Genomic DNA, 54,921 nt, shown 5'->3' with positions numbered 1-54,921 from the left:
CCTCCGGGCCCTTCGTCGTTCCCGGGAGTCGTCCCCGGGAGCGGCCCCTCCCTCGTGCGGGGGAGGGACCGGAACCGCTCTGGTGAGGGAGGCGGAGGAGAGGGCGGCCGGGGCAGGCTTCGCGTGTCGGGACGACGGGGCTTTCGAAGGGGGCCGGGCATGAAGCGGGTACTGGGCGCGATGGCGATCACGGGGACGGTGCTGGTCGGTATGTCCGCCTGTCTGCCCTTCGGGGACGACCAGGAGCACCGGACCGTGGACTACGGGGTGTCGGAGCCGGTCAGGGAACTGGTGGTCGAGGCGCACACCGGCGGGATCGTGGTGACCGGCGGCGGCGACGCGGTGCACGTGACCGAGGCGCAGAACTACCGGGGCGAGGCGCCGCGGACCACGCACGAGGTGAAGGACGGCGTGCTGCGGCTGACGTACGACTGCCGGGGCTGCGGCGTCGGGTACACCGTGCAGGTGCCGGCCGGGACGAAGGTGCGGGTGACCCAGGAGACCGGCGGGGTGCGGCTGGTCGGGCTGGCCGCCGAGGTGGAGGCCTCGGTGGACACCGGCGGGGTCGAGGCCACCGGGCTGACCTCGCAGACCGTCCGGTTGAGCACCCGGACCGGCGGGGTGCGGGCCGACTTCGCGGCGGCACCCGTGAAGGTGGAGGCGGAGGCGGAGACCGGCGGGGTGCGGGTCAGGGTGCCCGCCGGGGAGGCGTACGCGGTGGACGCGCACGCCGGGGCCGGCGGAGTGGAGCTCAGGATCCCCTCGCAGCCGGGGGCCGCGCGCAGCATCACGGCGCGTACAGGCGCCGGCGGGGTGTCGGTCGACGGTGTCTGACCGAGCCGTTCCGGAGGTCCTGCCGGTAGGGCATGATCTTCTCCGCGGGGGCGGCGCCCCCGGACACGGGGGAGGGGCTGCGGTGGTGCGAGCGGCGCGCTGGCGGAGCTGGTCGGCCGGGCTGAGTCCGTACGTGCTGGACTCGCTGCTGGCCGTGGCATCGGCCGGGATCTCGGTCTGGGCGGTCGGCAACGACGACAGGGCCTGGCCGTGGTGGGTCTACCTGGTGGCGGTGTCCACCTCGCTGTCGCTGCCCTGGCGGCGCCGGGCGCCGCTGGCCGCACTGGCGGCGGGCAGCGTGGCCTTCATGACGCTGTCCGTGGTGGCGCACTCGGCGAGTCCGCAGGTGCCGCTGGCCGGTGTGATCGGCATCTACACGGTGGCGGAGCGTTCCCCGGACCGGCAGCGCTGGACGGTGCTGGCGGTGGTGGTGGTCGCCAACGTGATCGGCACCCACTCGCCCAACGGCATGCTGTTCAGCCTGCTCACCTCGGTCGGCTCGTTCGTCTTCGGCTCGCTGGTGCGCGCCCAGCGGCGGCTGGCCCGGCTGGAGGCCGAGCGGGCCCGCGAGGCCGGGGAACGGGCGGCCAGTGAGGCGGGCCGCGCGGTGGTGGAGGAGCGGGCCCGGATCGCCCGGGAGATGCACGACATCCTGGCGCACGCCGTCTCGCTGATGATCATCCAGGCCGAGGCCGGGCCGCTGGTGGTGCACGCCAACCCGGACCGGGCGATCCGCGCCTTCGACACCATCGCCGACGCGGGCCGCGACGCGATGGTCCAACTGCGGCGCGTCCTCGGAGTGCTGAAGGAGGAAGGGGCCGGTCCTGAGCTGGCCCCGCAGCCCCGGCTGGCCGAACTCGCCGACGTGGCCGAGCGGGTGCGCCGGGCCGGACCGGCGGTGGAGCTCGAACTGGCCGACGGGCTGGGCGCGGTGCCCGCCGACCTCCAGGCCGTGGTGTACCGGATCGTGCAGGAGGCGCTGACCAACACGGTCAAGCACTCCGGCGCCGACCGGGTCGCGGTCCGGGTGCGGCGGTCCGGGGACATTCTGGACGTCGTGGTGTCCGACAACGGGCGCGGGCTGCCGGTGACCGTCGGCGGCGTGGTGAACGGCTGGTCCGGCGGCCGCGGGCTGGTCGGCATCCGGGAGCGGGCGGCGGCCTGCGGCGGGCGGGCCGAGGCCGGACCCGGACCGGAGGGCAAGGGCTTCCTGGTGAGTGCCCGGCTGCCGTTGGGGGTGGCGGGCGTGGTGGAGAAGGCGGGCGGATGAAGCCGATTCGGGTGGTCGTCGCGGACGACCAGGAGCTGGTGCGGGCGGGGTTCGGGATGATCCTGGACGCGCAGCCCGACATCGAGGTGGTGGCCGAGGCCTGCGACGGCGCCGAGGCGGTCGAGGCGGTCCGCGCCCACGGCCCGGACGTCCTGCTGCTGGACGTCCGGATGCCGGTCATGGACGGGCTGGAGGCGGCCCGCCGGGTCTGCGCCGAGTTCCCGTCCACCAAGGTGATCATGCTGACCACCTTCGACGCCGACGACTACGTCTTCGACGCGCTGTACGCGGGCGCCAGCGGCTTCCTGCTCAAGGACGTCCGGCGGGACGACCTGGCGCACGGGGTGCGGATGGTGGCCTCCGGGGAGGCGCTGCTCGCGCCCTCGGTGACCAGGCGGCTGATCGGCGAGTTCGCCGCCCGCCGCCCGGGCTCGCCCGAGCGGGCGCTGCGACCGCCGTCCAAGCTGCTGGAGCAGCTCACCCTGCGTGAGCAGGAGACCCTGCGGCTGCTGGCGCGCGGGCTCTCCAACGCGGAGATCGCGGCCGAGCTGGTGGTCAGCGAGCACACGGTGAAGACGCACGTCAGCAATGTGCTGAGCAAGCTGGGGCTGCGGGACCGGGTGCACGCGGTGGTGTTCGCGTACGAGGCCGGCGCGGTGGTGGCGGGGGAGGCGTAGGGGCTCTCTTGCGGATCACGCCGGGCGCGGGGCCCCTGGTCGGGGCTCCCCCGTGCGGGGGAGGCGGCGGGTTCGCCGGTGCGGGCGATCCGCGACGAGGGGTGCGGCGGACAGCATCTGTGGTGTCGGAACGGACCACGGGCCACCAGCTACCTGCCGGGGCCGCGGATCACCACAGGAGATCGTCGGATGAACACCCCGCAGGAGAACCGCCGCACCGCCTACGCCGTCGTCGGCGCCCCCGCCCTGATGGCCCTCTACGGGGGGATCCGGCTGATCCCGGGCTCCCGGGAGCCCGGCCTCGGCTGGACGGTCGGCCACACCGCGATGTTCGCCGGGCTGCTGCTGTTCGCCCCGATCCTGCTCGCCCTGCGCGGGCTGCTCGCCCCGCGCGGCACCACGGCCGGGCGGCTCGCGGCCGGTGCCGCGCTCGGCACGGCGTTCGCCGGCCTGGCGGCCTCGCTGGTGCAGATCGGGATCGATCTGTACGTCGGCCTGGCGGCGGCGGACAAGGCCGGGCAGTCGCGGATGTTCGACCGCGTCCAGGGCGTCCCCGGGGTGCTGCCGGCGGTCTACCAGATCGGCCCGCTGCTGTTCTACGTCGGCCTGCTGGCCCTGCTGGTCGCCGCCGCGGTGGGCGCGACCCGGACGCTGCCCTGGTGGAGCCCGGTGCTGATGCTGGTCGGCACCGCCGCCTCGGGGGCCGACCTGGCGCTGATCCCGGTGGCCGCGGTCTGCTACCTGGCGGCGCTGGCCCCGCTGGCCCGCCGCGCCGCCGGGCCCCGCCCGGTACTGGTCTGACCGGTACTGGTCTGACCGGTGCTGGTCCGCCCGGTGCTGGTCTGGCTGGGCGGTCCGGACGGGCGGTACGGACGGGCGGCCGCTCCCGCAGGGGAGGGGCGGGCGCCCGTCAGCTCATCCGGAACACCGGTCCGCGCGGGGTGAACGGCAGCCCGGCGCCCCGGGGGACCAGGAAGGCGTGCTCGCGGCGCACCCGCAGCACGTCGCACGCGCCGTCGGTGATCACCAGCACGGGCGCCCCGCGCGGGAAGTCCTCGGCCCGCTCCAGCAGGTCGACGCCCGGCTGCAGCTCGGTGCCGCCGCGCCCGCGCACCCGGACCCGGCCGGCGATCTCGCCGACCGGGACGTACCCGGCGTCGTGCGGTGCGGCGTCGCAGTGCACCACCCGGGCCGCGGGCACGTCCCGGGCGGCCGCGTACGAGGCGATCGCGCCGAGCGCCTTGCCGAGCAGGACCCGGTTCATCGAGCCGGAGGTGTCCAGGACGACGCCGAAGGTGCAGCGCGGCACCTCCTCCGGCGGGTGGTAGCGGCCGGCCCGGGGGATGTCCGGGGTGGCGGACTGCCGACGGGCCGGGCGGGAGTAGCTGCGGACCGGCTCCGGACGGGGCACGAACTCGTCGAACCAGCGGGCCAGCCGGGCGTCCCAGGGCAGCGGCGGGTGGGCGAGGGCGCGGATCTCCTCGACCAGTCCGGCGGGCAGCAGCCCGCGGTCGCGCTGGTGCAGCTCGAAGCCCTGCTGGAGGCCGCGGCGGTAGAAGTCGTCGAGGTCCACGTAGTCGCGCGGGCCGCGGTCCAGCGGTGCGCCGAGGATGTCCGGGCGGTTCTTGCCGGCCAGAGTGGCGAGCCGGCGGATCCGGCGCTCGTCGCGGACGATCCGGTCGTACACCTCCTCGGCCGACAGCCCCTTCAGCTGCGGGTCGTGCAGCAGGCCTTCCGGCATGTCGCCGACGCCCATCTCCAGCAGCCAGCCGTTGATGACGTAGTCGGCGGCGACGTTGAAGAGGAACGGGTCCCGGCCGCCGCGGCGCTCGCCGTGCCGCAGGGCGGCGTGCAGCATCTCGTGGCCGAGGATGAACCGCCACTCCTCGTCGGTCTGCTGGCGCAGCGGGTTGATGTAGACCTCGCCGGCCTCGGCGTTGACGGCGGCGATGGAGATGCCGTGGGCGCGGGCCAGTTCGGCGTCGGCGACGACGGTGAGGCCGGCCGCGATGCCGCCGAGCAGCGGGTAGGAGGAGACGAACCAGCCGAGCGCCCTGGTCCACGGCCGTACGGGCAGGCGCTCGCCGGTCTCCCGGTCGAAACGGCCGCCGGCCCGGTCCATCGCGGCGGACATGGTGCGGGTGAGGGCGGCGGCGAAGGCCGCCGACCAGTCCTGAGGGGTGTGGCCGTAGTCCTGCCACTCGACCAGCAGCTGGTCGTGGTCGGCGGTGCCGGCCGTCCCGGCGGTGACGGCGGGCGGCAGGCCGTCGCGGCGCCAGCGGGCGGCCAGCTCCTCCTCGTCGCCGCCCGGGTACTCCTGCGGGAGGGCGACCGGGGGGCGGCCGACGGGGAAGGTCGCGAGGAAACGGTTCACCACCGCGCAGCGGGCCGCCTCCTCGTAGGCGTCGGGCTGGACCCGGACACCCTTGGCGGCCGGAACGTGGCCGAAGCCCAGGTGCAGCAGGCAGTGCGCCAGCACCCAGGCCCACTCGTCCGGCTCGGCCCGGCGGCGCGGGTTGACGTGCACGGTGCCGTCGGAGTCGACCACCGCCCAGCCGCCGGTCGGGGCCAGCCCGCAGTCGTCCCGGCGGCAGAAATCGGCGGGCACGGCGTCGAAGGCCGGGTTCTGGCGCAGCAGCCGGACCCCCTCGGCGAAGACCTCCGCGCCCGGGTCCGGCTTCTTCGCACCCTTCTGGACGGAAGGGCTCACCGGCGGGCCTCGACCAGCCGGGGCATGTCCCGGGCCGCCTCGATCAGGAACCAGGAGGGCAGCACCGGATTGCCGTCCGCGCCGTCGGCGATCACCGTCTGGGCGACCTCCACCGAGATCTCGGCCAGCTGCACCAGCAGCGACTTGGCCCGGAAGGCGGTCTGCCGCTGCGCCCCCGAGGCGTGCTCCTTGCTGGCCGGAAGCTCCTTGACGAGGCGGCCGCGGAAGGCGTCGGCCAGGTAGTAGAGCAGGTCGCGGTCCTCCAGCCGGTGCGGCCAGCGGGCGTCGCCCTTGAGGATCGCCTCCAGGCCGTAGGCGTTGCGGACGATCTTGGCGTAGCCGCAGAAGGCGATCGCGTGCTGCGGGGTGAGCAGCCCGTACGCGAGCACCTTGAGGGTCTCCTCGTCCAGGGTGGGGCCGAAGGAGTGCAGCGCGTCGGAGAGCATGTGCCAGGCGCGCGGGGTGGAGAACGGCTCCTCGGTCTTCGGCGGGGCGGACCACAGGTGGTCGGGGCGGTCGGTGACGTAGTCGACGACCCAGGGGTGGATGCCGGCGCCGGCCGCCCAGCCCAGCCAGTCCGCGGCGCTGGCCCGCAGGTGCACGTGGACCATGCGGTTGACCAGCGCGGACGCCATCGGTCGGGCGAGCGCGCCGTCGGTGGCGCGGTTCCCGGCGCCGATCACGATCGAGCCGGGCGGCAGCTCGTACGAGCCGATCCGGCGGTCCAGGATCAGTGAGTAGAACGCCTTCTGGACGTCCGGGGTCGCCGCGTTGAGCTCGTCCAGGAACAGGCAGTACGGTTCGTCGCGGGCGATCTGCTCGGGCGGGCAGAACCGGGAACGGCCCTCCGGGGTCAGCTGCGGGACACCGATCAGGTCCTCCGGGGCGAGCTGGGTACCGACCAGGCTCACGCACTCCAGGCCGAGCGACTCGGCGAACTCCCTTACCAGCGAGGACTTTCCGATCCCGGGCGCGCCCCAGAGGAACACCGGCCGGACGGTGGCCAGCCCGAGCAGCAACTCGGGAATCTGGACGGGCGAGACGCTGACTGCTCCCTGCACGGGGCTCCTTGGCAAGTGGTGGGGTGACCGGCCCAGTCTGCGGCGGGAGTTGACGCGGCGCACCCGGATTTTCGCTGGCGCCCCGAACCGGCCCGCCCGTACCGTCCGGGGCATGAACGCGAAACGCCCCCTGATCGCCGTCCTCACCGGCGCGGGCATCTCGACCGACTCGGGCATCCCCGACTACCGAGGCCCGCAGGGGCTCTGGCAGCGCGACCCGTCGGCCCAGGACCTGGTCACCATCGGCCCGTACCGTGCCGATCCCGAGGTGCGGCGGCGGGCGTGGCGACTGAGGCTGGAGACGGGTGTGCTGGGGGCCGAGCCGAACGCCGGGCACCGGGCGCTGGTCGACCTGGAGCGCTCGGGGCTGCCGCTGCGGGTGCTCACCCAGAACGTGGACGGGCTGCACCAGCGGGCCGGGCTGGCCCCGCGCAAGGTGCTCGAACTGCACGGCACCGCACTGGAGGTGAAGTGTCTGGGCTGCGGGGCGACGGGGCCGATGGCGGAGGCGCTGCGGCGGGTCGAGGCGGGCGAGCCGGACCCCGCCTGTCGGGCGTGCGGGGGGATCCTGAAGCCGCGCACGGTGATGTTCGGCGAGAACCTGGACCAGGAGGTGCTCGGGCAGGCCGACTCGATCGCCCGTGCCTGCGACGTGTTCATCGCGGTCGGTACCAGTCTTCAGGTGTTCCCGGTGGCCGCGCTGCCGTACGACGCGGTGCGGACCGGGTCGAAGCTGATCATCCTGAACGCCGAGCCGACGCCGTACGACGAGGCCGCCGTCGAGGTGATCCGCGAGCCGATCTCCCAGGCGCTGCCGGACCTGGTGCGGAGGCTGGTGGGGGAGGGGCTCTGAAAAAAGGGCTCTGAAGAAGGGGCTTAAAAACGGGTGAACCGCATGCGTACGATGATCCTTCCGGCTCCCCCCTCATGGCCTGGAGTGATCGAGCGATGACGACGACGGCGAAGTTCGACCCCTGGTCGGCGGCGTTCGTGGCCCACCCGTACGACGCGTACGCCGAGTTGCGCGAGCACGCGCCGGTGACGTACTTCGAGCCGACCGGGCAGTGGCTCGTCTCGCGGCACGAGGACGTCAGCGCGCTCCTGCGCGACCGGCGGCTCGGGCGCACCTACACCCACCGCTTCAGCCACCAGGAGTTCGGCCGGCCCGAACCCGACCCGGCGCACGAGCCCTTCCACACCCTCAACGACTTCGGGCTGCTCGACCTGGAGGCCCCCGACCACACCCGGATCCGCCGGCTGGTCTCCAAGGCCTTCACCCCGCGCATGGTCGAGGGCCTGCGGCCGACCGTCCAGCGGCTCGCCGGGGAACTCGTCGACGGCCTGCTCGCGGCTGGCGGCGGCGACCTGATCGCCGCCGTCGCCGAGCCGCTGCCGGTCGCCGTGATCGCCGAGATGCTCGGCGTGCCGGAGGGCGACCGGCACCTGCTGCGGCCCTGGTCCGCCGACATCACCGGCATGTACGAGCTCAACCCGAGCGAGGAGGCCGCCCGCAAGGCCGTCACCGCGAGCACCGAGTTCTCCGACTACCTGCGCGCCCTCATCCGCGAACGCCGCACGGCCCCCGGCACCGACCTGATCAGCGCGCTGATCCAGGCCCAGGAGGGCTCCGACGCGCTCAGCGAGCAGGAGATGATCTCCACCTGCGTGCTGCTGCTCAACGCCGGCCACGAGGCGACCGTCAACACCACCGGCAACGGCTGGTGGGCGCTGTTCCGCAACCCCGGTGAACTCGCCCGGCTGCGCGGCGCGACCGACGCGCTCCTGCCCACCGCCATCGAGGAACTGATGCGCTGGGACACCCCGCTGCAGCTGTTCGAACGGTGGGTCCTGGAGGACATCGAGCTGCGCGGCGTCACCATCCCGCGCGGCTCCGAGGTCGCCCTCCTCTTCGGCTCCGCCAACCGCGACCCCGAGCGCTTCACCGACCCCGACCGCCTCGACCTCGGCCGCACCGACAACCCCCACATCACCTTCGGCGCCGGAATCCACTTCTGCCTCGGCGCCCCGCTCGCCAGACTGGAACTCACCGAGTCCTACGGCGCCCTCCTGCGCCGCGCCCCCGGCCTGCGCCTGGCCCGCGAACCCGAGTGGAACCCGGGCTACGTGATCCGGGGCCTCAGGGAACTGGTGGTCGAGGTCTAGATCGAGGTCGGGGCCAGGTCGGGGTCGGTTCGAGGAACGGGGGAGAGCTGTGGGCAAGGCGACGGGGTCACTGCTGGGGCTGGCGATCGGGGATGCGATCGGCCGGGTGACCGAGTTCAAGACGGTAGAGATGATTGCCGACGACCACCCGGACTGGCGGCAACTTCCGCTGCCCCCAAGGGCGCTGGTCACCGACGACACCCAGATGACCCTCGCCCTCGGCCGTGGTCTGCGCATTGCCCTGGAGCGCGGGCCGCTCACCCCGCTACGGCTGGAGCGGCCCGTTCGCGAGGAGTTCGTCGACTGGTGGCGCTCCCCGCAGAACAACCGTGCTCCCGGCATGACCTGCCTGCGCGCCTGCGAGCGGCTGAGCCGCCCCGAGTACCGCTGGCAGCAGGCGAGCGACGTCGGTTCCAAGGGCTGCGGCGCCAACATGCGGGTCGCTCCGGTCGGGCTGATCCGCGAACTCGACGCCCGCCAGCTCGCGGGCGCCGCGCAGCTGCAGTCCGCGCTCACCCACGGGCACCCGACCGCACTCGCCGCCAGTGACCTCACCGCGTACGCCATCCGCAAGCTCGCCGAGGGCGTTCCGCCGGCCGGCCTGCCCGCAGTGCTGCGGGCGTACGCGCTGGCGAGCCGCGAGCGGTACGACGAGTTCTGGCTCGGCGACCTCTCCGCGCGCTGGTACGGTCGCTCGCCGCAGGACGTCATCGCACGCGGCTGGGACGACTGCCTGGCCGTGCTCGACCAGTTGGACGCCGCGCTCGCCGCGCCCGACGTCGAAGCGGACCCGTGTCTGGCCACCGGTGAGGGCTGGGTCGCCGAGGAGGCCTTCGCCACCGGCCTGCTCTGCTTTCTGCTGCTGCCGGACGACCCGGTGTCCGCCGTCCGCCGGGCCGCCTACTCCAGCGGCGACTCGGACTCCCTGGCCTGTCTGACCGGCGCCTTCGCCGGGGCCCATCACGGGGAGTCGGTCTGGCCGCAGGAGTGGGTGGAGCGGATCGAGTACCGGGACGAGCTGCTCGCGCTCGGGGCGCTCTGGGACTGAGCTCCACAACCTGCGTTCCGGGCCCGGGTGGAACCGGGTTCGGGGGTGGTGCGTCGAAGGGCCATGACGAAGCGCAGCACCGCAGGGCATGGCCGTTCCCGCCGTCGGGTGGGGCTGCTCCTCGCCGCCGGGTTGGCGGTCGGCCCGGCGCTGGCCGGGTGTGGGAGTGCGGCGGGCGGGGGGCCCGTGGTGGTGCGGGCCTCGGCGTCGGGGAGCCGGGCGGCGGTGGATCCGGGGCAGGTGGCGGCGGTGGCGGCCGGGACCAGCGCCTTCGGGCTGGACCTGCTGCACGCGCTGACCGCGACGCCGGACGGGGCGGGGCGCAACGTCGTGGTCTCGCCGGCCGGGCTGGCGAGCGTGCTCGGGATGCTGCTGCCGGGGGCGCGCGGTGCCACCGCCGAGGAGCTGGCCAAGGCCCTGCACACCGGGCTTGACCCGCGGCAGTACGCCCTCGCCGTCGGCGCGCCGGACAGCGGGAGCCGGGCCGGCGGCGACCAGGTCGTCCTGCGCCGTTCCGACGACCTGTGGACGCAGCAGGGCCTGGCCGTCGCCCCGGAGTACCTGGACACGCTCGCCGCCGCCTTCGACACCGGCGTGCACCCCGTCGACTTCGCCAGGGACCCGGCCGGCGCCCGCGGGAGCATCAACGCGGCGGTGGAGAAGGCCACCGAGGGGCGGATCAAGGAGCTCTTCGGCCCGCGGCAGATCACCGCCGACACCCGGCTGGCACTCACCGACGCGCTCTACCTGAAGGCGGCGTGGGCCTCCGGGTTCAAGCCCGCGAACACCTCCGAGCGCCCCTTCCACCGGCTGGACGGCTCCACCCCGGCGGTGAGCACGATGAGCCGCACCGGCACCCTCCGGTACGCCGAGGGCTCCGGCGGCATCGTCGGCGAACCCTGGCAGGCCGTCGAACTCCCATACGTGGGAGGTGGGTTGGCGATGGATCTGATCGTCCCCGCGCAGGGCGGGTACGCGGCCTTCAGCAAGGGCCTGGACCAGGCCCAGCTCGACCGGATCCTCGGCGGGCTCGGCGAGCGGTCCGTCGACCTGACCCTGCCGCGGTTCCACTTCGACACGGCCAACGACCTCGTCCCCGCCCTGCGCTCACTCGGCGTCAAGGCGGCCTTCGACGCGCCCGACTTCACCGGCATCACCGCCAAGGAGCCGCTCGTCCTGGGCGCGGTGGTGCAGAAGGCCACCGTCGAGGTGAACGAGGACGGTACGGTCGCGGCGGCCGGCAGCGGCGCCGGGGTGGCGGCGATGGCGGCGCCGGCCGTGCCGGAGTCCGTCCAACTGCACATCGACCGGCCGTTCCTGTTCCTGATCCGCGACACCGCCGACGGGCGGCCGCTGTTCCTCGGCCAGGTCACCGACCCGCAGGCGCCCTGAGCCGACCCGTAGGCGAAGCGGACGAAGCAGATGAAGCGGACGAAGCAGGCGAAGCAGCCGGAGGAGGACCGGGCGTCACCAGGCCGGGTAGCGCCCGCCGAGCGCCGGGTGGGCCGGGTCGCGGCTGCCGAACAGCACCAGCAGGTCATCCGCGACCCGCAGCAGTTCGGCCCGGCCCTCGACCGCCCCCGTCCACTCGGCGGGCAGCGCCGAGGCGCCGTACGCGGCGCCGACAAGGTTGCCGCAGACCGCGCCGGTGGAGTCGCTGTCCCCGGAGTGGTTCACCGACAGCAGCAGCGCGCTGCGCACCGGGTCGGGTTCGAGGGTGGTCGCCAGCAGCGAGTACACCGCGATGGCCAGGCACTCCTCGGCGATCCAGCCGAGGCCGACCCGCTCCACGGACTCCGCCGTCGGCTGCGACTCCTGGGCCACCCGGACGGCCCGGGCCAGCGCCTGCACCGTCTCCTTGGACCCCGGCAGCTCGCGGATCTGCTCCACGGTCTCGCCGACCGCCGCCCACGGCTCGGTCCCGTTGGCGAGCCGCTCGACCAGCGCCGCGAAGGCGCCTGCCGAGAGGTAGCCGGTCGGGTGCCCGTGGGTGAGCTGGGCGCACTGCACGGCCAGCCCGAAGGACAGCTCGACGCCCAGCCGGGCCAGCCCGAACGGTGCCGAGCGCATCACCGTGCCGCAGCCCTTGGACTCCGGGTTGATCGGCCCCGGCTGCCCGATCACGGACGGCGACTCGAACTCCGGGTGCTCGGCCACCCCGCTCATGCAGGCGTTGCCGGGCGCTCGCGACGCGTACAGGAAGGGCCTGGTCAGCAGCCAGCCGTCGTACGGGCGGGGCTGCGGCGCGGTGTCCGGCGAGCCCTGGCGCTGGGTCAGCAGCCAGCGCCGGTACGCGGCGTGGACGGCCTCCGGCACCGAGCCGCCGCCGCCCGTCCAGCCGCGGACGAACGCGCGGATCAGGCCCTCGGCGGTGAACAGGGTCATCTGGGTGTCGTCGGTGACTTCGACCGGCCCGGCGCCGGCCGGCAGCCCGGTCACGCCGTCCGGCCCGTACCGCTGCTGGATCTGGTGGAGCTGCTGGAACTCCACCGGCCAGCCCAGCGCATCGCCGACGGCCCCGCCGAGCAGCGCCCCGCGCACCCGGTCGCGGTATCCCGATTCGGCCGCCGACTCCGTCACGTCGATCCCCCTTGGTTCATGGCGGGATACGTTCTATCAGGTCTACCGGCGGATCTGCCCGGCGCGCCCGTGCAGCGCGGCGCGGTCGGCGGCGGCGCGCCCGGCCGCCCAGCCCACGCCGTCGCTCACCCGGACCCGCTGCGAGACCAGCTTGGGGAACAGCCGGCCGACCTCGTCGTCCACCGCCTCGGAGCGGGCGGCGAGCGCGGGCAGCAGCCGCTCGTCGGGCAGCAGCTGCTCCTCGGTGCCGTCCTCGCGCAGGTGCCGGCCGGCCGCGGCGGCGCTGGTCGCGCGCTCGGTGGCGGCGGTCAGCCGCTCGCGGATCCGCGCCGCGTACGCGACCAGGAAGGAGTGCCGGAACGCCTTGCTGCGCGAGTCCCGGCGGGAGCCGGCCTTGTTGAGCGCGTGGGTGGCCTGCACCAGCAGCGAGGTGTAGAGCAGCTCGACGCCGTCCAGGTCGCCGTCGAAGCCGACGACGGTGCAGAAGCCGAACTCCTTGGCCCACACCGCCCGGCACCGGTTGGCCGCCGCGACGGCGTCCAGCAGCATCGTCTTGGGGCTCTCGTACGGGTTGTCCACGCCGATCCGCAGCGCCGCCGGGGTGTTCCGGTCGTCGCCGGTGGCGGCCAGCAGCGCGTCGTCGATGCTGTGCTGGGCCATCAGCTGCTGGGCCTTGGTGGTGAGCGCCTCGGCCTCCTCCGGGTACTCGGTGGACTCGGCCTTGGCCAGCAGCGCCCGGATCCGGGCCAGCATCCGCGGCTCGCCGGTCAGCGGGCCGGCGGCGCGTTCGGCCTGCGGGCCCGTGGCGCGCTCGGTCTGCGGCCGCCGGCCGGGCGCGGGGCCGACCGGGGAGATCGGCGGCAGCCGGCCCCAGGTCCGCAGCAGCTCCAGGGCGGCGGTGGCGAGCGCGAAGCGGTCCAGCCGGTGCCGGTCGGCGAAGGCGCCGAGGTACTGCTCGTCGCCGGGCCACCAGACCTCGGCCTCCAGCTCGCGCAGCTGCTCGTGCCAGCGCCGGTCGAGGGCGGCCGCGGGGTGCCGACGGCCCTCGGCGGCGATCAGGTCCACCGCGAGGGCCAAGTGGACGGGCTTCAGCCCGCGCCGGACCACCCGGGCCAGGTCGGCCGGGCGCCACCCGGCGGACCAGCAGCGGCCGACGGCGGTGTCCGCGTACCCCAGCAGCGCCCGGCTGACCGCCGGCCACTGCCCGGCCGAGGCGGCGAGCAGCGACGCCCCGGTGTCGAGGGCGAGGTCCAGCGTTTCGTCCGGGGCCGTCAGCACCGATCGCACCGCCTGCTCCAGCAGTGGGCCGGCGCCCCCGTCCCCGTCCTGCTGCGCGCGCTTGCCCACGGTGTGTCCCTGCTCTCCTCGACGGCCCGGCCCTCCCGCCCATGATGCCGGAGCGCCCGGCCCCTTCGACGGGACCGGGCGCTCCGGGGTGACGCAGGCGACTCAGCGCTCGACGGCCTTGGCCAGGATCTCCGGGGCGCGCTCCAGCAGCCGCCCGGCCGCGAAACGGATGCCGAGGGCGGCGATCAGGGCGCCGTAGAGCGGGCCGACCACCAGGACCGGCCAGGTCGGGCCGGCGGAGAGCAGCGCCCAGCCGAGGTAGCCGCTCACCGGCAGGGAGAGCAACGCCACACCGAACAGCGAGCCGAACTGGTTGACCAGCACCAGGCCGCCCTGCCCGGGGGCGGCGTTGCGCATCGGATTGCTGTCGGCCGGCATGGTGTACGGCGCGAGCACGCTGAGCGTCGCGCCGAGTGCGACGCCGCAGCCGAGCAGGGCGAGCGCGAGGCCGAGTGCGGACGGCAGGCCGGCCCAGTCGCCGGTGGCGGCGGCCAGTACGGGCCCGAGCACCAGCGTCACCGGGATGGCGTACGACAGCACCGCGTAGGCCCGGCCGCGCAGCTCGTCCCGGGCGTCGGCCGGGGTGAGCAGGGTGGCGGCGACCATCCAGAACGCTGAGCCGTCCATGCCGAACAGGTTGAGCATCTGCAGCCCGAGGAACATCCCGGTCATCGCCAGCAGGTAGACGCTCGACCAGCCCTGGACCATCGACAGCACGCAGATCACCAGCGTCATGCCGATGCTGGTGAACACCGCGGCCTTGGCCCGCGGCTCCCGCCAGGCGTACCGGAGGTGGCGCTGCATCACCGCGCCGGCCCGGCCCTCGGGCAGGAAGCTCCAGCCGCGCGAGCTCTGCACGCCGCGGGCCACCTCCAGGGTGGAGGAGTCGGCGGTGACCATCAGCTCCTGGAGGCTGCCGCGCCACCAGCGCAGCAGCAGGGCGAGCAGCGCCGCGGCCGCGGCGAGCTGGAACAGCGCCAGCCCGTACCGCCCCTCGCCGGCGGTGCGGGCCGCGTCGGCCGCGCCGACCGGCGGCAGCCAGCGCAGCACGGAGGCGATCGGCGCCAGCGGGCTGAGGTCGAGGTGGTCCCCGGGCCGGCCGAAGACGCTCTGCGAGCCGACGTTGGCGGCCTGCACGAGCAGGGCGAACAGCAGTCCGCCGAAGATCGCGAAGTCCTTGCCGCGCCGGCTGGAGAGCATCCGGGCGTTGCCTGCGGCGACCGCCCGGGAGAGCGTGACCAGGCAGAGCACGGCCAGCGGGACGCCGACCAGCGCGGCCGCGGCCGAGGCACCGCCGTTGGCGCCGGACAGCGCCGCGCCGGTCACCAGCACCAGGCTGACCAGCGGGCCGGGCCCGATCAGCGCGGCCAGCAGCGAGCCGCGCAGCAGCGGTCCGGGCCGCAGCGGGAGCATGGTGAGCCGGGTCGGGTCGGCGCTCTCGTCGCTGGAGAAGAGGAACAGCGGCAGCGCCGCCCAGCCGAGGGTGAGCACGCCGAGCAGCATCACCCCGGCGTCCCCGGAGCCGTCGAAGCGCCCGTTCATCATGGCGAGGGCGAAGGCGATGCCGGCCGCGAAGGCCAGGCCGAGGACGCCGCCGATGACGTACACGGCGGTCCGGCCGGGGCTGCGCCGCAGGCCGTTGCGCAGCAGCCGCAGCTTGAGCGCCACCAGGGCGCGGACCACCGTCCGCCCGTCGGGCACCGGGGTACGGGCGGCCGCGGGGGCGGTGCTCACTGCCCGCCCCCGAGCTGCGCGCCGGCCTGCCCGCCGGCCTGTCCGCCGAGCTGCCCGCCGCCGGCCGGAGCGTTCCCGGCCGCTCCGCCGCCGAGCCAGCCGAGCGCCTGGCCGTCGTCCTCGCGGACGCCGATCAGGCCGAGGAAGGCCTCGTGGAGGCTGCGCCCGCCGCGCACGGTGTTCAGCGGGCCGTGGGCGATCACCCGGCCGGCGTTGACCACGGCGACCCAGTCGCAGAGCTGTTCGACCAGTTCCATCACGTGGCTGGAGAAGACCACCGTGGATCCGGCCGCCGCGTACCGCTTGAGCACGCCGCGGATGGTCTGCGCGGAGACCGGGTCGACGCCCTCGAAGGGCTCGTCGAGGAACAGCACGTCGGGGTTGTGCAGCAGCGCGGCGGCCAGGCCGATCTTCTTGCGCATGCCGGTGGAGTAGTCGGCGACCAGCTTGTCGGCGTCGCGGGCGAGGTCCAGGACGGCCAGCAGCTCCTCGGCGCGGCGGTCCACCTCGGCGCCGGGCAGGCCGCGCAGCCGCCCGTTGTACTGCAGCAGTTCGCGGCCGCTGAGCCGCTCGAACATCCGCAGCCCCTCGGGCAGGATGCCGATCCGGGCCTTGACCGCGACCGGGTCGGCCCAGACGTCGCCGCCGTGGATGAGGACGGTGCCCTGGTCGGGCCGGAGCAGGCCGGTGGCCATGGACAGCGTGGTGGTCTTGCCGGCGCCGTTCGGGCCGACCAGGCCGATGAAGGAGCCGGCCGGCAGCTCCAGGCTGAGTCCGGCGACGGCGGCCTGGCCGCCGAAGTGCTTCCACAGCCCCTGGATGCTGACGGCGGAGGGGGGAACGGGTGCGGGGTGGTCGGACGGCGGCGGCGCTGACGCCTGCATGGCGGCCTTCTCTGTTCGCTGGCGGATGGGTGTCTCGGACTCAGCCTGTCACTGCGGAAACGGGCTGTCTCCCGAGTTGAGGATCCCCTGAGCGAGTGGGCCGAACGGGTGAGGCGCGCCGTCCGGACGGCGCGTTACGGCGGGTGCCGGGCTGGAATTGGCAACTACTCAGCTCCGCCGTTCGTCCTGCACTATGAGGGGCAGTGAGGGACAGCGAGGGGCGCGGGGCCGCGCCGGGTGCCGGGAGGTGCGGATGGCCGTTCAACCGTGGGGAGCCTCGGACCCCGGCGAGCCGGATCGCGGCCCGGCCGGGGGCTGGCAGCCCCAGCCCGTACCGCAGTCCGTCCCGCAGCCCGGGTTCCACGCGGGGATGCGTGCCGGGTACGCGGACCGGGACCGGACGATCGACGTGCTGAAGGCCGCGTTCGCCGAGGGCCGGCTCTCTGCCGAGGAGTACGAGCAGCGCCACGAGCAGGCCTCCGTCGCGCAGACCTACGGCCAGCTGGCCGGGCTGGTGTCCGACCTGCCCTCCGGCCCGATGCCGGCGCCGATGGCCTTCGCCGCCCCGCCCGTCCCGGCGACCTTCCTCCCGCCGCCTCCGCCGCCGGTTCGCTCCACCAACGGGCTGGCGGTCACCTCACTGGTCTTCGGTCTGACCGGCCTCTCGCTGCCCGCGGTGGTCGTCGGGCACGTCGCGAAGGCCCAGCTGAGCCGCCACGACCGGGCCGGCGACTGGGTCTCCACCCTCGGCCTGCTCTTCGGCTACGCGGGCTGCGCGCTCTGGACGCTGCTGCTCCTGGTGGTGCTGCAGGTGCCGGTCTGAGCGGGTCGCCCCGCGCGCGTCCCGCCCCGGTGGCGGCGGTCGGCGGGCTGTGGTAGAGCGGGTGGAGGGCGGTCCGACACCGGGTGGTCGCGTCCGGGACACTCCTGGGACATCCGGCCGAAGGTCGCGACCTGCGGCGTTGCATTTGTTTTGACCGCGCCCGATGCGCTAGGTACGCTCTGACCTTGTGCCTGGGGTGTCCCCGGGTCCTTGTGCGTGCATGCACACCGGTCGCCGCGCCGAGCCGGAGCGCCTTCCAGCGCCCCGCGCGTTGAGCGCCGTCGCTGTACATCAGCTCATGGGATTCCGTGTCGGAATAAGCCCAACACACCCGACCGCGTGGGTCGACCACGGGGCCGTGTGCGGGGGATCACCGCAGGTTAGTTTTACCAAGCCTTGGCACACAGAAAACGGAGAAACGGTGCCTACGATCCAGCAGCTGGTCCGAAAGGGCCGGCAGGACAAGGTCGAGAAGAACAAGACTCCCGCGCTGAAGGGTTCCCCGCAGCGTCGTGGGGTCTGCACGCGTGTGTACACGACCACCCCGAAGAAGCCGAACTCGGCTCTCCGCAAGGTCGCCCGTGTGCGCCTCACCAGCGGGATCGAGGTCACCGCTTACATCCCGGGCGAGGGCCACAATCTGCAGGAGCACTCCATCGTGCTGGTGCGCGGTGGTCGTGTGAAGGACCTTCCTGGTGTCCGCTACAAGATCATCCGCGGTTCGCTTGACACCCAGGGTGTCAAGAACCGCAAGCAGGCTCGCAGCCGCTACGGCGCCAAGAAGGAGAAGTAAGAATGCCTCGTAAGGGCCCCGCCCCGAAGCGCCCGGTCATCATCGACCCGGTTTACGGCTCCCCGGTCGTCACCCAGCTGGTCAACAAGATCCTGCTGCACGGCAAGCGCTCCACCGCCGAGCGGATCGTCTACGGCGCCCTTGAGGGCGTCCGTGAGAAGACCGGCTCGGACCCGGTCGTGACGCTGAAGCGCGCGCTGGAGAACGTCAAGCCGGCCCTCGAGGTCAAGTCCCGCCGTGTCGGTGGCGCGACCTACCAGGTTCCGGTCGAGGTCCGTCCGGGCCGCGCCAGCACCCTGGCGCTGCGCTGGATGGTCGGTTACTCCCGCGCCCGTCGCGAGAAGACCATGACCGAGCGCCTGATGAACGAGATCCTCGACGCCAGCAACGGCCTGGGCGCTTCCGTGAAGCGTCGCGAGGACACCCACAAGATGGCCGAGTCCAACAAGGCCTTCGCGCACTACCGCTGGTAGTCCCTACCCCGTCACTAGACAGAGAGAGAACGAGCCACCATGGCTGCAACCTCCCTTGACCTCGCCAGGGTCCGCAACATCGGGATCATGGCGCACATCGACGCGGGCAAGACCACCACCACCGAGCGGATCCTGTTCTACACCGGCGTCTCGTACAAGATCGGTGAGGTCCACGATGGCGCTGCCACCATGGACTGGATGGAGCAGGAGCAGGAGCGCGGCATCACGATCACGTCGGCCGCGACGACCTGTCACTGGACGGTCGACGACGTCGACAACACCATCAACATCATCGACACCCCGGGTCACGTCGACTTCACCGTAGAGGTGGAGCGTTCGCTGCGCGTCCTCGACGGTGCCGTGACGGTGTTCGACGGTGTCGCCGGTGTCGAGCCCCAGTCCGAGACCGTGTGGCGGCAGGCTGACCGCTACGGCGTCCCGCGCATCTGCTTCATCAACAAGCTGGACCGCACGGGCGCGAACTTCTTCTTCTGCGTCAAGACCATCGTGGACCGCCTCGGCGCGACCCCGCTGGTCATGCAGCTCCCGATCGGTGCCGAGGCGGACTTCAAGGGCGTTGTCGACCTTGTCCGCATGAAGGCGCTGGTCTGGTCCGCCGAGGCCGCCAAGGGCGAGATGTACGACATCGTCGACATCCCGGCCGAGCTGCAGGAGCAGGCGAACGAGTACCGCGAGATGCTCCTGGACGAGGTGTCGAACGTCAGCGATGACGTGATGATGCTCGCCATGGAGGGCGAGGACGTCCCCGAGGAGCTGCTGTACGAGGCGATCCGCAAGGGCACCCTGGAGTCGGCCTTCACGCCGATCTTCTGCGGTACCGCGTTCAAGAACAAGGGCGTTCAGCCCCTGCTCGACGCGGTCGTCAAGTACCTCCCGTCGCCGCTGGACATCGAGTCGGTTGAGGGCACCAAGCCCAACGACCCGGAGACCAAGATCACCCGCAAGGCCTCGGACGACGAGCCCCTGGCCGCGCTGGCGTTCAAGATCATGTCCGACCCGCACCTGGGCAAGCTCACCTTCGTCCGGATCTACTCCGGCCGCCTGGAGTCCGGCACCTCGGTGCTGAACGCCGTGAAGGGCAAGAAGGAGCGCATCGGCAAGATCTACCGCATGCACGCGAACAAGCGTGAGGAGATCGAGTCGGTGGGCGCCGGCGACATCGTCGCCGTCATGGGCCTGAAGCAGACCACCACCGGTGAGACGCTGTCCGACGAGAAGAACCCGGTCATCCTGGAGTCCATGGACTTCCCGGCCCCGGTCATCCGCGTCGCGATCGAGCCCAAGTCCAAGGGTGACCAGGAGAAGCTGGGTGTTGCCATCCAGCGTCTCGCCGAGGAGGACCCGTCCTTCCAGGTCAACACGGACGAGGAGACCGGCCAGACCATCATCGCGGGTATGGGCGAGCTGCACCTTGAGGTGCTGGTCGACCGTATGAAGCGTGAGTTCAAGGTCGAGGCCAACGTCGGCAAGCCGCAGGTCGCGTACCGCGAGACGATCCGTCAGGCCGTCGAGCGCATCGACTACACCCACAAGAAGCAGACCGGTGGTTCCGGTCAGTTCGCCAAGGTGCAGATCGCGATCGAGCCGCTCGAGCAGGCCGAGGGCTACGAGTTCGTCAACCAGGTCACCGGTGGCCGCGTGCCGCGGGAGTACATCCCGTCGGTCGACGCCGGTTGCCAGGAGGCCATGGAGTTCGGCATCCTCGCCGGCTACCCGCTGCAGGGTGTCCGCGTGAAGCTGCTCGACGGCCAGGCGCACGACGTCGACTCGTCCGAGCTCGCGTTCAAGATCGCCGGTTCGATGGCGTTCAAGGAAGGCGCGCGGAAGGCCAAGCCGGTCCTCCTCGAGCCGATGATGGCCGTCGAGGTCACCACGCCCGAGGACTACATGGGCGACGTGATCGGTGACATCAACTCTCGCCGTGGCCAGATCCGGTCCATGGACGAGCGTCACGGTGCCCGCGTCGTCACGGCGCTGGTGCCGCTCTCCGAGATGTTCGGCTACGTCGGTGATCTGCGCAGCAAGACCTCTGGTCGCGCGAGCTACTCGATGCAGTTCGACTCGTACGCCGAGGTTCCGAAGGCCGTGGCGGAGGAGATCATCGCCAAGGCCAAGGGCGAGTAAGGACCGGCTCCAGCCGGCTCCCTACGAGGCCGCGGCCGTCCCGATATTTCGGGACGATTGTGAACCCTTAGGCTATTAGGAGGCGTCCCGGGAGAATCCGGTCGGATTCTCCCGGGGGGCCTCCGGCCCCCACCCCGCGGGACGGTGCGAGGTGCTTCCGGCACCTCGGGCCCAAACCCGATCAAAGACCAACTGACGTCAGCACGGCGTACAGAACTGTCCTCAGGAGGACTGCAGTGGCGAAGGCGAAGTTCGAGCGGACGAAGCCCCACGTCAACATCGGCACCATTGGTCACATTGACCACGGTAAGACGACCCTTACCGCGGCCATCACCAAGGTGCTGCACGACGCTCACCCGGAGATCAACCCCTTCACGCCGTTCGACCAGATCGACAAGGCGCCGGAGGAGCGGCAGCGCGGTATCACCATCTCGATCGCGCACGTCGAGTACCAGACCGAGGCGCGTCACTACGCCCACGTCGACTGCCCGGGTCACGCGGACTACATCAAGAACATGATCACCGGTGCGGCCCAGATGGACGGTGCGATCCTCGTCGTCGCCGCCACCGACGGCCCGATGCCGCAGACCAAGGAGCACGTCCTCCTGGCCCGCCAGGTCGGCGTCCCCTACATCGTCGTCGCCCTGAACAAGGCCGACATGGTGGACGACGAGGAGATCCTGGAGCTCGTCGAGCTCGAGGTCCGCGAGCTCCTCTCGGAGTACGAGTTCCCGGGTGACGACCTGCCGGTCGTCCGCGTCTCCGCGCTGAAGGCGCTGGAGGGCGACAAGGAGTGGGGCGAGAAGCTCCTCGGCCTCATGGCCGCCGTGGACGAGGCCATCCCGACCCCGGCCCGCGCCGTGGACCAGCCGTTCCTGATGCCGATCGAGGACGTCTTCACGATCACCGGTCGTGGCACCGTCGTCACCGGTCGTATCGAGCGTGGCATCCTCAAGGTCAACGAGACTGTCGACATCATCGGCATCAAGGAGACCAAGACCACCACCACGGTCACCGGCATCGAGATGTTCCGCAAGCTGCTCGACGAGGGCCAGGCCGGTGAGAACGTCGGTCTGCTCCTCCGTGGCATCAAGCGCGAGGACGTCGAGCGCGGCCAGGTCATCATCAAGCCGGGTTCGGTCACGCCGCACACCGACTTCGAGGCCCAGTCCTACATCCTGTCGAAGGACGAGGGTGGCCGTCACACCCCGTTCTTCAACAACTACCGCCCGCAGTTCTACTTCCGTACCACGGACGTGACCGGCGTCGTGACCCTCCCCGAGGGCACCGAGATGGTCATGCCGGGCGACAACACCGCCATGACGGTCGCGCTGATCCAGCCGATCGCCATGGAGGAGGGCCTGAAGTTCGCCATCCGTGAGGGTGGCCGCACCGTGGGCGCCGGCCAGGTCACCAAGATCATCAAGTAATTGATGTTCTGACCTGTCTGTCCCGCACAGGCGAACCGAAGGGCTCCGCACACCCAGGTGTGCGGAGCCCTTCGGCCTTCATCAGGCCTTCACCCGCTCTCACAGCCTGCTCATGGCCGGCTGTTATTGTCGGGCGACCGTCCAGCCCGCCGTCGCGGAAAGTGGGATCCAACGTATGCCAACGGCACCACTGTTGTCGGTCGTGATGCCGATCTACAACGAGCAGGAGGCGCTCCCGCTGACCGTCGAGCGGCTGCGGCCGATCCTGGACGGGCTCGCGGTCGACTACGAGGTCGTGGGCGTCGACGACGGCAGTACGGACGCCACCCCCGTCGTCCTGCAGAAGGTCCGGCAGGACTGGCCGGAGTTCCGCATCGTCCGCTTCGCCCGCAACTCGGGACACCAGGCCGCGCTCACCGCCGGCATCCACCGGGCGCGCGGCGACTACGTGGTGAGCATCGACGCCGACCTCCAGGACCCGCCGGAGAAGATCCCGGAGATGCTCGACCTGGCCCGCGAGCAGGGCTTCGACGTCGTCTACGGCGTGCGCGGGGACCGCGCCACCGACACCGCCTTCAAGCGCCGGACGGCCGGCGCCTACTACTGGCTGATGCGCAAGCTGGTCGGCAAGCGGATGCCCAACCAGGCCGGCGACTTCCGCCTGCTCAGCCGCGCGGCCGTGGAGGCCCTCAAGCAGTTGCCCGAGCACCAGCCGGTCTACCGGCTGCTGGTGCCGTGGCTCGGCTTCCCCAGCGGCGAGGTGGTGTACGTCCGGGAGGAGCGGGTGGCCGGCGGCACCCACTACCCGCTGTCCAAGATGGTCCGGCTCGCACTGGACAGCGTGACCAACTTCTCCGCCGCCCCGCTGCGGCTGGCCACCTGGCTGGGCCTGGTGAGCTTCGTGGTCTGCCTGGCCCTCGCGGTCTACACCACTCTCTCGTACGCGCTCGGTGCGACCGTGCCCGGCTGGTCCTCGCTGTTCATCGGCATGCTCTTCATCGGCGCCGTGCAGCTGATCTGCGTCGGACTGCTGGGGGAGTACGTCGGCCGGATCTACTCGGCGGTGCAAGCCCGCCCGACCTACTTCGTCGGCTACGACTCGGCCGACGACGAACTGGCGCAGGACGACGCGGCGCACGGCGACGCGCGGGGCCCGGGCCGGTGACCGTCACCGAGGAACCGGCGGAGCCCGCCGAGCCGGCCCCGTCGACCCGCCGCCAGCTGCCGTCCTTCCTGGTCATCGGCGTGCTCAGCACCGTCTTCTACCTGGCGCTGTTCGTCGCCGCGCGGTGGTTCACCGACCCGCAGGCGGCGAACCTGATCGCGCTGGCCGTCAGCGCGGTGGCCAACACCGCGGCCAACCGCCGCTTCACCTTCGGGGTCACCGGCTCGCAGGGCATGGTCCGGCACCAGCTGCAGGGCGCGGTGGCCTTCCTGATCGGGCTCGGCCTCAGCGCGGGCGTGCTCGCCCTGCTGGACCAGGTGGCGCCGAACGCCTCCCGGCCGGTGGAGGTCGCCGGACTGGTCGCCGCCAACGGCCTGGCCACGGTGGCCCGGTTCGTGCTGCTGAAGATCTGGGTCTTCCGGGGCTGAACCGGCGCTCGACGGCGCCCGTTACCGGCCGTTCGCGGACCGTCCACCCGGCCCCCTCAGCCCGTCGTGCCGACGGGCCCCTCGGTATGCTGTGGCTCGTAGCCTGCCCGCTGACGGTAGTGGAAGTCCGCACCCGGCCGGGGAGACGGGCGGCAGGGACTTGACCGAAGGGGCACGGCACCGTGTCGACCGTACATTCCTCGCCTGAGCGCGAGCTTCAACGTCCGACCGCACCGCCGGGGCCGCCGCCCGAGCCGATCACCAGTGGACGGTCCAGGCGCAACCCGCTCGTCCTGGCCGGGGGGCTGGCCCTGTCCTGGCTGGTGCCGACCGGGCTGGTCGCGCTGGACCTGGGCGTCCTGCTGCTGCCGCTGCTGCTGTTCTCCATAGCCGCCGTGCTCCGGGTCGGCGGCGTGCTGCTCGACCGGCTGTTCGTCGCCGGGCTGGTGCTCGCCGGTTCGGTGCTGACGTTCGGCCTGCTCTTCTCGCTCTGGCCGTGGGGCCTCTCGCCGGTCGCCACCAGCGGCCTGATGTTCAGCGTGGTGACGGTCGCCGCCTGGGCCGCCCGCCGCGGCCCGCGCCTGCCGTTGCGCTTCCGCTGGTCCGACCTGCTGGTCCTGGGCACCGGCTACGGCGTCTGGCACTACCTGTTCCACCCGATCGCGGGAACGTCGGCGGCCGAGCGGGTCGCCTACTTCGCCACGTCGGAGGACCGGCTCGCGCACTTCTCCTTCTTCTCCGGCATCCAGAACGTCGGCGGCTTCAACTTCCTCCACCAGGAGGCGGCCCGGTCCTACCTGATACCGCCGTCCGAGGTGACGTACCCGCAGGGCTCCCACTTCCTGCTGGCCTGGACGGACACCCTCGTCCACTCCGCCGCCGACTCCGGCGACATGCTCTACACCATGAACCGGTACTTCCTGTACCTGCTGGTGGGGTACGCGCTGTTCTGCGCCGCGCTGGTCTGGGCGGCCCGGTGGATCGGCGGGCCGCGGCTGCGCGGCTGGCGCTGCGCGGCGGTGTGCGCGACCGTCGGCGCGATCATGTTCGCGAGCAACTACATGGACCTGATGGTCCACGGCTTCGACTCGACCTTCATCGGGCTGCTGCTGATAGCACTCGCGCTGGCCGTGATGATCCGGCCGGCGATGGGCACCACCGAGTTCGTGCTGGCCGCGTCGGCCGGGCTGATCACCGTCACCTACGCGTACAACATCTACGGCGCCTTCGTCGGCGTGGCACTGCTGGGCACGCTGGTGGCGCACCGGCGCAAGTTCGCCGGGCGCTGGTGGTGGACCGCCGGCGCGCTGGCGTGCGCGCTGGGCGTGGCCGCGCTGCCGAGCGTCCTGTCCGTGCTGGGCAACCTCGACGTGGCCAGTGCCTCGAACATGAACGGCCCGAGCGTCGGTGCCGACCGCTCCATACTCATCGGCGGCGGGCTGCTCGGCCTGCTGGCCGCGGTCATGCCGCGCAACCGCCGGACGGCCGTCGGCCAGGCGCACCTCGCGGTCCTGCTCGGCACCGGCGGGCTGCTCAGCGCCTTCGCCGCCTACCAGCTGCACACCATCGGCAAGTACTCGTACTACTTCCACAAGATGACGGCCGTGGGCGTCGTGGTCAGCCTGATATCCCTCGGCGCCGTCGGGGCCATGCTGCAGAGCCCGTACCGGGGGACGGGCCGCACGCTGCCGAGCCGCCTCGGCGAGCTGGCGATATCCGGCCTCGCCGTCGCCGCCGCGCTCAGCCTCTTCGCCAACGTGCAGTGGGGCTTCCTGACCACCAAGGACAACCCGTCCGCCTGGTCCGGCAACCCGCTGGTGGCCTGGGGACGCGGCGAGTTCAAGGGGGACATGGGCCCCAAGGGCGCGCAGGCGCTCGACATATCGAGCAAGGGCCCGGTGATCGCGCTCTTCGCCAACGACGACTACAAGAACCTCAAGGCCACCTGGCTCGCCTCGCTGCTGAACCGGCGCGGGGGCGACATGACGGCGCTGTACGACATCCACTGGGTGTCCATCGGCGGCCCCCAGGTGAAGGAGGAGGACTACCAGAAGTCTCTGGGCCGCCTCAAGGGAGCCATCGACAAGCTCCCGGCCGCGCCCGTCCCGCCGACCATCCTGACCGCCGACCGCTCCGTGGGCGACCGGATCAAGCGGGACCTGGCGGCGCAGGGTGTCACGGTGACGGTGCTGAGCGATCCTCAGAACCTGTGGACGGAGCCGTGGTCCCGTACCTTCCCGGGGGTCTGAGGGTGGGGCCCACCGTCATCGGACGTTCACGGCTACCCGCTACTATTCACAGCAATCGCACGGCCGGGCCGGCCTCGTGCGGAGACGTGTGGCAAGGTCGGCCGGTTAATTCGGTGATCATGTGATGAAGAACCCGATCGCCAAGCTGCTCGGGGTGCTACCCCCGGGGGCCCGGCTCGTGGTCGGTGGGACGGTCGTGCTCGGCGCCTCGGCGTACGTCTACATGGCGCTCGTGGGCTACAGCCTGGGCACGGCCGGCGCAGCCAGGGTGACGATGCTCTGGACGATCGTGATGTCCGTCGGGTGGGGCCTGTTCCAGCCCGTCGAACTGGAGCTGACGCGGCTGGTCGCCGCCCGCAAGGTGTCCGGGGCGGGGGCACTGCCCGCGGTACGGCGGATGCTGCTGCTCGCCCTGGCGATCCTGGCCGCGGCCTGCGCCGTGCTGGCGGCCGCCGCCGGCCCGATCGCCGACCAGCTGTTCGGTGGCGACCGGACCCTCGTGGTGGCCCTCGCCGGCGGCATGGCGGGCCTCGCGGTGAGCTCGGTCTCCCGCGGTGCGCTGGCCGGCCTCGGGCTGTTCGGCCCCTACGGCACCCAGCTGGCCGTCGACGGTGCCCTGCGCATCGGGCTGGCCGCGCTGACCGCCGTCCTCGGGCTGCACTCGGCGCTGGCCTTCGGCCTGATCCTGGTGGTCGCCCCGGTCGCCGCCTCGCTGATCGGCCTGCGCGGCATCCTCGCCGACCGAGCCCCCGGGCCGGAGGTGTCCTGGCGCCAGCTCACCAGCGGGCTCGGCCTGCTGATCGGCTCCGTGATGCTCAGCCAGCTGGTGGTGAACGCGACCGTCGTCTGCGTGCGCCTGCTCGCGCCGAAGCACTCCGAGGCGTCCGACGCCCTGGTCTTCGCCCTCGGCCAGGCCGTGGTGATGGCCCGCGTGCCGCTCTTCGCCTACAGCGCCCTCCAGGCCTCCATGGTCTCCGCGCTCTCGGGTGCCACCGCGGCCGGCGACCACGCCGAGTTCCGCAAGGTGCTGACCCGCACCACGGCGATCGTCGCCGCCATGTGCATCGGCGGCGGGCTGCCGGTCATCGCGCTCGGCGCCTGGCTCAACCCGCTGCTCTTCAACGCCAAGGACCTGCTCAACCCGCTGGACTTCACCTGGCTCGTCCTCGGCACGCTCTGCTACGTCCTCGCGACGGTCTTCGGCCAGGCGCTGATGTCGAGCGCCCAGCACCGCCGACAGCTGGTGGGCTGGACGGCCGGTTCCGTAGCATTGGTTGCGGTCGCCCTCTCCCCGGGTGACGTCGGTCTCCGTGCCGAGCTCGCGTACCTGGCCGGCGCGCTGATCAGCGCCGTCCTGATGCTGTGGGCGCTGTACCGCGCGTTCCCCTCCAGCCCTGCCGCCTCCGGGCACTCCGGGCTGGACAGCAGGAGCGCGGCCGAGCCGCTGCGGACCTCGTGACGGTGGGGGACCGGACTGTGATTGGCCGACGACGCCCGTGATCACCACCGACAGACAGACCGAGGCACGCGACGCCGTGCCGTTCGCCAAGCATGGAGCCCCTGTGTCCGACTATGACAACGTCTGGCTGGTGATCCCGGCCTACAACGAAGGCCAGGTGATCGCCGAGGTCGTGGAGGGGGCACGCAAGACCTTCCCCAACATCGTGGTGATCGACGACGGCTGCACCGACGACACGGCGAAGCACGTCATGACGACCGGCGCCCACCTGGTGCGGCACCCGGTCAACCTGGGCCAGGGCGCAGCGCTGCAGACCGGCCTGAAGTACGCGCTGGAGCAGGAGGGCGCCGAGTACTTCGCCACCTTCGACGCGGACGGCCAGCACCAGACCGCCGACGTGGAGAAGATGGTGGCGCTGCTGCGCCAGGACGAGGCCGACATCGTGCTCGGCTCCCGCTTCATCGAGCAGACCGGCCAGGTGCCGTGGATCAAGCGGGTCGTGCTCCGCACCGCCGCCGCGGTCAGCCCGACCGCCCGCAAGCTCAAGCTCACCGACGCGCACAACGGTCTGCGCGTGATGAACCGGGAGGCGGCCAGCCGCATCCGGATCACCATGAACGGCATGGCCCACGCTTCGGAGATCGTCTCCTTCCTCGCCGGCTCGGACCTCCGGGTGGCAGAGGTGCCGGTGGACATCCTCTACACCGACTACTCGCGCGCCAAGGGCCAGTCCCTGATCAACGGCGTGAACATCCTCTTCGACATCTCGCTGCGGGAGCGTAACCGCCGATGAATCACCTCTGGATCCAGCTGATCCTCGTCCTGGCCGCCGTGGGCATGGCCCTCCTGTTCGTCCGGCGCTGGGACGCCGCGAACACCCGGGCGTGGAAGCGCATCGCCTTCTCGCTCTTCGTCGTCGCCAACGTCATCGCGATCCTGTGGCCGGCCGGCGTGACCAAGCTGGCCACCGCGCTGGGCGTCGGCCGTGGCACGGACCTGGTGCTCTACCTGATGGTCATCGCCATGGGCTTCCTGACGCTCAACACCTACCTGCGCTTCCGGTCGCTGGAGAAGAAGCTCACCGACCTGGCCCGTACGGTCGCCATCACCGAGGGCGTCCGCCACAACAACGACCGCCTCGACGCTCCGGTCGGCTCCGACCACTGATCGCGCTCCACGCGACAGGGCACGAGGCCTGAGGGCCGGCACCCCCGACGGGGTGCCGGCCCTCAGCCGTGCGTGCGGGCGAGCGCGCCGCCGGAGAGGCCGGCGAACGATCCCGTCGACCGTCGGCCACCGAGCCGAACGGTGACGCCCGTTCATCCGTTGTGGAAGAAGGGGGCGCCAATAGGTGCCGCCTTTTTGGGCTCCGGAAAATCCGGACATTACCGAGTTCATTCATCCCCCGGCCGCCCGGCGGACGTATTTCCTTGTGCCAGAATTTCCGATTGGCGGCCTCTGTGCACCCGATCTCCGCCCCCCGGAGCCGGTGTGGGCCGACCGGCTGACGCACGGGCCCGGCAAAGCTGGTTGACTTGGGGCGCCCGCTGGCCGCGGCCGGGCGGCACCGAAGCGTGATCCAGGACCAGGAGGTGCGGCGCCGTCATGAGCGTCGATTTCGTCATCCCGTACTACGGCGATCCGGAGTACCTGTTCGCCACCATCGACAGCATCCGGGCCCAGCACCAGCAGGACTGGCGGCTGACCATCGTGGACGACCAGTACCCGGGCTTCCGGGCGCCCCAGTACATCGAGAGCCTGAACGACGAGCGGATCCGGTACATCCGCAACGCGGAGCGGCTGGGGCCCAACGGCAACACCTACAAGGCCTCCACCCTGGCCGAGCGCGAGTTCGTCTCGATGATGGGCGCCGACGACCTGCTGGAGCCCGACTACCTGGACGTCGTCCTGGAGCGCCTGCGGGCCGACCCGAACGCGATCGCCGTCCAGCCGGGCGTGCGGGTGATGGACAGCGACGGGACCCTGGTGCCCTCGCTCGGCATCGGCGACAAGGTCAAGCGCCGGATCAGCGCGCCGGCCCGCAAGGCCGGGGTGATCAGCGGCGAGGCCGCGGTGAAGAGCCTGCTGTCCGGCAACTGGCTGTACACGCCGTCGCTCACCTACCGCCAGTCCGCGCTGTCGAAGATCCCGTACCGCCCGGACATCGACGCCATCCACGACCTGGCGTTCATGGTCGACATGCTGATGGAGGGCGGCAACCTGCTGGTCGACGAGCGCGAGGTGTTCCGCTACCGGCGCCACCAGGCCAGCGACTCCTCGAACCGGGTCAAGGACGGCAAGCGCTTCGACGAGGAGCTGCGGTACTACTCGCTGATCTCCAAGGAACTGCGCGCCAAGGGCTGGACCAACGCTGCGCGCTCGGCCGACCTGCACCTCTCGTCCCGCCTGCACGCCCTGATGGTCGCCGCCGGCCGGCTCGGCGCGGGTGACTTCTCCCACGCCGGCGCCATGGTCGGCCGCGCGGTCCGCAGCAGCTGACCCGAGCGGGTCCGAGGGCGGTGCCGGCAGCCGGCCGGACGCCCCCGGGTCACGGCGCCCCCGGGTCACGGCGCCCCCGAGGCGCCCGGCCGAATTCGACGGGGCGGGAGTAAGCGCTTCGGTCGGCCGCTGGGCTCTGGATGGGTGAGGGGGTGCTCATGGGGAGCACCGACGACCGACCGGGCGGATCCTGCTGAACCACCACGCCCCAGCCCCGACACGGCCGGAACGGGGTTCTTGCCCGAGGCCTCGGCTTCTGGTAAGCGCCCTATGATGGCCGCTGATCGCCGGTCCACTGCGCCATTCTTCGCCACTCATCGGACGTGGCCACTGCACGGAAGTGACTGACATGACTGATCTGGCCACCAGCCCGGTCGGCGGCTCCCGCAAGGGGTCGCTCGAACCGGAGGGCGCGATCGCGCCCCGCCCCGGACGGCTCGACGGCCTGCTGGAGCGCCCCTGGGCGGTCCGCTCGGCCGAGGCCCTGGTCTCGATCGTGGCGGCGTTCGGCTTCGCGCTGCTCTGCACCCGCATCGACGTCAACCCGCTGAACCGGGTGGGCCAGGTCAGCGGTCTGGCCATGCTCCAGAAGTACGCCGCCATCGTGGGCCTGCCCATCCTGGCGGTGCTGCTGTACGCCGCCTACCGGGGCAGCCTGGCCCGGTACCAGCTGGCCCAGCGGCTGGTCTGTGCGGCCGTCGCGGGACTGGCCACCGGCGCGGTCGCGGGCGGGATCGCGGTGGCGCTGAACGGCACCCAGTGGGGCCTCGGCGGTCAGGAGGGCGACCCGGGCAACCTCATGGGCATGGCCAACGACATGCTGCGCGGCAAGGGCCTGCCCGGGGTCTACCCGCCCGGCTTCCCGGCGCTGCTGGCGGTCTGGTCGAAGCTGTTCTACGGCGGCGTCGGCGGCGTCGGCTACGCCATGAAGGACGTCCAGCTGATCTGCAGCGCACTGGTCGGCCCGATGGCGTACCTCTCCTGGCGGCTGATGCTGCGGCCGGTCTGGGCGCTGCTGATCGCCGTCCCGTCGGCGATCCTCTTCCTCGACCCGATCCGGCCGTACAGCCACGTCACGATGCTGGTCATGGTGCCGATGCTGGCCGCCGCCCTGCGGGAGCTCCGCCGGTCGCACGAGCTGTCGACCCGGTCCACGGTGCTGCGCGGCCTCGGCTTCGGCGTCTCGTTCGGCCTGATGTTCCTCTGGTACTCGGGCTGGTTCGTCTGGGCCGCGCCCGGCGTCCTCGTCCTGACGCTGTTCGTCATCCCGTGGCGCCAGGGCGCCGCCCGGATCAAGCGGGTGCTGCTGTTCCTCGGCGTGACGCTGGTGAGCGCCGGCGTGGTCGGCTCGCCGCTGCTGTACGAGCTGGTGCGGCTGGGCGCCCAGGCCAAGGACCGGTACGCGTACCTCTCGGTGTACATCGACCCGGCGTACATCATGGGCTGGGCCTCGGACCGCAACGGCGACCTGAACTACCACGACTTCCCGTGGCACGGTGAGCTCGCCGGGCAGAGCGCCTACACCCTGCTGCTGCTCGCCGGGGTCGCGCTGGCGCTGGGCCTCGGGCTGCGCAGCATCACCGTCCGGACCGTGACGGCCACCCTGATCAGCGCCTGGCTGCTGCGCTTCTGGTTCGCCTCCCAGATGGCCCAGACCAAGTCCATCCAGCTGTACCCGCGGACGACCTGGATCATCCTGTACGCGTTGATGATCCTCGCGGTGCTCGGCCTGATGTTCCTCGTCCAGCGGGGCGCCGGCTGGCTGCGCACGGTGCAGCGGGTCGCCGCCGACGGGCGGCCGGCGCCGCTCACCCTGCGGCCCGCGGTCACCGGCCGGCTGGTCGCCGGCGCGGTCTGCGCGGTGGCGCTGTTCGCCACCATGGCCGCCTCCTGGTCGGCGGACCGCTACATGCCGACCACGAAGCCCGAGTACGTGCCGGTCGCCGGGGCCAAGGGCATCGACATGGGCGCGGACGCCTGGCGCGCCCACATCCTGGTGAACCGCGACGGCAAGTGCCCGAAGTACGACCCGGCCGGGCCGACCGACTGCGCGCCGGTGAACAAGGAGCTCAAGGAGTACAACAACGAGCCCGACAAGGGTCAGCTGTGGTGCGCCAACGTGACCGGCGACGAGTGGGCGCTGACCTGCGGGAGCAAGCGACCCTGGTGACGCGGGTCCGCGGCGGTGCGCGCCGCGGCTGAGAACGGTCACCCGATCGGGGCCGGTGAGGGCGACCTCACCGGCCCCGATTGGCATCCGGGCTGCTCCATGTGGCAGTATGTCCAAGTTGCTCGGTTGAGTTGCCGATGCTGTGCGCCTCCCGCCGGGAGGACTGGAAGCGAGTCCCAGGTACTCGTCGTTCCCGTGATGGCCGTTAAGCGTGAAGTCGACGCCACGGCAGCTGCGGGGCGAAAGTACGGGAATCTTCCGGGAAGTGCATGCGGGGCCTCGGCCCGGCCCCCCCACCCCGAAAGTTTGAAACCGACGAGCTTTTCGCCGGTTTTTTGCAAGCGCGAGCGCGACACGCCCGAGCGCGGGGGTCGGAGGGTGGTCGTGCAGTGACTAAGGACAAAGGACTACTGAGTAGCCATGGCGGGACAGAAGATCCGCATCCGGCTCAAGGCCTACGACCACGAGGTCATCGATTCCTCGGCGAAGAAGATCGTCGAGACGGTGATCCGAACTGGTGCGCAGGTCGCAGGCCCGGTGCCGCTGCCCACTGAGAAGAACGTGTACTGCGTCATCCGCTCGCCGCACAAGTACAAGGACTCGCGCGAGCACTTCGAGATGCGTACTCACAAGCGTCTGATCGACATCCTCGACCCCACGCCGAAGACGGTTGACTCGCTCATGCGTCTCGACCTGCCGGCTGGCGTCGACATCGAGATCAAGCTCTGAGAGGCGCACCGAAGATGGCTAAGCAGATTAAGGGCATCCTGGGCGAGAAGCTCGGCATGACCCAGGTCTGGGACGAGAACAACCGGATCGTTCCGGTGACCGTCGTCAAGGCTGGGCCCAATGTCGTGACCCAGGTCCACACCGCTGACAGTCCGGCCGGCTACGACGCCGTCCAGATCGGCTTCGGCGAGATCGACCCCCGCAAGGTGAACAAGCCCCTCGCGGGCCACTTCGCCAAGGCCGGTGTCACCCCGCGCCGCCACCTGGTCGAGCTCCGTACCTCGGACGCGTCCGAGTACACCCTCGGCCAGGAGATCACCGCGGAGCTGTTCGAGGCGGGTGTCAAGGTCGACGTGACCGGCACCTCCAAGGGCAAGGGCTTCGCCGGTGTCATGAAGCGCCACAACTTCCGGGGCCTCGGCGCCGGTCACGGTGTGCAGCGCAAGCACCGCTCGCCCGGCTCGATCGGTGGCTGCGCCACCCCGGGTCGCGTGTTCAAGGGCATGAGGATGGCCGGCCGGATGGGCCACGAGCGCGTGACCACCCAGAACCTGACCGTCCATGCCGTTGACGCGGAGAAGGGGCTGCTCCTGATCAAGGGCGCAATCCCGGGTCCGAACGGCGGCCTCGTCCTCGTCCGCACCGCGGCGAAGGGGCTGTGAGGATATGAGCACCATTGACATCCTGTCGCCCTCGGGCGACAAGACCGGCAGCCTCGAGCTGCCGGCCGAGATCTTCGACGCGAAGGTCAGCGTTCCGCTGATGCACCAGGTCGTCGTGGCGCAGCTCGCTGCGGCCCGTCAGGGCACCCACAAGACCAAGACTCGTGCCGAGGTCCGCGGTGGCGGCCGTAAGCCGTACCGCCAGAAGGGCACCGGCCGCGCCCGTCAGGGCTCGACCCGCGCCCCGCAGTTCGCCGGCGGTGGCGTCGTGCACGGTCCCGTGCCGCGCGACTACTCGCAGCGGACCCCGAAGAAGATGATCGCCGCCGCCCTGCGCGGTGCGCTCACCGACCGGGCCCGCCACAACCGCATCCACGTCGTCACCGACGTGATCGCGGCCGAGGCGCCGTCGACCAAGGCCGCCAAGGGTCTGTTCGGCAAGATCACCGAGCGCAAGAACATCCTCCTCGTCGTCGAGCGTGCCGACGAGCTGGGTCTGAAGAGCGCCCGCAACCTGCCGCACGTGCACATCCTGGACGCCGGTCAGCTGAACACCTACGACGTGCTCGTCTCCGACGATGTGGTCTTCACCCAGGCCGCCTTCGAGCGTTTCGTGGCGGGTCCCGCCGCGTCCGCCAAGGCCGTGGCTGCTGAGGGCGAGCTCGAAGGGAGCGCCGCCTGATGGCTGCAGAGATCACGAGCAAGACGTTCACGGACCCCCGTGACGTCCTGGTGAAGCCGGTCATCTCGGAGAAGAGCTACTCGCTCCTCGACGAGAACAAGTACACGTTCGTCGTGTCGCCCGGTGCCAACAAGACCCAGATCAAGCAGGCCGTCGAGGCGGTCTTCTCGGTCAAGGTCGAGTCCGTCAACACGCTCAACCGTCAGGGCAAGCGCAAGCGCTCCAAGACGGGCTTTGGCAAGCGCAAGGACACCAAGCGCGCCATCGTGACGCTGGCTGAGGGCAACCGCATCGACATCTTCGGTGGTCCGGTCTCCTAACGGAGATCGTGATCGTCGATAAGGACGAGGACGAGAGAGCCAAATGGGCATCCGCAAGTACAAGCCGACTACGCCGGGCCGTCGTGGCTCCAGCGTGGCCGACTTCGTAGAGATCACGCGGTCCACGCCGGAGAAGTCGCTGGTTCGCCCCCTGCACAGCAAGGGCGGCCGTAACAACGCCGGTCGGATCACCGTTCGCCACCAGGGTGGCGGGCACAAGCGCGCCTACCGCGTGATCGACTTCCGTCGTCACGACAAGGACGGCGTGCCGGCCAAGGTCGCGCACATCGAGTACGACCCGAACCGCACCGCGCGCATCGCGCTCCTGCACTACGCGGACGGCGAGAAGCGCTACATCATCGCGCCGCGCGGCATCGCGCAGGGTGACCGGATCGAGAACGGCGCTGGCGCCGACATCAAGCCGGGCAACAACCTGCCGCTGCGCAACATCCCGGTCGGTACCACCATCCACGCGGTGGAGCTGCGTCCCGGTGGCGGTGCCAAGATGGCCCGCTCCGCCGGTGCCGGCATCCAGCTGCTGGCGCGTGAGGGCAAGATGGCGCACCTGCGCATGCCCTCCGGTGAGATCCGCCTGGTGGACGCGCGCTGCCGCGCCACCGTCGGCGAGGTCGGCAACGCCGAGCAGTCGAACATCAACTGGGGCAAGGCCGGCCGTATGCGCTGGAAGGGCGTTCGCCCGACCGTGCGTGGTGTCGCCATGAACCCGATCGACCACCCGCACGGTGGTGGTGAGGGTAAGACCTCTGGTGGCCGCCACCCGGTCTCGCCGTGGGGCCAGAAGGAGGGTCGCACTCGTAGCCCGAAGAAGGCTTCGAACGCCCTCATCGTGCGCCGCCGCAAGACCAACAAGAAGCGCTAGGAGCAGGTCAGATGCCGCGCAGTCTCAAGAAGGGCCCCTTCATCGACGGCCACCTTCTCAAGAAGGTGGACGCGCAGAACGAGGCGGGTACCCAGAACGTCATCAAGACCTGGTCCCGTCGCTCCGTGATCTTCCCGGCCATGCTCGGCCACACGATCGCGGTGCACGATGGCCGTAAGCACGTCCCGGTGTTCGTCACCGAGTCGATGGTCGGCCACAAGCTCGGCGAGTTCGCGCCGACGCGTACCTTCCGCGGTCACGTCAAGGACGACCGCAAGTCGAAGCGTCGCTAGTCGCCAGCGAGATTACCGACTCAATGACTTACACCAGCAAGGGGACAACCATGGAAGCCAGGGCCCAGGCGCGGTACATCCGCGTCACGCCCATGAAGGCCCGCCGCGTGGTGGACCTCATCCGTGGCCTTCCGGCCACGGAGGCCCAGGCCGTCCTGCGTTTCGCTCCGCAGGCCGCCACCGTGCCCGTCGGCAAGGTGCTCGACAGCGCCATTGCCAACGCCGCGCACAACTACAACCACTCCAACGTGGACGACCTCGTCATCAGCGAGGCGTACGTTGACGAGGGCCCGACCCTGAAGCGGTTCCGTCCGCGTGCGCAGGGTCGTGCCTACCGGATCCGCAAGCGGACCAGCCACATCACCGTGGTCGTCAGCAGCAAGGAAGGGACCCGGTAATGGGCCAGAAGGTTAACCCGCACGGGTTCCGCCTCGGCATCAGCACGGACTTCAAGTCCCGCTGGTACGCCGACAAGCTGTACAAGGACTACGTCAAGGAAGACGTTGCCATTCGTCGCATGATGACGAAGGGCATGGAGCGCGCCGGCATCTCCAAGGTCGAGATCGAGCGCACCCGCGACCGCGTCCGCGTTGACATCCACACCGCTCGCCCCGGCATCGTCATCGGCCGCCGTGGCACCGAGGCCGACCGCATCCGCGGCGACCTCGAGAAGCTGACCGGCAAGCAGGTCCAGCTGAACATCCTCGAGGTCAAGAACCCCGAGCTGGACGCCCAGCTCGTGGCTCAGGGCGTCGCGGAGCAGCTGTCCTCCCGCGTCTCCTTCCGCCGTGCCATGCGCAAGTCGATGCAGGGCACCATGAAGTCCGGCGCCAAGGGCATCAAGGTCCAGTGCTCCGGTCGTCTCGGCGGCGCCGAGATGAGCCGCTCGGAGTTCTACCGCGAGGGCCGTGTGCCGCTGCACACCCTGCGCGCGAACGTCGACTACGGCTTCTTCGAGGCCAAGACGACCTTCGGCCGCATCGGTGTGAAGGTCTGGATCTACAAGGGCGACGTCAAGAACATCGCCGAGGTCCGCGCTGAGAACGCCGCTGCCCGCTCGGGTAACCGCCCGGCCCGTCCCGAGGGTGGTCGTCCCGCCCGCGGTGGCGAGCGCCGTGGTGGCGAGCGCGGTGGCCGCGGCCGTCGCCCCGCCGCGTCCGAGGCCCCCGCGGCCGCGGCCGCGGAGGCTCCGGCTGCCGAGAACACCGGAACGGAGGCCTGACTCCAATGCTGATCCCCCGTCGGGTCAAGCACCGCAAGCAGCACCACCCCAAGCGCCGTGGCGCTGCCAAGGGTGGCACCGAGCTCGCCTTCGGCGAGTACGGCATCCAGGCCGTCACCCCGGCCTACGTGACGAACCGGCAGATCGAGTCCGCTCGTATCGCCGTCACCCGTCACATCAAGCGTGGCGGCAAGGTCTGGATCAACATCTACCCGGACCGTCCGCTCACCAAGAAGCCGGCCGAGACCCGCATGGGTTCCGGTAAGGGTTCGCCCGAGTGGTGGATCGCGAACGTGCACCCGGGTCGGGTCATGTTCGAGCTGTCGTACCCCAACGAGAAGGTGGCTCGTGAGGCGCTGACCCGCGCAGCTCACAAGCTCCCGATGAAGTGCCGGATCATCCGGCGCGAGGCAGGTGAGAGCTGATGTCGGCCGGCACCAAGGCTGCTGACCTCCGCGAGCTGGACAACGAGGGTCTCGTTGCCAAGCTCCGTGAGGCCAAGGAGGAGCTGTTCAACCTCCGCTTCCAGGCGGCGACCGGGCAGCTCGACAACCACGGACGGCTCAAGCTCGTCCGTAAGGACATCGCGCGGATCTACACCCTGATGCGCGAGCGCGAGCTGGGCATCGAGACGGTGGAGAACGCCTGATGACTGAGAACACCAACGAGACGCGCGGTTTCCGCAAGACCCGTGAGGGTCTCGTCGTCAGCGACAAGATGGACAAGACCGTCGTCGTCGCCGTCGAGGACCGCGTCAAGCACGCTCTGTACGGCAAGGTCATCCGCCGTACGAACAAGCTGAAGGCGCACGACGAGGCGAACGCCTGCGGCATCGGCGACCGGGTCCTCCTCGCGGAGACCCGCCCGCTGTCCGCGACGAAGCGCTGGCGCGTCGTCGAGATCCTCGAGAAGGCCAAGTAACGAAGTTGATGCGGTACGGCCGTATGTGCACCAGGCCCCTCGCGGGCGCTGGTGTGAGCAGCGGCCGGCCCGTCAGCTCTCGTTGACGATCAGGAGAAAGCTGTGATCCAGCAGGAGTCGCGACTGCGAGTCGCCGACAACACGGGCGCGAAGGAAATCCTTTGCATCCGCGTTCTCGGTGGTTCCGGTCGCCGCTACGCCGGCATCGGGGACGTCATCGTCGCGACCGTCAAGGACGCGATCCCCGGCGGTTCGGTGAAGAAGGGTGACGTCGTCAAGTGCGTCGTCGTCCGTACCGTGAAGTCGCGTCGTCGTCCGGATGGCTCGTACATCCGCTTCGACGAGAACGCCGCGGTCGTTCTGAAGAACACCGATGGTGACCCCCGTGGTACCCGCATCTTCGGCCCGGTGGGCCGCGAGCTGCGTGACAAGAAGTTCATGAAGATCATCTCGCTTGCGCCGGAGGTGCTCTAACCCATGGCGAACAGCATGAAGATCAAGAAGGGTGACCTGGTTCAGGTCATCACCGGCAAGGACCGCGGCAAGCAGGGCAAGGTCATTCAGGCCATGCCCGCCGAGAACAAGGTCCTGGTCGAGGGTGTGAACCGGGTCAAGAAGCACACCAAGCCGGGCCCGGGCACTCAGGGTGGCATCGTCACCGTCGAGGCCCCGGTGCACGTCTCCAACGTCCAGCTGGTCGTGGAGAAGGACGGCAAGAAGGTCGTCACCCGCGTTGGCTACCGCTTCGATGACGAGGGCAACAAGATCCGCGTTGCCAAGCGAACCGGTGAGGACATCTGATGTCTGAGACGACTGTTGAGAAGGTGACCCCCCGTCTCAAGGAGCGTTACAACTCCGAGATCAAGGGTCAGCTGCAGGAGCAGTTCTCGTACGAGAACGTCATGCTGACGCCCGGCCTGGTCAAGGTCGTCGTCAACATGGGTGTCGGCGAGGCCGCCCGTGACAGCAAGCTGATCGAGGGCGCGATCCGCGACCTCACCGCCATCACCGGTCAGAAGCCGGCGGTGACGAAGGCTCGCAAGTCCATCGCGCAGTTCAAGCTGCGTGAGGGCCAGCCGATCGGCACCCACGTCACCCTCCGCGGTGACCGCATGTGGGAGTTCCTGGACCGTCTGGTGTCGCTGGCCCTGCCGCGTATCCGTGACTTCCGTGGCCTCTCCCCGAAGCAGTTCGACGGCCGTGGCAACTACACCTTCGGTCTGACCGAGCAGGTCATGTTCCACGAGATCGACCAGGACAAGGTCGACCGTCAGCGCGGTATGGACATCACCGTCGTGACCACCGCCCAGACCGACGACGAGGGCCGGGCGCTCCTGCGCGCTCTGGGCTTCCCGTTCAAGGAGGCGTAACCACATGGCGAAGAAGTCCCTCATCGCGAAGGCCGAGCGCAAGCCGAAGTTCGGCGTCCGGGCCTACACCCGGTGCCAGCGCTGCGGCCGTCCGCACTCGGTGTACCGCAAGTTCGGCCTCTGCCGTGTCTGCCTTCGTGAGATGGCGCACCGCGGCGAGCTGCCGGGCGTGACCAAGAGCTCCTGGTAGTCCAGGACCTCGCGGTAATGCCATAGCGAAGCAGGTGTGCCCGACCCCACAGCGCCCCTTTTTTGGGGCTGCGTACGGAATCCCGTAGGGTAGTGAGGTCGGGCCCCCTGTCGCGGGAGCTCCATAGCTGCCGTCGACCCTCTTCGGAGGGCTCGCACCCAGTCTTACGACGCCGCAGGTCCCCTGCGTCTGTGCCCCTGCCGCACTCCTCGGAGTGCGGCAGGGGGACCTGGCGCGGAGAAACCACGGCGAGAGAGGCCTGAGGCCATCATGACCATGACCGACCCCATCGCAGACATGCTCACGCGTCTGCGTAACGCTAACTCGGCGTACCACGATTCCGTGGCGATGCCGGCCAGCAAGATCAAGGCGCACGTCGCCGAGATCCTGCAGCAGGAGGGGTACATCTCCTCCTACAAGGTTGAGGAGCCCGTTGAGGGCGAGGTCGGCAAGAAGCTGACCATCGAGCTCAAGTTCGGCCCCAACCGTGAGCGCTCGATCGCTGGCATCAAGCGGATCAGCAAGCCGGGCCTGCGGGTCTACGCAAAGTCCACCAACCTGCCGAAGGTGCTCGGCGGCCTGGGCGTGGCGATCATCTCCACGTCCTCGGGTCTCCTCACCGACAAGCAGGCCGCCAAGAAGGGCGTAGGCGGAGAAGTTCTCGCCTACGTCTGGTAATTCGGGAAACGGAGGTACAGCAATGTCGCGCATTGGACGGCTGCCCATCCAGGTCCCCGCTGGCGTGGACGTCACCATCGATGGCCGGGCGGTCTCGGTGAAGGGCCCCAAGGGCTCCCTCACCCACGTTGTCGCCGCGCCGATCGAGATCGGTAAGGGCGAGGACGGCACGCTGCTCGTCACCCGCCCCAACGACGAGCGTCTGTCGAAGGCCCTGCACGGCCTTTCCCGCACGCTGGTGGCGAACATGATCACCGGCGTGACCGCGGGCTACCGCAAGTCGCTGGAGATCAGCGGTGTCGGCTACCGAGTTCTGGCGAAGGGCTCCGACATGGAGTTCCAGCTGGGCTACAGCCACCCGATCCTGGTCGAGGCCCCTGAGGGCATTTCCTTCGTCGTCGAGTCGGCCACCAAGTTCCACGTGGACGGCATCGACAAGCAGAAGGTCGGCGAGGTCGCCGCGAAGATCCGCAAGCTGCGCAAGCCCGACCCGTACAAGGCCAAGGGCGTCAAGTACGCGGGCGAGGTCATCCGCCGCAAGGTCGGAAAGAGTGGTAAGTAAGCGATGAGCGTCTCTGTCAAGATCGGCAAGGGCAACGCCTACAAGAGCGCCGCTCGCAAGCGCCGCGCGATCCGCGTTCGCAAGCGCGTCGTCGGCACCGAGGTGCGTCCGCGCCTCGTCGTGACGCGCTCGAACCGTCACATGGTCGCCCAGGTCATCGACGACGCCAAGGGTCACACCCTGGCGTCGGCGTCCACCCTCGACGTGTCCATCAAGGGCGCCGAGGGCGACAAGACCGAGCTGGCCAAGAAGGTCGGGAGCCTGGTCGCCGAGCGCGCCAAGGCCGCCGGCATCGAGTCGGTCGTCTTCGACCGCGCGGGCAACCGGTACGCCGGCCGCATCGCCGCCCTGGCGGACGCGGCTCGCGAGGCCGGGCTCGACTTCTAAGCCGCTCGTCGACTCAGTCGACGGACGTAATCGAGAGAGGTAATTCCAATGGCTGGACCCCAGCGCCGCGGTAGCGGCGCCGGCGGTGGCACCGGCGGTGGCGAGCGGCGCGACCGTAAGCGTGACGACCGGGGCAACGCCCCCGCCGTCGAGAAGACCGCTTACGTCGAGCGCGTTGTCGCGATCAACCGTGTCGCCAAGGTTGTCAAGGGTGGTCGTCGTTTCAGCTTCACCGCGCTGGTCGTGGTGGGCGACGGTGACGGCACCGTGGGTGTCGGTTACGGGAAGGCGAAGGAGGTTCCGGCCGCCATCGCCAAGGGTGTTGAGGAGGCCAAGAAGAACTTCTTCAAGGTCCCCCGTATCCAGGGCACCATCCCGCACCCGATCCAGGGTGAGAAGGCCGCCGGCGTCGTGCTCCTGAAGCCCGCCGCCCCCGGTACCGGTGTTATCGCCGGTGGTCCGGTGCGCGCCGTCCTGGAGTGCGCCGGCATTCACGACATCCTGTCGAAGTCGCTCGGCTCGGACAACGCGATCAACATCGTGCACGCCACCGTGGCTGCTCTGAAGGGCCTCGTGCGCCCCGAGGAGATCGCCGCTCGTCGTGGCCTGCCGCTGGAGGACGTGGCTCCCGCTGCTCTGCTGCGGGCGCGTGCTGCAGGGGTGAGCGCCTGATGGCTCGCCTGAAGATCACGCAGACCAAGTCGTACATCGGCAGCAAGCAGAATCACCGTGACACCCTGCGTTCGCTTGGTCTCAAGCGCATGCACGACGTCGTGGTGAAGGAGGACCGTCCCGAGATTCGCGGGATGGCCCAAACGGTCCGTCACCTGGTGACGGTTGAGGAGGTGGACTGATCATGGGCGACAACCCGATCAAGATCCACAACCTGCGTCCCGCCCCGGGTGCCAAGACCGACAAGATCCGCGTGGGTCGTGGTGAGGCCTCCAAGGGTAAGACCGCCGGTCGTGGTACCAAGGGCACCAAGGCCCGCTACCAGGTTCCGCAGCGCTTCGAGGGTGGCCAGATGCCGCTCCACATGCGCCTGCCGAAGCTGAAGGGCTTCAAGAACCCGTTCAAGATCACGTTCCAGGTCGTCAACCTCGACAAGCTGGCCGAGCTCTACCCGCAGGGTGGAGAGGTCACCGTCGAGGACCTGGTCGCCAAGGGCGCGGTTCGCAAGAACTCCCTCGTCAAGGTGCTCGGCACCGGCGAGATCTCGGTTGCGCTGCAGGTGACGGTCGACGCCGTCTCCGGCTCCGCCACCGAGAAGATCACCGCCGCCGGCGGTACCGTCACCGAGCTCGTCTGAGCCCGCTGACTTCCGTGCGAGCCCCGCACCTCCTTCGGGAGGTGCGGGGCTCGCGCGTTTTCCGGGCATCGCGTTTTCCGGGCATTCCGTTGACGTGTCCTCGTTCTTTTGTGTGGCAAACCCGGGCATCCCGTACCCCGTGAGTGGGGGAGGGGCGGTACGCGCTTCTTCCGAGTGGCTGCGCACTGTTAGAGTCCGTGGAGTTCCCTTGTAGGCTGCGCGTAGGCTCGCCTGTGCCGTCTGTACGGGAGCCCGTACCGCCAAAACTCCCATTCAGGACCGACCCTCCCGCCGACGACGCGCGGGAGGCGCAGGAGGCACCGTGCTCAGTGCGTTCGCGCGGGCGTTCCAGACGCCCGACCTGCGCAAGAAGCTGCTGTTCACGCTGGGCATCATGGTGCTGTTCCGCCTGGGCTCACACATTCCGATCCCCGGCGTGAGCTTCACGGCCGTGAACGAGTGTGTGAAGGACACCAAGAACAACGGCCTCTTCGGGCTCGTCAACCTGTTCAGCGGTGGCGCGCTCCTCCAGCTGACGATCTTCGCGCTCGGCATCATGCCGTACATCACCGCGAGCATCATCCTCCAGCTCCTCACGGTCGTGATCCCGCGACTGGAAGCGCTGAAGAAGGAGGGCCAGGCCGGCCAGACGAAGATCACCCAGTACACCCGCTACCTGACCATCGCGCTCGCCGTGCTCCAGGGCACCGGCATCGTGGCGACGGCCTCCAGCGGCGCGCTGTTCTCCGGCTGCCCGGTGGGCAACCAGATCGTCCCGGACACGAGCGTGTTCCGGATCGCCGTCATGGTGATCACGATGACCGCCGGCACCACGGTGATCATGTGGCTGGGCGAGCTGATCACGGACCGCGGCATCGGCAACGGCATGTCGCTGCTGATCTTCACCTCGATCGCCGCGCAGTTCCCGTCCTCGATGTGGGCGATCAAGGGCTCCGGCACCATCGGTGGCGGCTGGGTCGAGTTCCTGTCCGTGGTCGCGGTCGGCATCATCGTTGTGATGCTGGTCATCTTCGTCGAGCAGGCCCAGCGCCGGATCCCGGTGCAGTACGCGAAGCGGATGATCGGCCGGCGGGCGTTCGGCGGCACGTCGACCTACATCCCGCTCAAGGTGAACCAGGCCGGTGTCATCCCGGTCATCTTCGCCTCGTCGCTGCTGTACATCCCGGCCCTGGTGGTCCAGCTGACCGGTAGCCAGTCGGGCTGGGCGGTGTGGGTCACCCAGCACTTCGTCAAGGGCGACCACCCGATCTACATGGCGACCTACTTCCTGCTGATCGTCTTCTTCGCCTTCTTCTACGTCGCGATCTCCTTCAACCCCGAAGAAGTTGCCGACAATATGAAGAAGTATGGTGGCTTCATCCCGGGCATCCGGGCCGGCCGACCGACGGCCGAGTACCTGAACTACGTGCTGACCCGAATCACGTGGCCGGGTTCGCTCTACCTGGGCCTGATCGCGTTGATCCCGATGATCGCCCTGGTCGCCTTCGGACAGCAGACCAACTTCCCGTTCGGCGGCACCAGCGTGCTCATCGTCGTCGGCGTCGGACTCGAAACTGTGAAGCAGATCGAGAGCCAGCTCCAGCAGCGCAATTACGAAGGGTTCCTCCGCTGATGCGTATCGTCCTCGTTGGTCCTCCCGGGGCCGGGAAGGGTACTCAGGCGCACCTGCTCGCCAAGACCCTGTCCATTCCCCACATCTCCACCGGCGACCTGTTCCGCGCCAACATCGGTCAGGGCACCCCGCTGGGGCTCGAGGCCAAGAGCTACATGGACGCGGGCCGTCTGGTGCCGGATGAGGTCACCATCGGGATGGCCAAGGACCGCATGCTCCAGGAGGACGCCGCAGGCGGCTTCCTGCTCGACGGCTTCCCCCGCAACCTCGGCCAGGCCAAGGCGCTCGACGAGTTCCTCGTCGAGCAGGGGATCAAGCTGGACGGCGTGCTGGACCTGGAGGTCCCCGAGGACGAGGTGGTCCGCCGGATCGCCGGCCGCCGCCTGTGCCGCAACGACGGGGGCCACGTCTTCCACGTGGACTACAACCCGCCGAAGGCCGCGGGCGTCTGCGACGAGTGCGGCGGCGAGCTGTACCAGCGCTCGGACGACACCGAGGACAAGGTGCGCACCCGGCTGGAGGTCTACCACACGGAGACCGAGCCGATCATCGACTACTACGTCCAGCAGGGCCTGGTGGCGACCATCTCGGCCCTCGGCAAGGTGGACGAGGTCACCCGGCGCGCGATCGAGGCGCTGAAGCAGGACAACTGAGTTTCCCGGCGACGCCGTACGGCCGCGCTCCCCGATCCCGGGCGGCGCGGCCGTACGGCGTCGTACGGTGGTAGGCAGTGGCAAACAGAACGTGGAAGGCGTGACCAGATGGTGGAGATCAAGACCCCCGAGCAGATCGCGAAGATGCGAGCGGCCGGGCTGGTCGTCGCCGAGGCGCTGAAGGCCTGCCGGGAGGCGGTCGCCCCGGGGGTGACCACCCAGGAGCTCAACGACATCGCGGACAAGGTCATCACCGACCACGGTGCGACCTCCAACTTCCGCGCCGACCACGGCGGTCTGTGGTTCCCCGGGGTGATCTGCGCCTCGGTGAACAACGAGGTCGTGCACGGCATCCCCGGTGACCGGGTGCTCCAGGAGGGCGACGTCATCTCGATCGACTGCGGCGCCATCCTGGACGGCTGGCACGGCGACGCGGCGATCACCGTGGCGGTCGGCGAGGTCCGTCCCGAGGTCGAGATGCTGAGCCGGGTGACCGAGGGCTCGATGTGGGCCGGTATCGCCCAGATGAAGAAGAACAACCGCCTGGTCGACGTCTCCAAGGCGATCGAGGGCTTCATCCGCCGCCAGCCGCTGCCCCCCAAGGGCAAGTGGGGCATCACCGAGGGCTACGGCGGCCACGGCATCGGCACCGCGATGCACATGGAGCCGCACGTGCTGAACTACGTCGAGCGCGGCCGCGGCAAGGGCCCGAAGCTGATCCCCGGCACCGTGCTGGCGATCGAGCCGATGGTCTCGCTGGGCACCCCGCACACCGCCGTGTTGGAGGACGACTGGACGGTCGTCACCAACGACGGCACCTGGGCCTCGCACTGGGAGCACTCGGTGGCCGTCACCGAGCAGGGCCCGCTGGTCCTGACGGCCTTCGACGGCGGCAAGGCGGAGCTCGCGAAGCTGGGCATCACCGCCGCCCCGGACCCGCTCGGTTAGTCTCACGACGGTCGGCTGAGCGGCCAACTTCCGCTGCTGACAAGGGATCAGGGCCCTGGGGGTTTGGACCCCCAGGGCTTTTGTCCTATTTTTATCGGCTGGCAGCGGCTTCAGTAGCGGCTTCAGCAGCTTCGATCGATCGGGAGAGTGCAGTGCTCAAGGGATTCCGCGACTTCATGATGCGCGGCAACGTGGTCGACATGGCGGTCGGCGTCGTCATCGGTGCCGCGTTCACCGGCGTGGTGACCGGCTTCGTGTCGGCCTTCCTCACCCCGCTGGTCGGCGTCGTGGTCGGCGCGGCCGGCGACTTCAGCTCGTACAAGGCGACGGTGGCCGGGGTCACCTTCCCGTACGGCCAGTTCCTCAACGTGCTGATCGCCTTCGTGATGACCGCGGCGGTGCTGTACTTCTGCGTCGTGCTGCCGGTCACCAAGGCGACCGCGCGGTACCTGCCGAAGAAGGCGAAGACCCCCAAGCGGCCCTGCCCCGAGTGCCTGACCGAGATCCCCGAGGCCGCCCGCCGCTGCGCGGCCTGCACCGCCCACGTCGAGCCGCTGAAGGTCACCGCCGGGTTCTGACCCGCCGGGACCAGCCGGAACGTCACGGTGGCCGCCTTCGGGGGATCTCGTTTTGGCCCACCGGGCGCGCTGGCGTAGGATGGACCGTCGGCTCACTCGTAGCGTGCTTCAGCACGCCCTCTTCCCTTCGGGGGCGGGGTGAACCCAGGTTCGCACGAGCGTGCCGCATACGGTAGCCGGTCCCGGAAGGTGGATCTCGCAGTTCATGGCTAAGAAGCAAGGCGCCATTGAGATCGAGGGCACCGTGATCGAGTCTCTTCCGAACGCGATGTTCAGGGTCGAGCTGCAGAACGGTCACAAGGTCCTCGCGCACATCAGTGGCAAGATGCGCATGCACTACATCCGCATCCTGCCGGACGACCGGGTCGTCGTGGAGCTCAGCCCCTACGACCTCACGCGCGGGCGGATCGTCTACCGCTACAAGTAAGAACGTCAGATCTAGACCCGGAGAACCTGAACATGAAGGTCAAGCCGAGCGTCAAGAAGATCTGCGACAAGTGCAAGGTGATCCGCCGCCACGGCCGGGTCATGGTGATCTGCGACAACCTGCGCCACAAGCAGCGCCAGGGCTGATCTCTCCCCAGCATTTCTCGTAGTACTTCGCGCGACGCGAAAACGTCATAAGCGGGCTACCCGATCCGCCCCCACGAAGGGACGGACTGCCACCCCCGGTCAGAGGCCGGGGCTCCATCGTCGAGAGGCGAAGGAGTAGGTAGCACGCAAGACCTCTGAAAAAGCACAGGAGCCTTGAATGGCACGCCTCGCCGGCGTTGATCTCCCCCGTGAGAAGCGGATCGAGATCGCCCTTACCTACGTGTACGGCATCGGCCGTACCCGCGCCCAGCAGACCCTGGTCGAGACCGGTGTCAACCCGGATGTCCGCGTTCGCGACATCTCCGAGGAAGACCTCGTGAAGCTGGGCCAGTACATCGACGCCAACTACACGGTCGAGGGTGACCTCCGCCGTGAGGTGGCCGCCGACATCCGCCGCAAGGTCGAGATCGGCTGCTACGAGGGTCTGCGTCACCGCCGTGGCCTGCCGGTCCGCGGTCAGCGCACCCACACCAACGCGCGTACCCGCAAGGGCCCGCGTCGCGCGATCGCCGGCAAGAAGAAGCCGGGCAAGAAGTAGTCCGTCCCGTAACCGGACATCCCTCCGGCCCGCGGGTCAGCGGACCGACCACCTCAGTAGGAGAACAGACTTATGCCCCCCAAGGGTCGTCAGGCTGCCGGCGCGAAGAAGATCCGCCGCAAGGAAAAGAAGAACGTCGCTCACGGCCACGCGCACATCAAGAGCACGTTCAACAACACCATCGTTTCGATCACCGACCCCGCGGGCAACGTGATCTCCTGGGCCTCCGCCGGTCACGTCGGCTTCAAGGGCTCGCGCAAGTCCACCCCGTTCGCCGCGCAGATGGCCGCCGAGGCCGCTGCCCGTCGCGCGCAGGAGCACGGCATGCGCAAGGTTGACGTCTTCGTCAAGGGTCCGGGCTCCGGCCGCGAGACCGCGATCCGCTCGCTCCAGGCCACCGGCCTGGAGGTCGGCTCGATCCAGGACGTCACCCCCACCCCGCACAACGGCTGCCGTCCGCCGAAGCGCCGCCGCGTCTGACGCAGCGCCTTCGGGCTCGCAGTACCTGCTTTGAACCTTCGTACGGGGTCCCACGCGGTGATTCGTCGCTGTTCGCGGGACCCCGTACGCTTGGTCCTGTCGGCATCAAATAGTGGGTGCCGAAGACAACTGGAGGAATACCCCCCATGCTTATCGCTCAGCGCCCCTCGCTGACCGAAGAGGTCGTCGACGAGTTCCGCTCGCGGTTCGTGATCGAGCCGCTGGAGCCGGGCTTCGGCTACACCCTCGGCAACTCCCTGCGCCGCACGCTCCTGTCGTCGATCCCGGGTGCCGCTGTCACCAGCATCCGCGTCGACGGCGTCCTGCACGAGTTCACCACCGTGCCGGGCGTCAAGGAGGACGTGACCGACCTCATCCTCAACATCAAGCAGCTGGTCGTCTCCTCGGAGCACGACGAGCCGGTCGTGATGTACCTGCGCAAGCAGGGCCCGGGTGTCGTCACCGCCGCCGACATCGCCCCGCCGGCGGGTGTCGAGGTGCACAACCCGGAGCTGGTCCTCGCCACGCTGAACGGCAAGGGCAAGCTGGAGATGGAGCTGACCGTCGAGCGCGGTCGCGGCTACGTCTCCGCCGTCCAGAACAAGGCCTCCGGCCAGGAGATCGGCCGCATCCCGGTCGACTCGATCTACAGCCCCGTGCTGAAGGTCACCTACAAGGTCGAGGCCACCCGTGTCGAGCAGCGGACCGACTTCGACAAGCTGATCGTCGACGTCGAGACCAAGCCCGCCATGCGTCCGCGTGACGCCATGGCCTCGGCCGGCAAGACCCTGGTGGAGCTGTTCGGTCTCGCCCGCGAGCTGAACATCGACGCCGAGGGCATCGACATGGGCCCGTCCCCGACGGACGCCGCCCTGGCCGCCGACCTGGCGCTGCCGATCGAGGAGCTGGAACTCACCGTCCGCTCCTACAACTGCCTCAAGCGCGAGGGCATCCACACCGTGGGTGAGCTCGTCGCCCGCTCCGAGGCCGACCTGCTCGACATCCGCAACTTCGGTGCGAAGTCGATCGACGAGGTCAAGGCGAAGCTGGCCGGCATGGGCCTGGCCCTCAAGGACAGCCCGCCCGGGTTCGACCCGACCGCCGCCGCCGACGCCTTCGGCGCCGACGACCTGGACGACGCGGGTTACGCCGAGACCGAGCAGTACTAAGAGATTTGGCCGCGGGGGCGGTTCCACCGGACCGCCCCCGTCGTCGTGAAAGTCGTCCGGGCAACAGTGCCCGGACGCCCGCTGCGGTACCTGATACGGCCGTAGTCGGAGATTCAAGGAGTCATCCATGCCGCGTCCCACCAAGGGTGCCCGCCTCGGCGGCGGCCCGCACCACGAGCCGCTGCTGCTCGCCGGTCTGTGCCGGGAGCTGTTCCAGTACGGCCGCATCACCACGACCGAGGCCAAGGCCCGTCGGATGCGCCCGCTGGCGGAGAAGCTGATCACCAAGGCGAAGAAGGGCGACATCCACAACCGTCGCCTGGTGCGCAAGACGATCACCGACATCGCCGTGCTGCACACCCTCTTCACCGAGATCGCGCCGCGCTACGAGAACCGCCCGGGTGGTTACACCCGTATCACCAAGATCGGTCCCCGTCGTGGCGACAACGCCCCGATGGCCGTGATCGAGCTGGTCGAGGCGCTGACCGTCGCGCAGACCGCCGTCGGCGAGGCCGAGGGCGCCACCAAGCGCGCCGTCAAGGAGGCCGACGCCAAGGTCGAGGCCAAGGCCGACGAGGCCGTCGAGGCCGAGCAGGCCTGACACCGCTAGGTGTGGTCGCGGGCCCGCTCTCCCATCCGTGGGGGAGCGGGCCCGTTCCTTCTGTCTGGAGTGGATTGTGGTCAACGATTGCGCCGAGCAGCCGCCGGTGAAGGACGGCCCGGCCGACGGGTGCGTCCGGGTCCGGCTCGATCTCGCCTACCAGGGCGCCGAGTTCTCCGGCTGGGCCCGCCAGCGCGGCGGCCGCCGGACGGTCCAGGAGGAGATCGAGAGCGCGCTGCAGATCGTCACCCGCAGCCCCGAGCTGTTCCCGCTGACCGTGGCCGGGCGCACCGACGCCGGGGTGCACGCCCGCGGCCAGGTCGCGCACGTCGACCTGCCGGCCGAGCTGTGGGAGGCGCACCGCGAGAAGCTGATGCGCCGGCTGGCCGGCCGGCTGCCCGGGGACATCCGGATCTACCGGGTCGGCGAGGCGCCGGCCGGGTTCGACGCCCGCTTCTCGGCGATCTGGCGCCGCTACGCCTACCGGGTCGCCGACCACCCCGGCGGGGTCGACCCGCTGCTGCGCGGGCACGTGCTCTGGCACGACCGCCCGCTGGACGTCGACCGGATGAACGAGGCCGCGAAGCTGCTGCTCGGCGAGCACGACTTCGCCGCGTACTGCAAGAAGCGCGAGGGCGCCACCACCATCCGCACCCTGCTGGAGCTGCACTGGGACCGCGTCCCGGTGGACTCCTACGCCGCCCAGGAGGGCTCGCTGGCGGTCGCCACCGTCCGCGCCGACGCGTTCTGCCACAACATGGTCCGGGCGCTGGTCGGGGCGATGCTGCTGGTCGGCGACGGGCACCGGCCGGTGGAGTTCCCCGGCGAGGTGCTGGCCGGCGGGGTCCGCAACTCGGCCGTCAACGTGATCCGGCCGTACGGGCTCACCCTTGAGGAAGTCGGCTACCCGCCGGACGACCAGCTCGCCGAGCGGAACCGCCAGGCCAGGCGGCTGCGCACACTGCCCGGTCAGCCGCCCGTCGGGTAATCCGTTTGGGCCAGGCGCATCGGCTTGGGACAATCGTCCGCATGGGACACGTCGAGATTTCGCACCTGGAGTACTACCTGCCGGACGGGCGGGTGCTGTTCGACGACGCGTCCTTCCGGGTCGGTGAGGGCGCCGCGGTCGCCCTGGTCGGCGCCAACGGGGCCGGCAAGACCACCCTGCTGCGGATGATCGCGGGGGACCTCCAGCCGCACGGCGGCACGGTGACGATCAGCGGCGGGCTCGGCGTGATGCGCCAGTTCGTCGGCACCACCGGCCGCGAGGACGAGCGGGCCACCCCGGGCGCGCTGGCGCCGGACGCCTCGGTCCGCGACCTGCTGGTGTCCGTCGCCCCCGCGCGGATCGCCGTCGCCGCCCGCGCGGTGGACGCCGCCGAACTGGCGATGATCGCCCAGGACGACGAGAAGACCCAGATGGCCTATGCCCAGGCGCTCTCCGACTGGGCCGACGTCGGCGGCTACGACTACGAGACCGACTGGGACGTCTGCACCATGGCGGCCCTCGGGATGCCCTTCGACAAGGCCCAGTGGCGCGGCCTGAACACCCTCTCGGGCGGCGAGCAGAAGCGGCTCGTCCTGGAGGCGCTGCTGCGCGGCCCCGAAGAGGTGCTGCTGCTCGACGAGCCCGACAACTACCTGGACGTCCCGGGCAAGCGCTGGCTGGAGGAGGCCCTCAAGGCCACCTCGAAGACCGTCCTGTTCATCTCGCACGACCGCGAGCTGCTCTCCGAGGCCGCCGACAAGATCATTGCCGTCGAGTCCGGCGCGGCCGGGAGCAGCGTCTGGGTGCACGGCGGCGGCTTCGACAGCTTCCACGAGGCCCGCAAGGACCGCTTCGCGCGCTTCGAGGAGCTGGGCCGGCGCTGGGACGAGGAACACGCCAAGCTCAAGAAGCTGGTCGTCACCCTGCGCCAGGCGGCCTCCGTCAGCCACGCGCTCGCCACCCGCTACGCCGCCGCCCAGACCCGGCTGAAGAAGTTCGAGGAGGCCGGCCGCCCGGAGGAGCCCCCGCGCGAGCAGAGCATCACCATGCGGCTCAAGGGCGGGCGTACCGGCGTGCGCTCCTTCACCGTGGAGCAGCTGGAGCTCACCGGCCTGATGAAGCCCTTCGACCTGGAGGTGTTCTACGGCGAGCGGGTTGCCGTGCTCGGCTCCAACGGCTCCGGCAAGTCGCACTTCCTGCGGCTGCTGGCGGGCGACGAGAGCGTCGCGCACACCGGCACCTGGAAGCTCGGCGCCCGGGTCGTCCCCGGTCACTTCCGGCAGACCCACGCCCACCCGGAGCTGTTCGGCCGGACGGTGCGCTCGATCGTCGAGGAGGAGCACGCGCTCAGCCGCAGCGCCGCGATGGGCGCGCTGCGCCGCTACGAGCTGGACCGGCAGGAGGAGCAGAAGTTCGAGTCGCTGTCCGGTGGGCAGCAGGCCCGGCTGATGATCCTCAAGCTCGAACTCTCCGGCGTGACGGCCCTGTTGCTCGACGAGCCGACCGACAACCTGGACCTGGACAGCGCCGAGGCGCTGCAGGCCGGGCTGGAGGCCTTCGACGGCACCGTGCTGTGCGTCACCCACGACCGCTGGTTCGCCAAGACCTTCGACCGCTACCTGGTGTTCGGCGCCGACGGCCGGGTCTACGAGTCGCCCGAGCCGGTCTGGGACGTCAGCCGGGTGGAGCGCGAACGCTGAGTGACGGCGGGGGTGGGGGAAGCCGATTTTTGACCCCCACCCGCCCGCCCGGTAACCTGGACGCTTGATGTGCGTATTGGCTCGCTCTATCTCACGTGAGAGGTCGGTACGCCGGAGACATCAGGTTCGACGACCAGCGGTCCCCCTTGAATTGCGTCCAAGGTTGACCAGGCTGCTCTGCCGTCCCAGGTGCTCCTGTCAGGACTCACTCACTGAAAAGCGAAGGCATACGACCGTGCGTACGTACAGCCCCAAGCCCGGCGACGTCCAGCGTCAGTGGCACGTCATCGACGCGAACGACGTCGTGCTCGGCCGCCTGGCTTCCCAGGCCGCCAACCTCCTCCGGGGTAAGCACAAGGCGATCTACGCGCCGCACGTTGACACTGGTGACTTCGTCATCATCATCAACGCCGACAAGGTGCACCTGTCCGGTAACAAGAAGACCCAGAAGCTGGCCTACCGCCACTCTGGCTTCCCGGGTGGTCTGCGGTCGGTGCGCTACGACGACCTGCTGGCGAACAACCCGGAGAAGGCCGTCGAGAAGGCCATCAAGGGCATGATCCCCAAGAACAGCCTGGGCCGCCAGATGCTCTCGAAGCTGAAGGTCTACTCGGGCGACCAGCACCCGCACGCTGCCCAGCAGCCGGTGCCGTTCGAGATCACCCAGGTCGCGCAGTAATTCGGCCACCAAGCCCCCCAACACTGAAAAGAGCTGAGGAACACCGTGGCCGAGACCACTGAAACCACCGAGACCCTTGAGGTCGACTTCGACGAGGCCGTTGAGGCTGTCGAGGGCGAGTACACCTCCGAGGGCGAGTACACCTCCGAGTCGCTGGCCGGCCGCTTCGGCGAGGCCATCCCGGGCGCCGGCCTCGGCCGTCGCAAGGAGGCGATCGCCCGCGTGCGCATCGTCCCCGGCACCGGCCAGTGGAAGATCAACGGTCGCACCCTGGAGAACTACTTCCCCAACAAGGTGCACCAGCAGACCGTGAACGAGCCCTTCAAGCTCCTCGAGCTTGACGGCCGTTACGACGTCGTCGCCCGCATCTCCGGTGGCGGCGTCTCCGGCCAGGCCTACGCGCTGCGCCTCGGCGTGGCCCGTGCCCTGAACGAGGCCGACGTGGACAACAACCGCGGCGCGCTGAAGAAGGCCGGCTTCCTGACCCGTGACGCCCGCGCCGTCGAGCGCAAGAAGGCCGGTCTCAAGAAGGCCCGCAAGGCGCCGCAGTACAGCAAGCGCTAATCGCGCCCCTGGGGGTGCGGCCCGCCCTGGCGGCGCACCCCCTGGTTGCGCGAACCGTCGCCCCGGAGTACCACGTGTACTCCGGGGCGACGTGTTCCCCGGCTATCGTGCGGCGGCCGGGTGCCATCGGTTGGGTTCCGAGCAGTGGTGATGGAGGACGGGACAGTGGGACGACTCTTCGGTACGGACGGCGTGCGCGGGGTGGCCAACGTGGGCCTGACGGCCGAGCTCGCGCTCGGGCTGTCGGTCGCGGCGGCCCATGTGCTCGGCGAGGCCGGCGCCTTCGAGGGCCACCGGCCGGTCGCGGTGGTCGGCCGGGACCCGCGTGCCTCGGGCGAGTTCCTGGAGGCCGCCGTCATCGCCGGCCTGGCGAGCGCCGGCGTCGACGTGCTCCGGGTCGGCGTGCTGCCGACCCCGGCCGTGGCGTACCTCACCGGCGCGCTCGGCGCCGACTTCGGCGTGATGCTCTCCGCCAGCCACAACGCGATGCCCGACAACGGCATCAAGTTCCTCGCCCGCGGCGGCCACAAGCTGGACGACCGCATCGAGGACGCGATCGAGGCCCACTACCGCACGCACACGCTCGGCAGCGAGGACTGGAACCGGCCGACCGGCGCCGCCGTCGGCCGGGTGCGCGAGTACACCGAGGGCTTCGACAAGTACGTCGCCCACCTGATCGGCGTGCTGCCCAACCGCCTCGACGGCATCAAGGTCGTCATCGACGGCGCCCACGGCGCGGCCGCCTACGTCGCCCCCGAGGCCTTCGCCCGGGCCGGCGCCGAGGTCGTCCACACCCTGGGGGCGGAGCCCACCGGCCTCAACATCAACGACGGCGTCGGCTCCACCCACCTGGACCGGCTGCAGGCCGCCATGACGGAGTACCGCGCCGACCTCGGCATCGCCCTCGACGGCGACGCCGACCGCTGTCTGGCCGCCGACGCCGACGGCAACGAGGTGGACGGTGACCAGATCATCGCCATCCTGGCCGTCGCCATGAAGGACGCCGGCACCCTGCGCCGCAACACCGCAGTGGCCACCGTGATGTCCAACCTCGGCTTCAAGCTGGCGATGGAGCGCGAGGGCGTCGACCTGGTGGAGACCGCCGTCGGCGACCGCTACGTGCTGGAGGCGATGAAGGAGCACGGCTTCGCGCTGGGCGGCGAGCAGTCCGGCCACGTCATCCTGCTCGACCACGCCACCACCGGCGACGGCACCCTGACCGGCCTCATGCTGGGTGCCCGCCTGGCCAGCACCAAGCAGCCGCTGGCCGACCTGGCCGCCGTGATGACCCGTCTGCCGCAGCAGCTGATCAACGTCAAGGGCGTCGACAAGAGCCGGGTGAACACCAGCGTCGAGCTGGCCGCCGCGGTCGCCGAGGCCGAGGCCGAACTGGGCTCCACCGGCCGGGTGCTGCTGCGCCCGTCCGGCACCGAGCCGCTGGTCCGGGTCATGGTCGAGGCCGCCGACCCGGTGCAGGCCGAGTCCGTCGCGCAGCGGCTGGCCGAGGCCGTGCGGACGCACCTGGGCTGAGCCCGGCACGACGGAAGGGGGCCCCCCCCCGGCGGGGCCCCGTCCCTCGCAACGGTGTCAGAGCTTGCGCAGCAGCGCCCCGCGGACCGTGTGGTGCGCCCCCATCAGGAGGATCAAGG

63 protein-coding genes are annotated in these 54,921 nt (G+C 70.3%); 57 read left to right on the top strand and 6 right to left on the bottom strand.

Features of this window, described 5'->3' with window-relative positions; genetic code table 11:
• Window positions 1-159: 159 nt before the first annotated feature.
• The 4 genes from ACFVHI_RS13860 to ACFVHI_RS13845 all read left to right on the top strand — a co-directional run bounded on the left by ACFVHI_RS13860 (window position 160) and on the right by ACFVHI_RS13845 (window position 3,582).
• On the top strand, window positions 160-834 hold the full coding sequence (locus ACFVHI_RS13860; RefSeq protein ID WP_380338850.1) for a hypothetical protein: 675 nt from the start codon (window positions 160-162) through the stop codon (window positions 832-834).
• Between the two features lie 82 nt (window positions 835-916).
• Window positions 917-2,104 (top strand): sensor histidine kinase, encoded by a 1,188-nt coding sequence (locus ACFVHI_RS13855; protein WP_380338848.1) that lies wholly within the window; start codon window positions 917-919, stop codon window positions 2,102-2,104.
• A complete protein-coding gene (locus ACFVHI_RS13850) occupies window positions 2,101-2,781 on the top strand; it encodes a response regulator transcription factor (RefSeq protein ID WP_063348943.1) in 681 nt (226 codons plus the stop codon). Before ACFVHI_RS13855 ends, ACFVHI_RS13850 begins: the two co-directional genes overlap by 4 nt.
• A gap of 189 nt (window positions 2,782-2,970) precedes the next feature.
• Window positions 2,971-3,582 carry a hypothetical protein gene (locus ACFVHI_RS13845; protein ID WP_380338844.1) on the top strand — a complete coding sequence of 204 codons (612 nt, stop codon included), beginning with the start codon at window positions 2,971-2,973 and terminating at the stop codon, window positions 3,580-3,582.
• A gap of 109 nt (window positions 3,583-3,691) precedes the next feature.
• Here ACFVHI_RS13845 and ACFVHI_RS13840 read toward each other — a convergent pair whose 3' ends face one another.
• Window positions 3,692-5,491, bottom strand: coding sequence for a hypothetical protein (locus ACFVHI_RS13840; RefSeq protein ID WP_380338842.1), 1,800 nt, complete (start codon window positions 5,489-5,491; stop codon window positions 3,692-3,694).
• A complete protein-coding gene (locus ACFVHI_RS13835) occupies window positions 5,488-6,552 on the bottom strand; it encodes an ATP-binding protein (RefSeq protein WP_380338839.1) in 1,065 nt (354 codons plus the stop codon). The genes ACFVHI_RS13840 and ACFVHI_RS13835 overlap by 4 nt, the downstream gene beginning before the upstream one ends.
• A 112-nt stretch (window positions 6,553-6,664) precedes the next feature.
• On the opposite strand from ACFVHI_RS13835, the gene ACFVHI_RS13830 reads away from it, so the two are divergent.
• The 4 genes from ACFVHI_RS13830 to ACFVHI_RS13815 all read left to right on the top strand — a co-directional run bounded on the left by ACFVHI_RS13830 (window position 6,665) and on the right by ACFVHI_RS13815 (window position 11,155).
• Window positions 6,665-7,405 carry a Sir2 family NAD-dependent protein deacetylase gene (locus ACFVHI_RS13830; RefSeq protein WP_063348947.1) on the top strand — a complete coding sequence of 247 codons (741 nt, stop codon included), beginning with the start codon at window positions 6,665-6,667 and terminating at the stop codon, window positions 7,403-7,405.
• Window positions 7,406-7,500: 95 nt separating this feature from the next.
• Window positions 7,501-8,715, top strand: a complete 1,215-nt coding sequence (locus tag ACFVHI_RS13825; protein ID WP_363369343.1) for a cytochrome P450 — start codon at window positions 7,501-7,503, stop codon at window positions 8,713-8,715.
• Window positions 8,716-8,764: 49 nt separating this feature from the next.
• On the top strand, window positions 8,765-9,763 hold the full coding sequence (locus ACFVHI_RS13820; RefSeq protein ID WP_380338835.1) for an ADP-ribosylglycohydrolase family protein: 999 nt from the start codon (window positions 8,765-8,767) through the stop codon (window positions 9,761-9,763).
• 63 nt (window positions 9,764-9,826) lie between these two features.
• Complete coding sequence (locus tag ACFVHI_RS13815) at window positions 9,827-11,155, top strand: serpin family protein (protein ID WP_380338832.1); 1,329 nt, start codon at window positions 9,827-9,829, stop codon at window positions 11,153-11,155.
• A 75-nt stretch (window positions 11,156-11,230) separates the two neighbouring features.
• On the opposite strand, the gene ACFVHI_RS13810 is transcribed toward ACFVHI_RS13815, so the two are convergent.
• The 4 genes from ACFVHI_RS13810 to ACFVHI_RS13795 all read right to left on the bottom strand — a co-directional run bounded on the left by ACFVHI_RS13810 (window position 11,231) and on the right by ACFVHI_RS13795 (window position 16,308).
• A complete protein-coding gene (locus tag ACFVHI_RS13810) occupies window positions 11,231-12,343 on the bottom strand; it encodes an ADP-ribosylglycohydrolase family protein (protein WP_380338829.1) in 1,113 nt (370 codons plus the stop codon).
• A 42-nt stretch (window positions 12,344-12,385) separates the two neighbouring features.
• The gene (locus ACFVHI_RS13805; RefSeq protein ID WP_380338826.1) at window positions 12,386-13,690 is read right to left on the bottom strand and encodes a DUF2786 domain-containing protein; all 1,305 of its coding nucleotides are present in this window, start codon (window positions 13,688-13,690) and stop codon (window positions 12,386-12,388) included.
• Between the two features lie 102 nt (window positions 13,691-13,792).
• Window positions 13,793-15,424 carry a hypothetical protein gene (locus ACFVHI_RS13800; protein ID WP_063348952.1) on the bottom strand — a complete coding sequence of 544 codons (1,632 nt, stop codon included), beginning with the start codon at window positions 15,422-15,424 and terminating at the stop codon, window positions 13,793-13,795.
• Complete coding sequence (locus ACFVHI_RS13795; RefSeq protein ID WP_380338823.1) at window positions 15,421-16,308, bottom strand: ABC transporter ATP-binding protein; 888 nt, start codon at window positions 16,306-16,308, stop codon at window positions 15,421-15,423. Before ACFVHI_RS13795 ends, ACFVHI_RS13800 begins: the two co-directional genes overlap by 4 nt.
• Before the next feature lie 253 nt (window positions 16,309-16,561).
• Between ACFVHI_RS13795 and ACFVHI_RS13790 the strand changes: the two genes are divergently transcribed.
• From ACFVHI_RS13790 to glmM, 49 genes are all read left to right on the top strand, one after another.
• Window positions 16,562-17,131, top strand: coding sequence for a DUF1707 and DUF4190 domain-containing protein (locus ACFVHI_RS13790; RefSeq protein ID WP_380338820.1), 570 nt, complete (start codon window positions 16,562-16,564; stop codon window positions 17,129-17,131).
• A 421-nt stretch (window positions 17,132-17,552) separates the two neighbouring features.
• Window positions 17,553-17,924, top strand: a complete 372-nt coding sequence (gene rpsL, locus ACFVHI_RS13785) for a 30S ribosomal protein S12 (RefSeq protein WP_014144289.1) — start codon at window positions 17,553-17,555, stop codon at window positions 17,922-17,924.
• Window positions 17,925-17,926: 2 nt separating this feature from the next.
• A complete protein-coding gene (gene rpsG, locus ACFVHI_RS13780; RefSeq protein ID WP_030055803.1) occupies window positions 17,927-18,397 on the top strand; it encodes a 30S ribosomal protein S7 in 471 nt (156 codons plus the stop codon).
• Between the two features lie 39 nt (window positions 18,398-18,436).
• Window positions 18,437-20,542 (top strand): elongation factor G, encoded by a 2,106-nt coding sequence (gene fusA, locus ACFVHI_RS13775; RefSeq protein WP_363369328.1) that lies wholly within the window; start codon window positions 18,437-18,439, stop codon window positions 20,540-20,542.
• A gap of 236 nt (window positions 20,543-20,778) precedes the next feature.
• The gene (tuf, locus tag ACFVHI_RS13770) at window positions 20,779-21,972 is read left to right on the top strand and encodes an elongation factor Tu (RefSeq protein ID WP_063348956.1); all 1,194 of its coding nucleotides are present in this window, start codon (window positions 20,779-20,781) and stop codon (window positions 21,970-21,972) included.
• A gap of 175 nt (window positions 21,973-22,147) precedes the next feature.
• Complete coding sequence (locus ACFVHI_RS13765; RefSeq protein ID WP_380338817.1) at window positions 22,148-23,137, top strand: glycosyltransferase family 2 protein; 990 nt, start codon at window positions 22,148-22,150, stop codon at window positions 23,135-23,137.
• Window positions 23,134-23,565, top strand: a complete 432-nt coding sequence (locus tag ACFVHI_RS13760) for a GtrA family protein (RefSeq protein WP_063348958.1) — start codon at window positions 23,134-23,136, stop codon at window positions 23,563-23,565. Before ACFVHI_RS13765 ends, ACFVHI_RS13760 begins: the two co-directional genes overlap by 4 nt.
• Before the next feature lie 182 nt (window positions 23,566-23,747).
• The gene (locus ACFVHI_RS13755; protein WP_380338814.1) at window positions 23,748-25,814 is read left to right on the top strand and encodes a hypothetical protein; all 2,067 of its coding nucleotides are present in this window, start codon (window positions 23,748-23,750) and stop codon (window positions 25,812-25,814) included.
• Between the two features lie 124 nt (window positions 25,815-25,938).
• Window positions 25,939-27,273, top strand: a complete 1,335-nt coding sequence (locus tag ACFVHI_RS13750) for a hypothetical protein (RefSeq protein ID WP_380338811.1) — start codon at window positions 25,939-25,941, stop codon at window positions 27,271-27,273.
• A 103-nt stretch (window positions 27,274-27,376) separates the two neighbouring features.
• Window positions 27,377-28,066, top strand: coding sequence for a glycosyltransferase family 2 protein (locus ACFVHI_RS13745; protein WP_063348961.1), 690 nt, complete (start codon window positions 27,377-27,379; stop codon window positions 28,064-28,066).
• Entirely contained in the window at window positions 28,063-28,440 is a 378-nt protein-coding gene (locus ACFVHI_RS13740) for a DUF2304 domain-containing protein (protein ID WP_063348962.1), read from the top strand. The genes ACFVHI_RS13745 and ACFVHI_RS13740 overlap by 4 nt, the downstream gene beginning before the upstream one ends.
• Window positions 28,441-28,878: 438 nt before the next feature.
• On the top strand, window positions 28,879-29,772 hold the full coding sequence (locus ACFVHI_RS13735; RefSeq protein WP_063348963.1) for a glycosyltransferase: 894 nt from the start codon (window positions 28,879-28,881) through the stop codon (window positions 29,770-29,772).
• A 349-nt stretch (window positions 29,773-30,121) separates the two neighbouring features.
• On the top strand, window positions 30,122-31,942 hold the full coding sequence (locus ACFVHI_RS13730) for a hypothetical protein (protein ID WP_380338807.1): 1,821 nt from the start codon (window positions 30,122-30,124) through the stop codon (window positions 31,940-31,942).
• Between the two features lie 420 nt (window positions 31,943-32,362).
• Window positions 32,363-32,671, top strand: coding sequence for a 30S ribosomal protein S10 (gene rpsJ, locus ACFVHI_RS13725; protein ID WP_012785157.1), 309 nt, complete (start codon window positions 32,363-32,365; stop codon window positions 32,669-32,671).
• Between the two features lie 14 nt (window positions 32,672-32,685).
• The gene (gene rplC / locus ACFVHI_RS13720) at window positions 32,686-33,333 is read left to right on the top strand and encodes a 50S ribosomal protein L3 (protein ID WP_063348965.1); all 648 of its coding nucleotides are present in this window, start codon (window positions 32,686-32,688) and stop codon (window positions 33,331-33,333) included.
• Window positions 33,334-33,337: 4 nt separating this feature from the next.
• Entirely contained in the window at window positions 33,338-34,015 is a 678-nt protein-coding gene (gene rplD, locus ACFVHI_RS13715; protein ID WP_063348966.1) for a 50S ribosomal protein L4, read from the top strand.
• On the top strand, window positions 34,015-34,335 hold the full coding sequence (gene rplW, locus ACFVHI_RS13710; RefSeq protein WP_063348967.1) for a 50S ribosomal protein L23: 321 nt from the start codon (window positions 34,015-34,017) through the stop codon (window positions 34,333-34,335). Before rplD ends, rplW begins: the two co-directional genes overlap by 1 nt.
• A gap of 43 nt (window positions 34,336-34,378) precedes the next feature.
• On the top strand, window positions 34,379-35,215 hold the full coding sequence (gene rplB, locus ACFVHI_RS13705; RefSeq protein WP_063348968.1) for a 50S ribosomal protein L2: 837 nt from the start codon (window positions 34,379-34,381) through the stop codon (window positions 35,213-35,215).
• A gap of 11 nt (window positions 35,216-35,226) precedes the next feature.
• Entirely contained in the window at window positions 35,227-35,508 is a 282-nt protein-coding gene (rpsS, locus tag ACFVHI_RS13700; RefSeq protein ID WP_030055821.1) for a 30S ribosomal protein S19, read from the top strand.
• A gap of 50 nt (window positions 35,509-35,558) precedes the next feature.
• Entirely contained in the window at window positions 35,559-35,906 is a 348-nt protein-coding gene (gene rplV, locus ACFVHI_RS13695; protein ID WP_030055822.1) for a 50S ribosomal protein L22, read from the top strand.
• Window positions 35,906-36,730: a 30S ribosomal protein S3 gene (rpsC, locus tag ACFVHI_RS13690; RefSeq protein WP_063348969.1), complete on the top strand. Its 825-nt coding sequence runs from the start codon at window positions 35,906-35,908 to the stop codon at window positions 36,728-36,730. Before rplV ends, rpsC begins: the two co-directional genes overlap by 1 nt.
• A 5-nt stretch (window positions 36,731-36,735) precedes the next feature.
• Window positions 36,736-37,155 (top strand): 50S ribosomal protein L16, encoded by a 420-nt coding sequence (rplP, locus tag ACFVHI_RS13685; RefSeq protein ID WP_030055824.1) that lies wholly within the window; start codon window positions 36,736-36,738, stop codon window positions 37,153-37,155.
• The gene (gene rpmC, locus ACFVHI_RS13680; protein ID WP_063348970.1) at window positions 37,155-37,379 is read left to right on the top strand and encodes a 50S ribosomal protein L29; all 225 of its coding nucleotides are present in this window, start codon (window positions 37,155-37,157) and stop codon (window positions 37,377-37,379) included. The genes rplP and rpmC overlap by 1 nt, the downstream gene beginning before the upstream one ends.
• Complete coding sequence (gene rpsQ / locus ACFVHI_RS13675) at window positions 37,379-37,651, top strand: 30S ribosomal protein S17 (RefSeq protein WP_030055826.1); 273 nt, start codon at window positions 37,379-37,381, stop codon at window positions 37,649-37,651. Before rpmC ends, rpsQ begins: the two co-directional genes overlap by 1 nt.
• Before the next feature lie 102 nt (window positions 37,652-37,753).
• The gene (gene rplN, locus ACFVHI_RS13670; protein ID WP_030393301.1) at window positions 37,754-38,125 is read left to right on the top strand and encodes a 50S ribosomal protein L14; all 372 of its coding nucleotides are present in this window, start codon (window positions 37,754-37,756) and stop codon (window positions 38,123-38,125) included.
• Window positions 38,126-38,140: 15 nt separating this feature from the next.
• A complete protein-coding gene (rplX, locus tag ACFVHI_RS13665; RefSeq protein WP_030055828.1) occupies window positions 38,141-38,452 on the top strand; it encodes a 50S ribosomal protein L24 in 312 nt (103 codons plus the stop codon).
• On the top strand, window positions 38,452-39,021 hold the full coding sequence (rplE, locus tag ACFVHI_RS13660) for a 50S ribosomal protein L5 (RefSeq protein WP_030393302.1): 570 nt from the start codon (window positions 38,452-38,454) through the stop codon (window positions 39,019-39,021). The genes rplX and rplE overlap by 1 nt, the downstream gene beginning before the upstream one ends.
• Before the next feature lie 4 nt (window positions 39,022-39,025).
• Window positions 39,026-39,211 carry a type Z 30S ribosomal protein S14 gene (locus ACFVHI_RS13655; protein WP_030393303.1) on the top strand — a complete coding sequence of 62 codons (186 nt, stop codon included), beginning with the start codon at window positions 39,026-39,028 and terminating at the stop codon, window positions 39,209-39,211.
• 270 nt (window positions 39,212-39,481) lie between these two features.
• A complete protein-coding gene (rpsH, locus tag ACFVHI_RS13650) occupies window positions 39,482-39,889 on the top strand; it encodes a 30S ribosomal protein S8 (RefSeq protein WP_030055831.1) in 408 nt (135 codons plus the stop codon).
• 22 nt (window positions 39,890-39,911) lie between these two features.
• Window positions 39,912-40,451, top strand: coding sequence for a 50S ribosomal protein L6 (gene rplF, locus ACFVHI_RS13645; RefSeq protein ID WP_063348971.1), 540 nt, complete (start codon window positions 39,912-39,914; stop codon window positions 40,449-40,451).
• A gap of 3 nt (window positions 40,452-40,454) precedes the next feature.
• Entirely contained in the window at window positions 40,455-40,838 is a 384-nt protein-coding gene (gene rplR, locus ACFVHI_RS13640) for a 50S ribosomal protein L18 (RefSeq protein ID WP_030280785.1), read from the top strand.
• Window positions 40,839-40,886: 48 nt separating this feature from the next.
• Window positions 40,887-41,510 (top strand): 30S ribosomal protein S5, encoded by a 624-nt coding sequence (gene rpsE, locus ACFVHI_RS13635; protein WP_030055834.1) that lies wholly within the window; start codon window positions 40,887-40,889, stop codon window positions 41,508-41,510.
• Entirely contained in the window at window positions 41,510-41,692 is a 183-nt protein-coding gene (rpmD, locus tag ACFVHI_RS13630) for a 50S ribosomal protein L30 (protein WP_030251557.1), read from the top strand. The genes rpsE and rpmD overlap by 1 nt, the downstream gene beginning before the upstream one ends.
• Window positions 41,693-41,694: 2 nt before the next feature.
• The gene (gene rplO / locus ACFVHI_RS13625) at window positions 41,695-42,147 is read left to right on the top strand and encodes a 50S ribosomal protein L15 (RefSeq protein ID WP_063348972.1); all 453 of its coding nucleotides are present in this window, start codon (window positions 41,695-41,697) and stop codon (window positions 42,145-42,147) included.
• Window positions 42,148-42,469: 322 nt separating this feature from the next.
• Window positions 42,470-43,780: a preprotein translocase subunit SecY gene (gene secY, locus ACFVHI_RS13620; RefSeq protein ID WP_063348973.1), complete on the top strand. Its 1,311-nt coding sequence runs from the start codon at window positions 42,470-42,472 to the stop codon at window positions 43,778-43,780.
• A complete protein-coding gene (locus tag ACFVHI_RS13615) occupies window positions 43,780-44,433 on the top strand; it encodes an adenylate kinase (protein WP_063348974.1) in 654 nt (217 codons plus the stop codon). The genes secY and ACFVHI_RS13615 overlap by 1 nt, the downstream gene beginning before the upstream one ends.
• A gap of 108 nt (window positions 44,434-44,541) precedes the next feature.
• Window positions 44,542-45,381, top strand: a complete 840-nt coding sequence (map, locus tag ACFVHI_RS13610; RefSeq protein WP_063348975.1) for a type I methionyl aminopeptidase — start codon at window positions 44,542-44,544, stop codon at window positions 45,379-45,381.
• A gap of 152 nt (window positions 45,382-45,533) precedes the next feature.
• Window positions 45,534-45,959, top strand: a complete 426-nt coding sequence (gene mscL / locus ACFVHI_RS13605; RefSeq protein ID WP_063348976.1) for a large conductance mechanosensitive channel protein MscL — start codon at window positions 45,534-45,536, stop codon at window positions 45,957-45,959.
• 205 nt (window positions 45,960-46,164) lie between these two features.
• Window positions 46,165-46,386, top strand: coding sequence for a translation initiation factor IF-1 (gene infA / locus ACFVHI_RS13600; RefSeq protein WP_014047798.1), 222 nt, complete (start codon window positions 46,165-46,167; stop codon window positions 46,384-46,386).
• Between the two features lie 32 nt (window positions 46,387-46,418).
• Entirely contained in the window at window positions 46,419-46,532 is a 114-nt protein-coding gene (gene rpmJ, locus ACFVHI_RS13595) for a 50S ribosomal protein L36 (RefSeq protein ID WP_003956441.1), read from the top strand.
• 178 nt (window positions 46,533-46,710) lie between these two features.
• Window positions 46,711-47,091 (top strand): 30S ribosomal protein S13, encoded by a 381-nt coding sequence (gene rpsM, locus ACFVHI_RS13590; RefSeq protein WP_063348977.1) that lies wholly within the window; start codon window positions 46,711-46,713, stop codon window positions 47,089-47,091.
• Window positions 47,092-47,163: 72 nt separating this feature from the next.
• Window positions 47,164-47,571, top strand: coding sequence for a 30S ribosomal protein S11 (rpsK, locus tag ACFVHI_RS13585; RefSeq protein WP_030232513.1), 408 nt, complete (start codon window positions 47,164-47,166; stop codon window positions 47,569-47,571).
• Window positions 47,572-47,717: 146 nt separating this feature from the next.
• On the top strand, window positions 47,718-48,740 hold the full coding sequence (locus ACFVHI_RS13580; RefSeq protein ID WP_030232516.1) for a DNA-directed RNA polymerase subunit alpha: 1,023 nt from the start codon (window positions 47,718-47,720) through the stop codon (window positions 48,738-48,740).
• A gap of 127 nt (window positions 48,741-48,867) precedes the next feature.
• A complete protein-coding gene (gene rplQ, locus ACFVHI_RS13575) occupies window positions 48,868-49,341 on the top strand; it encodes a 50S ribosomal protein L17 (RefSeq protein WP_063348978.1) in 474 nt (157 codons plus the stop codon).
• A gap of 76 nt (window positions 49,342-49,417) precedes the next feature.
• Window positions 49,418-50,329 carry a tRNA pseudouridine(38-40) synthase TruA gene (gene truA, locus ACFVHI_RS13570; protein WP_244293441.1) on the top strand — a complete coding sequence of 304 codons (912 nt, stop codon included), beginning with the start codon at window positions 49,418-49,420 and terminating at the stop codon, window positions 50,327-50,329.
• A 41-nt stretch (window positions 50,330-50,370) separates the two neighbouring features.
• Window positions 50,371-52,029: an ABC-F family ATP-binding cassette domain-containing protein gene (locus tag ACFVHI_RS13565; protein WP_063348979.1), complete on the top strand. Its 1,659-nt coding sequence runs from the start codon at window positions 50,371-50,373 to the stop codon at window positions 52,027-52,029.
• 235 nt (window positions 52,030-52,264) lie between these two features.
• Window positions 52,265-52,708 carry a 50S ribosomal protein L13 gene (rplM, locus tag ACFVHI_RS13560; RefSeq protein WP_063348980.1) on the top strand — a complete coding sequence of 148 codons (444 nt, stop codon included), beginning with the start codon at window positions 52,265-52,267 and terminating at the stop codon, window positions 52,706-52,708.
• Window positions 52,709-52,741: 33 nt separating this feature from the next.
• Complete coding sequence (rpsI, locus tag ACFVHI_RS13555) at window positions 52,742-53,272, top strand: 30S ribosomal protein S9 (protein ID WP_107452914.1); 531 nt, start codon at window positions 52,742-52,744, stop codon at window positions 53,270-53,272.
• A 165-nt stretch (window positions 53,273-53,437) separates the two neighbouring features.
• A complete protein-coding gene (gene glmM / locus ACFVHI_RS13550) occupies window positions 53,438-54,802 on the top strand; it encodes a phosphoglucosamine mutase (RefSeq protein WP_063348982.1) in 1,365 nt (454 codons plus the stop codon).
• Window positions 54,803-54,921: the final 119 nt, after the last annotated feature.

The sequence above is a fragment of the Kitasatospora sp. NPDC127121 genome (assembly GCF_042677305.1).
Lineage (GTDB): Bacteria > Actinomycetota > Actinomycetes > Streptomycetales > Streptomycetaceae > Kitasatospora.
Note: the sequence above shows the minus strand (reverse complement) of the source record. Positions and strands in the feature narration are given on the sequence as shown.

What these genes read in the sequence shown, in the direction of transcription:
- ACFVHI_RS13860 (WP_380338850.1), top strand. Translation starts at nt 160, where the DNA reads ATGAAGCGGGTACTGGGCGCGATGGCGATCACGGGGACGGTGCTGGTC.
- ACFVHI_RS13850 (WP_063348943.1), top strand. Translation starts at nt 2,101, where the DNA reads ATGAAGCCGATTCGGGTGGTCGTCGCGGACGACCAGGAGCTGGTGCGG.
- ACFVHI_RS13845 (WP_380338844.1), top strand. Translation starts at nt 2,971, where the DNA reads ATGAACACCCCGCAGGAGAACCGCCGCACCGCCTACGCCGTCGTCGGC.
- ACFVHI_RS13830 (WP_063348947.1), top strand. Translation starts at nt 6,665, where the DNA reads ATGAACGCGAAACGCCCCCTGATCGCCGTCCTCACCGGCGCGGGCATC.
- ACFVHI_RS13825 (WP_363369343.1), top strand. Translation starts at nt 7,501, where the DNA reads ATGACGACGACGGCGAAGTTCGACCCCTGGTCGGCGGCGTTCGTGGCC.
- ACFVHI_RS13815 (WP_380338832.1), top strand. Translation starts at nt 9,827, where the DNA reads ATGACGAAGCGCAGCACCGCAGGGCATGGCCGTTCCCGCCGTCGGGTG.
- ACFVHI_RS13795 (WP_380338823.1), bottom strand. Translation starts at nt 16,308, where the DNA reads ATGCAGGCGTCAGCGCCGCCGCCGTCCGACCACCCCGCACCCGTTCCC.
- ACFVHI_RS13790 (WP_380338820.1), top strand. Translation starts at nt 16,562, where the DNA reads ATGGCCGTTCAACCGTGGGGAGCCTCGGACCCCGGCGAGCCGGATCGC.
- rpsG (WP_030055803.1), top strand. Translation starts at nt 17,927, where the DNA reads ATGCCTCGTAAGGGCCCCGCCCCGAAGCGCCCGGTCATCATCGACCCG.
- fusA (WP_363369328.1), top strand. Translation starts at nt 18,437, where the DNA reads ATGGCTGCAACCTCCCTTGACCTCGCCAGGGTCCGCAACATCGGGATC.
- ACFVHI_RS13765 (WP_380338817.1), top strand. Translation starts at nt 22,148, where the DNA reads ATGCCAACGGCACCACTGTTGTCGGTCGTGATGCCGATCTACAACGAG.
- ACFVHI_RS13750 (WP_380338811.1), top strand. Translation starts at nt 25,939, where the DNA reads ATGAAGAACCCGATCGCCAAGCTGCTCGGGGTGCTACCCCCGGGGGCC.
- ACFVHI_RS13740 (WP_063348962.1), top strand. Translation starts at nt 28,063, where the DNA reads ATGAATCACCTCTGGATCCAGCTGATCCTCGTCCTGGCCGCCGTGGGC.
- ACFVHI_RS13735 (WP_063348963.1), top strand. Translation starts at nt 28,879, where the DNA reads ATGAGCGTCGATTTCGTCATCCCGTACTACGGCGATCCGGAGTACCTG.
- ACFVHI_RS13730 (WP_380338807.1), top strand. Translation starts at nt 30,122, where the DNA reads ATGACTGATCTGGCCACCAGCCCGGTCGGCGGCTCCCGCAAGGGGTCG.
- rpsJ (WP_012785157.1), top strand. Translation starts at nt 32,363, where the DNA reads ATGGCGGGACAGAAGATCCGCATCCGGCTCAAGGCCTACGACCACGAG.
- rplC (WP_063348965.1), top strand. Translation starts at nt 32,686, where the DNA reads ATGGCTAAGCAGATTAAGGGCATCCTGGGCGAGAAGCTCGGCATGACC.
- rplD (WP_063348966.1), top strand. Translation starts at nt 33,338, where the DNA reads ATGAGCACCATTGACATCCTGTCGCCCTCGGGCGACAAGACCGGCAGC.
- rplW (WP_063348967.1), top strand. Translation starts at nt 34,015, where the DNA reads ATGGCTGCAGAGATCACGAGCAAGACGTTCACGGACCCCCGTGACGTC.
- rplB (WP_063348968.1), top strand. Translation starts at nt 34,379, where the DNA reads ATGGGCATCCGCAAGTACAAGCCGACTACGCCGGGCCGTCGTGGCTCC.
- rpsS (WP_030055821.1), top strand. Translation starts at nt 35,227, where the DNA reads ATGCCGCGCAGTCTCAAGAAGGGCCCCTTCATCGACGGCCACCTTCTC.
- rplV (WP_030055822.1), top strand. Translation starts at nt 35,559, where the DNA reads ATGGAAGCCAGGGCCCAGGCGCGGTACATCCGCGTCACGCCCATGAAG.
- rpsC (WP_063348969.1), top strand. Translation starts at nt 35,906, where the DNA reads ATGGGCCAGAAGGTTAACCCGCACGGGTTCCGCCTCGGCATCAGCACG.
- rplP (WP_030055824.1), top strand. Translation starts at nt 36,736, where the DNA reads ATGCTGATCCCCCGTCGGGTCAAGCACCGCAAGCAGCACCACCCCAAG.
- rpmC (WP_063348970.1), top strand. Translation starts at nt 37,155, where the DNA reads ATGTCGGCCGGCACCAAGGCTGCTGACCTCCGCGAGCTGGACAACGAG.
- rpsQ (WP_030055826.1), top strand. Translation starts at nt 37,379, where the DNA reads ATGACTGAGAACACCAACGAGACGCGCGGTTTCCGCAAGACCCGTGAG.
- rplX (WP_030055828.1), top strand. Translation starts at nt 38,141, where the DNA reads ATGAAGATCAAGAAGGGTGACCTGGTTCAGGTCATCACCGGCAAGGAC.
- rplE (WP_030393302.1), top strand. Translation starts at nt 38,452, where the DNA reads ATGTCTGAGACGACTGTTGAGAAGGTGACCCCCCGTCTCAAGGAGCGT.
- ACFVHI_RS13655 (WP_030393303.1), top strand. Translation starts at nt 39,026, where the DNA reads ATGGCGAAGAAGTCCCTCATCGCGAAGGCCGAGCGCAAGCCGAAGTTC.
- rpsH (WP_030055831.1), top strand. Translation starts at nt 39,482, where the DNA reads ATGACCATGACCGACCCCATCGCAGACATGCTCACGCGTCTGCGTAAC.
- rplF (WP_063348971.1), top strand. Translation starts at nt 39,912, where the DNA reads ATGTCGCGCATTGGACGGCTGCCCATCCAGGTCCCCGCTGGCGTGGAC.
- rplR (WP_030280785.1), top strand. Translation starts at nt 40,455, where the DNA reads ATGAGCGTCTCTGTCAAGATCGGCAAGGGCAACGCCTACAAGAGCGCC.
- rpsE (WP_030055834.1), top strand. Translation starts at nt 40,887, where the DNA reads ATGGCTGGACCCCAGCGCCGCGGTAGCGGCGCCGGCGGTGGCACCGGC.
- rpmD (WP_030251557.1), top strand. Translation starts at nt 41,510, where the DNA reads ATGGCTCGCCTGAAGATCACGCAGACCAAGTCGTACATCGGCAGCAAG.
- rplO (WP_063348972.1), top strand. Translation starts at nt 41,695, where the DNA reads ATGGGCGACAACCCGATCAAGATCCACAACCTGCGTCCCGCCCCGGGT.
- ACFVHI_RS13615 (WP_063348974.1), top strand. Translation starts at nt 43,780, where the DNA reads ATGCGTATCGTCCTCGTTGGTCCTCCCGGGGCCGGGAAGGGTACTCAG.
- map (WP_063348975.1), top strand. Translation starts at nt 44,542, where the DNA reads ATGGTGGAGATCAAGACCCCCGAGCAGATCGCGAAGATGCGAGCGGCC.
- infA (WP_014047798.1), top strand. Translation starts at nt 46,165, where the DNA reads ATGGCTAAGAAGCAAGGCGCCATTGAGATCGAGGGCACCGTGATCGAG.
- rpmJ (WP_003956441.1), top strand. Translation starts at nt 46,419, where the DNA reads ATGAAGGTCAAGCCGAGCGTCAAGAAGATCTGCGACAAGTGCAAGGTG.
- rpsM (WP_063348977.1), top strand. Translation starts at nt 46,711, where the DNA reads ATGGCACGCCTCGCCGGCGTTGATCTCCCCCGTGAGAAGCGGATCGAG.
- rpsK (WP_030232513.1), top strand. Translation starts at nt 47,164, where the DNA reads ATGCCCCCCAAGGGTCGTCAGGCTGCCGGCGCGAAGAAGATCCGCCGC.
- ACFVHI_RS13580 (WP_030232516.1), top strand. Translation starts at nt 47,718, where the DNA reads ATGCTTATCGCTCAGCGCCCCTCGCTGACCGAAGAGGTCGTCGACGAG.
- rplQ (WP_063348978.1), top strand. Translation starts at nt 48,868, where the DNA reads ATGCCGCGTCCCACCAAGGGTGCCCGCCTCGGCGGCGGCCCGCACCAC.
- ACFVHI_RS13565 (WP_063348979.1), top strand. Translation starts at nt 50,371, where the DNA reads ATGGGACACGTCGAGATTTCGCACCTGGAGTACTACCTGCCGGACGGG.